Annotated in this window: 50 protein-coding genes (2 of these 50 only partly in view); 29 read left to right on the plus strand and 21 right to left on the minus strand. The window is 65.1% G+C overall.

The features are described from left to right. A protein-coding gene (locus tag IE071_RS11510; RefSeq protein ID WP_189441340.1) for a TonB-dependent receptor plug domain-containing protein crosses the window boundary here: on the minus strand, positions 1-2,701 show its 5' portion. 113 nt of this gene lie to the left of the window's left edge; only the first 2,701 of its 2,814 coding nucleotides appear in the window; it begins with the start codon at positions 2,699-2,701; the stop codon falls past the left edge of the window. A gap of 488 nt (positions 2,702-3,189) precedes the next feature. Between IE071_RS11510 and IE071_RS11515 the strand changes: the two genes are divergently transcribed. After that, positions 3,190-4,419: a murein hydrolase activator EnvC family protein gene (locus IE071_RS11515; protein ID WP_189441341.1), complete on the plus strand. Its 1,230-nt coding sequence runs from the start codon at positions 3,190-3,192 to the stop codon at positions 4,417-4,419. A 131-nt stretch (positions 4,420-4,550) separates the two neighbouring features. Then, positions 4,551-5,960 (plus strand): S41 family peptidase, encoded by a 1,410-nt coding sequence (locus IE071_RS11520; protein WP_189441342.1) that lies wholly within the window; start codon positions 4,551-4,553, stop codon positions 5,958-5,960. Positions 5,961-6,110: 150 nt separating this feature from the next. Here the strand turns inward: IE071_RS11520 and rpoH are convergent, their stop codons facing one another. The 6 genes from rpoH to rhlB form a co-directional block, all read right to left on the minus strand. After that, complete coding sequence (rpoH, locus tag IE071_RS11525; RefSeq protein ID WP_189441343.1) at positions 6,111-6,974, minus strand: RNA polymerase sigma factor RpoH; 864 nt, start codon at positions 6,972-6,974, stop codon at positions 6,111-6,113. 173 nt (positions 6,975-7,147) lie between these two features. Beyond that, on the minus strand, positions 7,148-7,882 hold the full coding sequence (gene ung / locus IE071_RS11530) for a uracil-DNA glycosylase (RefSeq protein WP_189441344.1): 735 nt from the start codon (positions 7,880-7,882) through the stop codon (positions 7,148-7,150). Beyond that, a complete protein-coding gene (locus IE071_RS11535; RefSeq protein ID WP_189441345.1) occupies positions 7,879-8,721 on the minus strand; it encodes a response regulator in 843 nt (280 codons plus the stop codon). Before IE071_RS11535 ends, ung begins: the two co-directional genes overlap by 4 nt. Positions 8,722-8,858: 137 nt before the next feature. Then, complete coding sequence (gene ftsX, locus IE071_RS11540) at positions 8,859-9,842, minus strand: permease-like cell division protein FtsX (RefSeq protein ID WP_229792870.1); 984 nt, start codon at positions 9,840-9,842, stop codon at positions 8,859-8,861. Continuing rightward, on the minus strand, positions 9,839-10,516 hold the full coding sequence (gene ftsE, locus IE071_RS11545; protein WP_189441346.1) for a cell division ATP-binding protein FtsE: 678 nt from the start codon (positions 10,514-10,516) through the stop codon (positions 9,839-9,841). Before ftsE ends, ftsX begins: the two co-directional genes overlap by 4 nt. Positions 10,517-10,854: 338 nt before the next feature. Then, positions 10,855-12,621 carry an ATP-dependent RNA helicase RhlB gene (rhlB, locus tag IE071_RS11550; protein WP_189441347.1) on the minus strand — a complete coding sequence of 589 codons (1,767 nt, stop codon included), beginning with the start codon at positions 12,619-12,621 and terminating at the stop codon, positions 10,855-10,857. A 391-nt stretch (positions 12,622-13,012) separates the two neighbouring features. Between rhlB and trxA the strand changes: the two genes are divergently transcribed. The 3 genes from trxA to IE071_RS11565 all read left to right on the plus strand — a co-directional run bounded on the left by trxA (position 13,013) and on the right by IE071_RS11565 (position 16,919). After that, positions 13,013-13,339, plus strand: coding sequence for a thioredoxin TrxA (gene trxA / locus IE071_RS11555; RefSeq protein WP_077515629.1), 327 nt, complete (start codon positions 13,013-13,015; stop codon positions 13,337-13,339). 206 nt (positions 13,340-13,545) lie between these two features. Beyond that, positions 13,546-15,393, plus strand: coding sequence for a transcription termination factor Rho (gene rho / locus IE071_RS11560; protein WP_189441804.1), 1,848 nt, complete (start codon positions 13,546-13,548; stop codon positions 15,391-15,393). A gap of 158 nt (positions 15,394-15,551) precedes the next feature. Then, a complete protein-coding gene (locus IE071_RS11565) occupies positions 15,552-16,919 on the plus strand; it encodes a glutamate--cysteine ligase (protein ID WP_189441348.1) in 1,368 nt (455 codons plus the stop codon). Positions 16,920-17,017: 98 nt separating this feature from the next. Here IE071_RS11565 and pyrC read toward each other — a convergent pair whose 3' ends face one another. The 3 genes from pyrC to hemB form a co-directional block, all read right to left on the minus strand. Next, complete coding sequence (gene pyrC, locus IE071_RS11570; protein WP_189441349.1) at positions 17,018-18,070, minus strand: dihydroorotase; 1,053 nt, start codon at positions 18,068-18,070, stop codon at positions 17,018-17,020. A 781-nt stretch (positions 18,071-18,851) separates the two neighbouring features. Then, the gene (locus IE071_RS11575; RefSeq protein WP_189441350.1) at positions 18,852-19,514 is read right to left on the minus strand and encodes a hypothetical protein; all 663 of its coding nucleotides are present in this window, start codon (positions 19,512-19,514) and stop codon (positions 18,852-18,854) included. Between the two features lie 52 nt (positions 19,515-19,566). Further along, the gene (gene hemB / locus IE071_RS11580) at positions 19,567-20,559 is read right to left on the minus strand and encodes a porphobilinogen synthase (RefSeq protein ID WP_189441351.1); all 993 of its coding nucleotides are present in this window, start codon (positions 20,557-20,559) and stop codon (positions 19,567-19,569) included. 178 nt (positions 20,560-20,737) lie between these two features. Between hemB and IE071_RS11585 the strand changes: the two genes are divergently transcribed. From IE071_RS11585 to IE071_RS11605, 5 genes are all read left to right on the plus strand, one after another. After that, positions 20,738-22,384: a S53 family peptidase gene (locus IE071_RS11585; protein ID WP_189441352.1), complete on the plus strand. Its 1,647-nt coding sequence runs from the start codon at positions 20,738-20,740 to the stop codon at positions 22,382-22,384. Between the two features lie 114 nt (positions 22,385-22,498). Beyond that, entirely contained in the window at positions 22,499-23,509 is a 1,011-nt protein-coding gene (glk, locus tag IE071_RS11590) for a glucokinase (RefSeq protein WP_189441353.1), read from the plus strand. Between the two features lie 57 nt (positions 23,510-23,566). Then, a complete protein-coding gene (locus tag IE071_RS11595; RefSeq protein WP_189441354.1) occupies positions 23,567-24,820 on the plus strand; it encodes a hypothetical protein in 1,254 nt (417 codons plus the stop codon). Between the two features lie 84 nt (positions 24,821-24,904). After that, complete coding sequence (locus tag IE071_RS11600) at positions 24,905-25,588, plus strand: HAD family hydrolase (protein ID WP_189441355.1); 684 nt, start codon at positions 24,905-24,907, stop codon at positions 25,586-25,588. Between the two features lie 129 nt (positions 25,589-25,717). Beyond that, on the plus strand, positions 25,718-26,038 hold the full coding sequence (locus IE071_RS11605) for a hypothetical protein (protein ID WP_189441356.1): 321 nt from the start codon (positions 25,718-25,720) through the stop codon (positions 26,036-26,038). 30 nt (positions 26,039-26,068) lie between these two features. Here the strand turns inward: IE071_RS11605 and IE071_RS11610 are convergent, their stop codons facing one another. The 3 genes from IE071_RS11610 to secB form a co-directional block, all read right to left on the minus strand. Continuing rightward, positions 26,069-29,086, minus strand: a complete 3,018-nt coding sequence (locus tag IE071_RS11610) for a DEAD/DEAH box helicase (protein ID WP_189441805.1) — start codon at positions 29,084-29,086, stop codon at positions 26,069-26,071. Between the two features lie 112 nt (positions 29,087-29,198). Next, positions 29,199-30,224 (minus strand): NAD(P)H-dependent glycerol-3-phosphate dehydrogenase, encoded by a 1,026-nt coding sequence (locus IE071_RS11615; RefSeq protein ID WP_189441357.1) that lies wholly within the window; start codon positions 30,222-30,224, stop codon positions 29,199-29,201. A gap of 9 nt (positions 30,225-30,233) precedes the next feature. Continuing rightward, positions 30,234-30,737: a protein-export chaperone SecB gene (gene secB, locus IE071_RS11620; RefSeq protein ID WP_189441358.1), complete on the minus strand. Its 504-nt coding sequence runs from the start codon at positions 30,735-30,737 to the stop codon at positions 30,234-30,236. Between the two features lie 320 nt (positions 30,738-31,057). Here secB and rpmB point away from each other — a divergent pair, with 320 nt between their 5' ends. The 4 genes from rpmB (at position 31,058) to IE071_RS11640 (ending at position 32,606) form a co-directional block, all read left to right on the plus strand. Beyond that, on the plus strand, positions 31,058-31,294 hold the full coding sequence (gene rpmB, locus IE071_RS11625) for a 50S ribosomal protein L28 (protein ID WP_072759006.1): 237 nt from the start codon (positions 31,058-31,060) through the stop codon (positions 31,292-31,294). A 10-nt stretch (positions 31,295-31,304) separates the two neighbouring features. Beyond that, entirely contained in the window at positions 31,305-31,472 is a 168-nt protein-coding gene (gene rpmG / locus IE071_RS11630) for a 50S ribosomal protein L33 (RefSeq protein ID WP_184418896.1), read from the plus strand. Positions 31,473-31,657: 185 nt separating this feature from the next. After that, a complete protein-coding gene (locus tag IE071_RS11635; protein WP_189441359.1) occupies positions 31,658-32,206 on the plus strand; it encodes a DUF4166 domain-containing protein in 549 nt (182 codons plus the stop codon). Further along, a complete protein-coding gene (locus tag IE071_RS11640; protein WP_189441360.1) occupies positions 32,196-32,606 on the plus strand; it encodes a thiol-disulfide oxidoreductase DCC family protein in 411 nt (136 codons plus the stop codon). Before IE071_RS11635 ends, IE071_RS11640 begins: the two co-directional genes overlap by 11 nt. Positions 32,607-32,612: 6 nt before the next feature. Here IE071_RS11640 and IE071_RS11645 read toward each other — a convergent pair whose 3' ends face one another. Beyond that, positions 32,613-33,749, minus strand: coding sequence for a saccharopine dehydrogenase family protein (locus IE071_RS11645; protein ID WP_229792871.1), 1,137 nt, complete (start codon positions 33,747-33,749; stop codon positions 32,613-32,615). A 105-nt stretch (positions 33,750-33,854) separates the two neighbouring features. Next, positions 33,855-35,048: a DesA family fatty acid desaturase gene (locus IE071_RS11650; RefSeq protein ID WP_189441361.1), complete on the minus strand. Its 1,194-nt coding sequence runs from the start codon at positions 35,046-35,048 to the stop codon at positions 33,855-33,857. Positions 35,049-35,224: 176 nt separating this feature from the next. On the opposite strand from IE071_RS11650, the gene IE071_RS11655 reads away from it, so the two are divergent. The 5 genes from IE071_RS11655 to mutM are packed head-to-tail and all read left to right on the plus strand — an operon-like array spanning position 35,225 to position 39,434. Continuing rightward, positions 35,225-35,989 carry an ABC transporter ATP-binding protein gene (locus IE071_RS11655; RefSeq protein WP_189441362.1) on the plus strand — a complete coding sequence of 255 codons (765 nt, stop codon included), beginning with the start codon at positions 35,225-35,227 and terminating at the stop codon, positions 35,987-35,989. Continuing rightward, a complete protein-coding gene (locus tag IE071_RS11660; RefSeq protein ID WP_189441363.1) occupies positions 35,986-36,741 on the plus strand; it encodes an ABC transporter permease in 756 nt (251 codons plus the stop codon). Before IE071_RS11655 ends, IE071_RS11660 begins: the two co-directional genes overlap by 4 nt. After that, positions 36,741-38,096, plus strand: coding sequence for a GldG family protein (locus IE071_RS11665; protein ID WP_189441364.1), 1,356 nt, complete (start codon positions 36,741-36,743; stop codon positions 38,094-38,096). Before IE071_RS11660 ends, IE071_RS11665 begins: the two co-directional genes overlap by 1 nt. 3 nt (positions 38,097-38,099) lie before the next feature. Continuing rightward, positions 38,100-38,591, plus strand: coding sequence for a hypothetical protein (locus IE071_RS11670; protein ID WP_189441365.1), 492 nt, complete (start codon positions 38,100-38,102; stop codon positions 38,589-38,591). A 15-nt stretch (positions 38,592-38,606) separates the two neighbouring features. Beyond that, entirely contained in the window at positions 38,607-39,434 is an 828-nt protein-coding gene (gene mutM, locus IE071_RS11675) for a bifunctional DNA-formamidopyrimidine glycosylase/DNA-(apurinic or apyrimidinic site) lyase (protein ID WP_189441366.1), read from the plus strand. 16 nt (positions 39,435-39,450) lie between these two features. Here the strand turns inward: mutM and IE071_RS11680 are convergent, their stop codons facing one another. The 3 genes from IE071_RS11680 to IE071_RS11690 form a co-directional block, all read right to left on the minus strand. Beyond that, positions 39,451-40,218, minus strand: coding sequence for a hypothetical protein (locus tag IE071_RS11680; protein WP_189441367.1), 768 nt, complete (start codon positions 40,216-40,218; stop codon positions 39,451-39,453). A 25-nt stretch (positions 40,219-40,243) separates the two neighbouring features. Beyond that, positions 40,244-40,876 (minus strand): thymidine kinase, encoded by a 633-nt coding sequence (locus IE071_RS11685; protein WP_189441368.1) that lies wholly within the window; start codon positions 40,874-40,876, stop codon positions 40,244-40,246. A 171-nt stretch (positions 40,877-41,047) separates the two neighbouring features. Further along, complete coding sequence (locus IE071_RS11690; RefSeq protein ID WP_189441369.1) at positions 41,048-42,388, minus strand: NAD(P)/FAD-dependent oxidoreductase; 1,341 nt, start codon at positions 42,386-42,388, stop codon at positions 41,048-41,050. A 105-nt stretch (positions 42,389-42,493) separates the two neighbouring features. On the opposite strand from IE071_RS11690, the gene IE071_RS11695 reads away from it, so the two are divergent. Further along, positions 42,494-44,476: a UvrD-helicase domain-containing protein gene (locus tag IE071_RS11695; protein ID WP_189441370.1), complete on the plus strand. Its 1,983-nt coding sequence runs from the start codon at positions 42,494-42,496 to the stop codon at positions 44,474-44,476. Here the strand turns inward: IE071_RS11695 and IE071_RS11700 are convergent. Then, the gene (locus IE071_RS11700; protein ID WP_189441371.1) at positions 44,473-45,504 is read right to left on the minus strand and encodes an AI-2E family transporter; all 1,032 of its coding nucleotides are present in this window, start codon (positions 45,502-45,504) and stop codon (positions 44,473-44,475) included. The two genes, IE071_RS11695 and IE071_RS11700, sit on opposite strands and share 4 nt — an antisense overlap. Before the next feature lie 125 nt (positions 45,505-45,629). On the opposite strand from IE071_RS11700, the gene IE071_RS11705 reads away from it, so the two are divergent. The 5 genes from IE071_RS11705 to IE071_RS11725 all read left to right on the plus strand — a co-directional run bounded on the left by IE071_RS11705 (position 45,630) and on the right by IE071_RS11725 (position 52,049). Continuing rightward, complete coding sequence (locus IE071_RS11705; protein ID WP_189441372.1) at positions 45,630-46,523, plus strand: 5'-nucleotidase, lipoprotein e(P4) family; 894 nt, start codon at positions 45,630-45,632, stop codon at positions 46,521-46,523. Positions 46,524-46,834: 311 nt separating this feature from the next. Beyond that, entirely contained in the window at positions 46,835-47,770 is a 936-nt protein-coding gene (locus IE071_RS11710) for a hypothetical protein (protein ID WP_189441373.1), read from the plus strand. A gap of 25 nt (positions 47,771-47,795) precedes the next feature. Next, entirely contained in the window at positions 47,796-50,504 is a 2,709-nt protein-coding gene (plsB, locus tag IE071_RS11715) for a glycerol-3-phosphate 1-O-acyltransferase PlsB (RefSeq protein ID WP_189441374.1), read from the plus strand. A gap of 43 nt (positions 50,505-50,547) precedes the next feature. Further along, a complete protein-coding gene (gene ubiE / locus IE071_RS11720; protein WP_189441375.1) occupies positions 50,548-51,333 on the plus strand; it encodes a bifunctional demethylmenaquinone methyltransferase/2-methoxy-6-polyprenyl-1,4-benzoquinol methylase UbiE in 786 nt (261 codons plus the stop codon). A gap of 50 nt (positions 51,334-51,383) precedes the next feature. After that, complete coding sequence (locus IE071_RS11725) at positions 51,384-52,049, plus strand: Pr6Pr family membrane protein (RefSeq protein ID WP_189441376.1); 666 nt, start codon at positions 51,384-51,386, stop codon at positions 52,047-52,049. Between the two features lie 19 nt (positions 52,050-52,068). Here IE071_RS11725 and IE071_RS11730 read toward each other — a convergent pair whose 3' ends face one another. Next, positions 52,069-52,767: a glutathione S-transferase family protein gene (locus IE071_RS11730; RefSeq protein WP_189441377.1), complete on the minus strand. Its 699-nt coding sequence runs from the start codon at positions 52,765-52,767 to the stop codon at positions 52,069-52,071. Between the two features lie 22 nt (positions 52,768-52,789). After that, entirely contained in the window at positions 52,790-53,710 is a 921-nt protein-coding gene (locus IE071_RS11735; protein WP_189441378.1) for a DMT family transporter, read from the minus strand. 139 nt (positions 53,711-53,849) lie between these two features. On the opposite strand from IE071_RS11735, the gene IE071_RS11740 reads away from it, so the two are divergent. The 4 genes from IE071_RS11740 to IE071_RS11755 form a co-directional block, all read left to right on the plus strand. Continuing rightward, entirely contained in the window at positions 53,850-54,344 is a 495-nt protein-coding gene (locus IE071_RS11740; RefSeq protein WP_189441379.1) for an Lrp/AsnC family transcriptional regulator, read from the plus strand. Between the two features lie 67 nt (positions 54,345-54,411). Beyond that, entirely contained in the window at positions 54,412-56,103 is a 1,692-nt protein-coding gene (gene acpA / locus IE071_RS11745) for an acid phosphatase (protein WP_189441380.1), read from the plus strand. A 137-nt stretch (positions 56,104-56,240) separates the two neighbouring features. Further along, complete coding sequence (gene pip, locus IE071_RS11750) at positions 56,241-57,194, plus strand: prolyl aminopeptidase (RefSeq protein ID WP_189441381.1); 954 nt, start codon at positions 56,241-56,243, stop codon at positions 57,192-57,194. 146 nt (positions 57,195-57,340) lie between these two features. After that, positions 57,341-57,671, plus strand: the 5' end (the start) of a protein-coding gene (locus IE071_RS11755; protein ID WP_189441382.1) for a M1 family metallopeptidase. Its footprint extends 1,523 nt past the window's final position; only the first 331 of its 1,854 coding nucleotides appear in the window; its start codon is at positions 57,341-57,343; its stop codon lies beyond the right edge, outside the window.

A 57,671-nucleotide genomic window follows, 5' to 3' on the forward strand; every position in this document is an offset into this window, starting at 1 on the left:
GATCGAACAGGTTGAGCACCGCACCGTAGACCGAGACATGATCGTTGATGTCGTAATTGCCGGTCAGATCGAAGTCGGTGAATGACGGCATCCGGCAGCTCGCCGGGAAGTTGTTGCCGGTGTCGGAGTTGATCGAGATGCAGCCCGGCCCCTGATCCGCCGCGGTCATTTCCAGGCCACTGGTGTAATACAGCGTACCGGTCAGCGTGGCCTTGCCGTAGTTGATGCTGTTCGACCACGATCCGCGGATGCGCGGCGTACCCGCGCCGGACGAAAGCGCGTAAGGGCCTTGGGTACCAACGAATTGCTGCTGCGTACCATCCTGCAACAGCAGCTTCCAGGTGAAGATCTCGGTACCGCTGAGCTCGCTGGTCCAGTGCATGCCATTGCTGAAATCGAACCTGCCGATCAGGTCGACGTCGACACCCTTGGTGCGCAGTGAGTTCTCGTTGAGGTAGCCGGCCGCGACGACCAGCGGCCGCGGCAACGCGTTCGGGAACTGCGGATCGGGAAGGTCCGGCGTGATGGTGACGCCGGCCGGCAGCGGCTGCCCGGCGTAGTACGCATCCAGCGCGGCACGTGCATCGCCGCCCGTGATGACACCGGTCTTCTTGATGTCGTAGTAGTCCACCGAGGCGCTCAACTCCTTGATCGGCTGGTACACCAGGCCGAACGTGAAACTGCGCGCCTTCTCCGGCTTGATCGCAGGATTGGCCGCCGACAGCAGCTCTACCGCAAACGGTTTCACGTAGCCGTCGTTGCCATGGGCGGCGGCGAAGTCGGCCGGTGGCGGACGGACGACGAAGCCACCGGATGCGCTCGATCCGTTTTCGGCGAAGCCCGGCGCACGGAAGCCCTTGGAATAGGTGCCGCGGACCGCCAGCGTCTCGAACGGTTTCCACTTGAAGCCGACTTTCGGCGAGAAGTTGCCGCCGACATCGGAGTAGTGGTCGTAGCGCCCGGATACATCGACTTCAAGCGACTGCAGCAACGGCGCATCCAGCTCCGCATAGACGCCGCCGACCGTGCGCCGGCCGATTGTGTGAGCCGTGCCGAGACCTTGTGCCGCACCGCCCGGATTCAGCTCGCCGTCGTGCTGTGCCTCGTACCGCCATTCGCCACCGAGGGCCAGGCCCAGCGAACCGCCGGAAAGATCCATCAGCGGACGCGATGCATGGAAGTCGACCGAGTCCAGATCGGTGGTCGAGATCTTGCTGAGCGTTGGTACCAGCGCCTGCAGCGTCGCCGCCGAATTCTTCGACGGATCGATGAAGTTGTAGGTGCCGTTGGTGACGTCCTCGATCAGCTGGTTGTAGTTGAGGAAGCCGAAGTTGCTGACGTTGAGCCAAGTGTGGTTGACCACCACGCCGGCGTCATAGTCCCACTCGCCCCACACACCATTGACGCCGCCAGCGACGCGGACATTGTGGTTCTTCAGATCGGCCGAACCGGCAAACAGATTCGGGAACGCGTAGTTGATCAGCGCGTACTGCCCCTGCGCCGCGAACGGGTTGTTCGGGTTGAGCGAGCCATCCGGCAGCGTCGGCGGCAGTGCCAGCGCATTGGTGTTGTGGGGCGTGCCCGAGTTGATCTGGGTCGGCGCGGCAAGCACCGATACTTCATTCTGGTAATAGCTCGCGCCCAGATACGCCTGGGTGGTGGCGTTGAGCTTGACCGTGAAACGGCCATACACATTGGCCCGCTCCGTCTCCGGCTGGACGGCCAGATAGTTGACGAAATTCTGCAGGCAATAGCTGCCCGGATTCTGCGGATCATTGGTCACCAGCGTGGTGCCCTGACCGCACGGCACCAGCGGTTGCGCCACACCATCGGCGACACCGCTGGTGAGATCACCCGGCGTGTTGAGGTGACCCGGCGTCACCGTGCCGTAGATCGAGCCGCTGGGCGCCGAGGGTTGGCCGCCATTGCCGTTGACGCCGCCGATCGAGCGCAGGTCCAGCGTGTTGAACGGGAAGCTGCGATCACGATTCATGATCGCGTTGTCCTTCTGGTATTCGACGCTGAGATAGGCGTTGTGACCGTCCTTGTCCAGATCGCCGCCGCCCAGGATGCCGGTGAACCGGCGGGTGAACCCGCCGCCATGCTGCGACGTGCCGACCTCGGCGGTGGCCTCGCCGCCCTTGTAGCTGTGCTTCAGGATCACGTTGACCACGCCGGCGATCGCATCGGCGCCATAGAGCGAGGATGCGCCGTCCTTCAGCACCTCGATGCGCTCGATCGCATTGACCGGAATCGTGTTGAGGTCGACGAAGGAGCGCTGGCCATCGTCCGCCAGCGCATAGTTCGCGCTGCGCTGGCCGTCGATCAGCACCAGGGTCGAATTGACCGTGAGGCCGCGCAACGCCACGCCGGCCGAACCCGCCGCGAAACCCGCGGTGAACGCATTCGGGATCGAACCGCTATTGTCGGCGGAAACCGCACGGATCACGTCGGAAACGGTCTTCAGGCCGCTGCGCTCGATCTGCACCGCGGTGATTACGGTGACCGGTGACGGCGTCTCCAGATCGACCCGCGGGATCGCGGAGCCGGTGACGGTGATGGTCTGCAATTGCTTGGCCGGCTGCGCTGGCGCCGGGTTCTGCGTGGTATCGGGAGATGCTGGGGCAGTCTGGGCAAGGATGGTTGCTGTCGGGGTCAACAACAAACCAGCCAACGCACAAGCGAGCTTGTTCGGTTTCATTGACTTGTCCTCCTTGTGGGCGGCAACGCGCTCGGCGTCGAGGAGGAGATACGTCTTGTCTTGATGACCACCAGAACGGGAGCGAGGGGAGTTGCCGAGGACAGGTTTTCACTTTCGCGACGCATTCTCAAGTGCCTTTTCACGCAACATGACTTACGACACATCACCTCGCACATGGCATGCTAAATGCCGATAATTAATTTTCAAATTCAATTACTTATGAAACTTCATATAAATCATCAAATAGACGTCTATACATCCATTCAGTAGTATCATTTGAAGTCCTGCTCAACATCTCGAAAATTGCCTCGACCGACAGGGAAAGCTCGATGCGCAGCGGCCGTCGATATCTAACCCGGCAACGGAATGCCAGCCCACGGATCGCGGTTGCCTGCCAGCGGAGGCCCCTCACCCAGGCGATGCCTTGAACTTCGACCCTGCGTCGGCAGCCCCTCGCCGCAGCCGCCGCTCTCAGGGATAATCGACCGATGCATCCACTCGCCCGCCTTGTTCGTTCGTCCGTCCGCGGCCTGCTGGCTCTTGCCTTGCTGGCGAGTACCGCCACCACCGTGGCAGCACCGGGCGGCCAGAGCCGCGAGCAGCAGGCCGAAGCGAAGAAGCAACTCGCCGACATACGCAGCAAACTGGATGCGCTGGCCAAGCAGCAGGCGGAAACGGCCGAGCGCCGCGACAGCGTCAATGCCGAACTCGCCAGACAGGCCACCGCACTATCCGGCGCAGCGCGCGCCGTGCGCGACACCAATACGGCGATTGCCGCCAAGCAAACCGATCTCGACCATCTGCAGCAGCAGCGCAACGAACTTCAGCAGCATCTGCACGACCAGCGCGCCGCGATTGCCGATCTGCTGCGCGCCACCTACGCGCTCGGCCACGGCTCGGATCTGCGCCTGCTGCTGGGCGACGAAGACGTGGCGCGCATCTCGCGTGCGCTGGTCTACTCGAAATACTTCCAGCAGGACCGCGTACAGCGGGTACAGCAGCTGATGACCGACCTGGCCAAGCTGCAGGAGCTGGAAAACACGATCACCAGCGAGCAACAGGCGTTGCAGGCCACCAAGGCGCAGCGTGAGCAGCAGGCCAAGACGCTGGCCCAGCAACGCGCTGCGCAGCAGAAACTGGCAGCCGAGACCGATGCGCAATACAAGGACCAGGCGGAGCGGCTGGCCGCGCTTAAGCAGAACGCGCAATCGCTCAACACCCTGGTCGACAAGCTGCAGAAGGTGATCGACGAGGCGGCGCGCGAAGCCGCCGCCCGCGAGGCCGCCGCGCGTGCCGCCGCCAGCAAGCACCCCGGCCACAAGCTGCCACCGCCATCAGTCGAGGTCGGCAGCGCCAGCGCCAATATCCGCGGCAACCTGCCATGGCCGGCCAGCGGCGATGTCCACAGCTACGGCAGCGGCGTGCTGATCAAGGCCAGCGGCGGCAGCGAAATCCATGCGGTCGCCCGCGGCCGGGTGATCTACGCCGGCTTCCTGCGCGGTTACGGCATGCTGCTGATCGTCAACCACGGCAACGGCTGGATGAGCATGTATGGCAACAACGAGACCATGCTGCACGGCGTCGGCGATCAGGTCGATGCCGGCGAGGCGATCGGTACCGCCAGCGCGCCCACCGGGGTCAATACCGGCGTGTATTTCGAACTGCGCCAAGGCGGCCAGCCGGTCGATCCGCGCAGCTGGCTGAGCCAGCGCCGTTGACGCAGTCGCCACGGCGTCGCAGGCTAGGCTCGTGTTTTTGATGAATTACTCCGGCGTTCGGTTGTCTCACGCTTTGTCTTTCTCCCGTCGCGTTCCGGCGCGATGTCTGCCCGTTGCACGGAGTCGCCCGCATGCGTTTCCCCACCCGTAACCCAACCGCCGGTCTGACTGCCTTGCTGCTGGCCGCTCCACTGCTGCTGACGGTGCCGCACGCACACGCGCAGAGCACACCGACCGACAGCACCAGCGTGGCCGCACCCGCGCCGCCGGTCGACCTGCCGGCCACCGACAGCCATGCCAGCGCACCGGCCAGCGCCAGCTCCAGCAGCGACCAGGTCAGCCTGGACGACATCCGCAATTTCAGCCGGGTGTACGAGGTGGTGCGTCAGGCCTATGTGGAAAAGGTCGACAACAAGACCCTGATGAAGGCCGCGATCACCGGCATGCTCAGCGGACTCGATCCGCACAGCGAATACCTGGACAAGGACGGCCTGACTCAGCTCAGCGAGGACACTACCGGCGAATACAGCGGCCTCGGCATCGAGGTGCTGCAGGTTGATGGTGGCTTGCGCATCGTGTCGCCGATCGACGACACGCCGGCCGCCCGCGCCGGCATCAAGGCCGGCGACAGCATCGTCAAGATCAACGGCACCCTGATCGATCCCGGGAATGTCGACGAGATGTTCAAGCAGCTGCGCGGCAAACCCGGCAGCAAGATCGAGCTGACCATCGTTCACGACAAGAGCGACAAGCTGATCGACCTGCATCTGGTGCGTGAGAACATCGCGGTCAGCAGCGTCAAGGTACGCGAGCTGGAACCCGGCTACGCCTACCTGCGGATCAGCCAGTTCCAGGAAGACACGGCCAGCGATCTGGATCGGAAACTCGGCGAGCTGATCAAGAAGAACGGTGCGCAGAAGGGCGCCGTGCTGGATCTGCGCAACAACCCCGGCGGCCTGCTTACCGCCGCCGTCGGCGTCAGCGACGCCTTCCTCGACTCCGGCATCATCGTCACCACCCGCGGCCGGCTGCAGGACGCCAACATGAGTTTCAGTGCCCACCCCGGCGACCAGCTCAACGGCGCGCCGATGATCGTGCTGACCAACAACGGCACCGCCTCGGCCGCCGAGATCGTCTCCGGTGCATTGAAGGACAACCGCCGCGCGCTGATCATGGGCCAGCGCACCTTCGGCAAGGGCGTGGTGCAGACCGTGTTGCCGCTGGACGCCGAGCATGCGGTGAAGATCACTACCGCGCGCTACTACACCCCGAACGGCACCTCGATCCAGGCCGAAGGCATCAAGCCCGACATCGCGCTGGCCGACCTCACCGTCAACAAGGCCGATAGCGGGCCGGTGCTGATCAGCTCCGAAGCCGACCTGCCGAATCATCTGGCCAACGAGAACGCCAAGACCGGCACCGACATCAACGACGATGGCAGCGCTGCCGATGGCAAACTGGCCGCCAGCGACTACGCGTTGTCGCAGGCATTGAACGTGCTGAAGGGCATGGCGCTGCGTCAGAGCCCTGCCCGCCGCTGATGCGCGCCAAAAGCACGCGGCGAGCTTGCCGCGTCTGCGTTTATGTCCCGAGCGAATGGATCAAGCTCGCCGGATACTTCGGATGAGTCTCTGCCGACATGCAAACGGCCCCTTTCGGGGCCGTTTGCGATGACAACCATGAAGGCTTGATCAGGCCGTGGCGAACAGGCCGCGCATCTTCTTCATCGCGTTCGCTTCGACCTGACGGATGCGTTCAGCGGAAACGCCGTACTCATCGGCCAGATCCTGCAACGTAGCCTTGTTGTCGTCATCCAGCCAGCGGCGCTGGATGATGTCACGCGAACGCTTGTCCAGATGGCTCAACGCATCGGTCAGCGTCTGCATCTGGTTGTCGGCGTAGTCCTCGTCGGACACGTTCTCGTACGGGTCGGCGCCATCGTCGATCAGGAACGCCGCCGGTGCCGGCTTGGCATCGTCGTCGGCATCCGCCGGCGCTTCGAAGCCGATGTCGCGACCGGACAGACGCGACTCCATCTCGCGCACGGTCGCCTCGGGCACGCCCAGATCCTTGGCCACCGTGCTCACTTCGGCCGCGTTCATCCAGCCCAGGCGCTTCTTGCTCTTGCGCAGGTTGAAGAACAGCTTGCGCTGCGCCTTGGTGGTGGCGACTTTGACGATGCGCCAGTTCTTGAGGATGAACTCGTGCATCTCGGCGCGGATCCAGTGCACCGCAAAGCTGACCAGACGCACGCCCTGATCCGGGTCGAACCGCTTCACGGCCTTCATCAGGCCGATATTGCCTTCCTGGATCAGGTCGGCCAGCTGCAGGCCGTAACCGCTGTAGCCACGCGCCACATGCACCACGAAACGCAGATGCGACATCACCAGCTTCTTGGCGGCGCCCAAGTTGGCTTCTTCGAGATAGTCGCGCGACAGCGCCTGCTCTTCTTCCGAGCTAAGCACCGGGATCCGATGGACCGCGGAAATGTAGGCATCCAGACTGCCGACAACGCTCGGCAGCGGGAAGTTGGCGGTCACCAAGGCTTGAGACATGGGTGGAACCTCCTGAATGACATCAAAGTTTAGCACTCGGGTCATTGGAGTGCTAAACCCTGGATTGGTTCAGCACGGCTTGACCCCGTGCTTTAATGAACCGAATAGTATAGATATTTATCGCTCTTGTCCAGCGCCCCAAGCGCATCGACATGAGGGTCGCCAGGCGGCATTCAAGCAGGCGTGAAACCGGCCTGCAGCACGGCGCGCGGCGGCAGCGACCAGTCGATTGGCGCGTGGCCGCAGGCTTCGAGATAGTGATTGGCGGCGGAGAAATGGCCGCAGCCGATGAAACCGCGGTGCGCCGACAGCGGCGACGGATGCACCGAAGTCAGCACGCAGTGGCGACTGGTGTCGATCAGCTGGCCCTTGCGCTGGGCGTACGAACCCCACAGCAGGAAGACCAGGCCTTCGCGTTCGCGGTTGAGCGCGTCGATCGCCGCATTAGTGAAGCCTTCCCAGCCTTTGCCCTGATGCGCACCGGCGCGGCCGTCTTCCACGGTCAGCACACTGTTGAGCAACAGCGCGCCGCGATCGGCCCACGGCGTGAGGCAGCCATGATCGGGCCGCGCGATACCGAGGTCACGCTGGATTTCCTTGAAGATGTTTTCCAGCGATGGCGGCACCCGTACGCCGGGACGCACCGAGAAGCACAGACCGTGCGCCTGGCCGGGTCCGTGATACGGATCCTGACCCAGGATCACCACCCGCACCGCATCGAACGGCGTGTGCTCGAATGCCGCGAAGATTTCAGGGCCGGGCGGATAGATCCGTTTGCCCGCATGTTTCTCCGCACGCAGGAACGTCGACAGCGCCTGCATCTCCGGGCGCTGCAGATAGTCGCCGATGCGCGCCTTCCACGACGGCTCCAGCCGGATCCTTTCCGGAATGATCCGCTCGTCGCTCATGCCACTTTCGCGCGCTCACGCAGATGTTGTGCCACGCGCAACTGGAACAGCAGCTTGGTGATCAGCAGTTTTTCCTCGACCGGCTTCTCGACCAGGTCGTTCGCGCCGGCACGGATCAACGCGGCCTGATTGGCCGGGTTCTCATCACCGGTCATCACCAGCACCGGCAAGCGGCCCTTGCCGTAGCCGAACTCGCCACGGATGTGCTTGAGCAGGTCGCCGCCGGTCAGCTCACCCTTCAGACTGACATCGGTCAACACCACGTCGGCGCCGATCCAACCCAGCGCGCGATCCGTTTCCAGCAGGGCCAGCGCATCCTCCACGCTGACTACGTGACGCACCGTAAGACCGATCTTCTCCAGCATGCGCCGGGTCGCCAAGGCCACCACGCGGCTGTCCTCGACGTACAGCACGGTGCCCTCCGCCGTGGTCTGCGCACTGACATAGCCACGGATGAACTCGGCCAGCGCCTGGAAGCCCAGCGCCTTGTCGAAATAATCGGTGACGTGCTCGCCGAGCGAGCGTCGGTGCAGGCGATCCTCGACATCGCCGGACACCACCACGATCGGCACGTAGATCTGCGGCGCCGACTCGCGCACGAACTTCGCCAGCTCCAGCCCGTCCATGTCAGGCAGGCGCAGCGCGATGGTGATGAAATCGAACACGCCTTCGCCGAGCACCTGCTGCGCATCGGCACCGCTGCCGCAGCCGACTACCTCCACGCCGGGCAGCTCGGCCTGCAGCACACGGGTAATCAACTGGCGCACCACACGCGAGCCATCGACCACCAGCACACGCGGCGCTTCGGTGAGCAGACGACTGCTGATATTCGTACTCATGCCTTAGCTCATCCACCTGACCCGCGGCGATCCTTGCCGATGAACCTGCGGCCGCGCCCCTGCGCCCGCCTCCATGCAAATAGTGCACTGACCGCCGCGTCGATCGCTGCGATTCGCATCACCTTCGACAAAACCGATCAACCCAACTTGCGCAATTGCCAGGCACTGACCAGCCGTGCACCCAGCCAGCCCAGTACCGCCGCCGCCAGTGGCACCGCCAGCAACAGCCACAACGGCAGGCCACCTACATGCAGCTTGCCATCATAAGCCTGGCTCAACTGCGCCACCGGCCCGGCCAGCGCGAATTCGATCAGCACCGCCAGCAACGCGGCGAGGATGCCGCTGAACAGGCCATACCAGATCCCAGCATACAGATACGGCCGGCGCACGAACGCATTGCTGGCGCCGACCAGCAACAGCACGCCGATCTCCTCGCTGCGACTGGCGATATCCACCCGCACCGTATTGCCGACCACCAGCAAGGCTGCCAGCGCCAGCAACGAAGCCAGCACCAGCACGACACGATTGCCGACACCGAGCAGCGCATCCAGCCGCTGGCGCCAGCTGCCGCTGTCCTGCACCAGCTCGACGCTGCGCATCGTGCGCACATCGGCCACCAGCTGTTCGAGCGCGCTGGCAGTTACCTCGGCGCGCGGCTGCAGCTGCAGCACATAGGGCAGCGGGTTGTCGTCCAGCGTCTGCACGGCGCCGGAGAAGCCCTGCATTTTCGCCAGCTCATCCATGCCTTGCTGCGGCGTCTTCACGACGACCGCTGCCACCTCGGGCCGATCGCCCAACTGTTTGGCCAGCAGCTGCGCCTGCTGTTCGTTCTGCCCGGGCTGCATGAACACGCTGATCGCCTGACTCTGGCCCAAGGCATCGCCGAGCTTCTGCACATTGCCCAGCAACAGGTAGAACGCCAGCGGCAACGCCAGCGCCAGACCCATCACCGCGATGGTAAGCAGACTACCGAGCGGGCGTGAGGCGAGCCGGCGCAGACTGGCCGCCGCGCTCCAGCCGTGATGCTCCCGCCAGTTGCCGAGGCGGCGGCCGCGAGTGTGCTCGTTACGCGGCGGCGCATCGGGCGTGGTCGTGTGGAGGATTTCGGGCGGCGTGTTCACAGCACCTCCTGCGCAGCCAGATCGGCCACCAGCCGGCCATGATCGAGCACGATCACCCGCTTCTTCATGCGCTTGATCAGCGGCAGATCGTGACTGGCGACCAGCACGGTGGTGCCGACCTGCTGAAACTCGCCGAACAGACCCATGATCTCCACCGCCAGTTGCGGATCGAGGTTGCCGGTCGGTTCGTCGGCGATCAGCAAGGTCGGCCGCGCCACGATCGCACGGGCAATGCCGACGCGTTGCTGCTCGCCGGCAGACAGGGTGTCCGGCAGCTGGCGTTCGTAGGCAAGCAGGCCGACTTTCTCCAACGCTGCGCGTACACGCCTGGCGCGCTCGGGCTTGGCGATGCCGCCGATCACCAGCGGCAGTTCGACGTTGGCGAATACCGTGCGTTCCATCAGCAGCCGGTGATCCTGGAACACCATGCCGATTTGGCGACGCCACTTCGGAATGCCGCTGCGACGGATCTTCGCGAGGCTTTTGCCGTCCATGCTGATCGAACCCTGCGAGGGTCGTTCGATCAGACCCAGCAACTTGAGCAGGGTGCTCTTGCCGGCGCCGGAGTGCCCGGTGATGAAGGCCATCTCGCCGGTCGGCACCTCGAACGAAAGCTGCGAGAGCGCCTCATGGCCGCTCTCGTAGCGCTTGCTGACTTGATCAAAATGGATCACCGGTTATCCCCGAGCCTGCGTGCCGTCGTATCAGCGCCAAGGATAAGGGAAGCCGGGCGAGTTAGCTCCCTCTCCCCGGAGGGGAGAGGGCCGGGGTGAGGGGTCAATCTTGCGACAAGCCAGCAATGAAACGCTCTTCTTTGATGCGGTGCTGCCGCGAGCACCCGCCCCTCATCCGCCCTTACTCGCGTCATCCATGACGCTCGCCCTTCGGGCCAGCTTCGCTGTTCCACAGGCGCTTCCTGCGCTTGCAGGTCGGGCACCTTCCTCGCTCCTCAATGCCGTCGCCATCCATGGCGACTCCCCGCGTACTCCCCAGTGGGGAGAAGGGACAGAGATCAGCGCCCAGTGAACAGCCGGGTCAGCCGGCGGAACAAGCCGGGCTTCTTCGCGTGAGCATGCTCGCCCGTCTTGCCGGAGGTTACCGCGACCTGTCGCGACGGCCGGTTGTGGGGGGTGCTGCCGGTGGACTCTGTCGTGTTGCGCTCGCGCGGCGGGCGACGCTCACCACGCGGCGCTCGGTTGCCTTCGGCCACAGCGGCAGTGTGGCCAGTCGTCTCGACACCGTCGGTCGGTGCACCTTCGCGACGGCGATTGCGACCACCACGACGACGACGCGGCTTGCGTGCGCCTTCGTCGGTGATGCTGCCATCACCGGTCGGCGCTGCCTCGGTCTTGTGCACAGCCACGGCAACCGGCTTCTCGGTCGCAACGGCGACACCGCCGTCGACGACGGGCACGAACGGCTTGCGTTCGCGCGGCGGACGCGGAGAACCGGTACGACCGGCGCCACTGCGCTCGCCACTACGACTCGCACCACCACCCGAACGGCGCGGCTTCTCGCCGGGACGCGGCGCCACCACGTCGCCGAACGCGGCGCTGTCAGCGGCAGCGTTCGCGGCGAATTCGGCGTCGACCTCGCGCGGCTTCGGCATGATCAGCAGCTCCGGATCCATCGACGCTACCGGGATGCTCTGGCCGATATACGTCTCGATCTCCGGCAGCGACATCGCATACAGGTCGCAGGCGAAGCTGATCGCGTCACCTTCGGCACCGAGGCGCGCGGTACGGCCGATGCGGTGCACGTAATCCTCGGCCTCGTGCGGCAGGTCGTAGTTGAAGACGTGGCTGACCGCGGGAATGTGCAGGCCGCGCGCGGCCACATCGGTGGCCACCAGGATGTCGAGCTGGCCTTCCTGGAAACGCTGCAGCAGCTTCTGCCGCTTCAGCTGCGGCACGTCGCCGGAGATCGCGCCGACACGGCAGCCGTGACGCTTGACCCGCTCGGTGATGCGCTCGGCGGCGGCCTTGGTGTTGACGAAGATGATGCTGCGGCTCGGCTTGGTGCGATCGAGCAGGTTCAGCAGCAGCGGCATCTTCTCTTCCTTGGCCGGGAAGTAGACCAGCTGGCGCACCTTGTCGGCGGTGACGTTGTCGCTCTCCACCACCAGCTTCTCGGCGTTGTGCATGTGCTCGTAGGCCAGCTCCAGCACGCGATGGCTCAGCGTGGCGGAGAACAGCAGCACCTGGCGCTGCTCGCGTGGCGGCAGGCGACGGAAGATGAAGCGCACGTCCTTGATGAAGCCGAGATCGAACATGCGATCGGCCTCGTCGATCACCATCACCTCGACGCTGTTGAGGCTGAACACGCCCTGCTTGTGGTAGTCGAGCATGCGGCCGGGTGTGGCGATGATGATGTCGCAGCCGTCTTTCAATTGCTGGCGCTGCTTGTCGTAATCGACGCCGCCGTAGATCAGCGCGCTGCGCAGGCCGGTGTGGCGGCCGATCGCCTTGGCGTCCTTCTCGATCTGGATTGCCAGCTCGCGGGTCGGCGCGATGATCAAGGCGCGCGGGTCGCTGTCCTTGCGGTCGGCCACGGCTGGCGTGGTCAGCAGGCGATTCATCAGCGCGACCAGGAACGCACAGGTCTTGCCGGTGCCGGTCTGCGCCTGGCCGGCGACATCGCGCCCGGCCAGCGCCAGCGGCAAGGTCATTTCCTGGATCGGTGTGCAGCGGGTGAAACCGCTGTCGTCCAGGCCTTGCTGCAACAGCGGGTGAAGATCGAAATTGGCGAAGAAAGTGTCGGTGAGTACGGTTTGTGACATATGCGGAATGAAAACCTTGCCAGACGGCGGCGGGATGCGCTGTGCCGCTTCAGACGCCAAAGGTCGGCGGAGGGCGGTGCAGGACGGGTGCGCGGTGCGCAGCGAAGCGGCTCAATAGTCAGGGTCAACAAGGTCGCGCCGCGGCTGGCGACGCCGTATTTGCCGGCGGTCTGACGAGCAGCTGTGCAAGCCGCCCTTGAATCGTGCCCGGAGTTGCGCTGGAATGAAGACTTGCCGCCATGGCATCTCTCGTTCCTGCCCAACCCGCGCTTCGTGGGCGCCTGAGTGTAGCTGATGACGGCCTCGCGGTCGCTATCTCCTTGTTTTCCCGCGTTTGCCACCCCACTTTTACTTACCCGCACGTTTTGCGCCCCAGCCACGGAGATCCCCGGTGAGCGACCTGATTACCCATGTGAATGATGACGCCTTCGACGAGCAGGTGCTCAAGTCCGAAACCCCTGTGCTGCTGGATTTCTGGGCGGAATGGTGCGGCCCGTGCAAGGCCATCGCGCCGATGCTCGATGAGCTGGCCGTGCAGTACGAAGGCAAGCTGCGCATCGTCAAGGTCAATATCGACCAGAACCAGCAGACCCCGCGGGCCTATGGCGTGCGCGGCATCCCGACCCTGATGGTGTTCAAGAACGGCAAGGTCGAGGCGACCCAGATCGGCGCCGTCAGCAAGGGCCAGCTGACCCAGATGATCGACAAGGCCATCTGATCCACTGTTGCAAACCCGCTGCATGAGCCGGCTCGGCTGAGTACGGCCGGCTCACGAGGCTTTACGCCGATGTGCAGCGGGTGCTAGATTCAACGCGTCCGTCGGGACAGTCCTGTCCCCTTGCGCCTTCCGCGCGACGCACACCCTCCCTCCTGTAATTCAACGGCGCCCTGCGAGGATTGCCCGTGTCCGATACCGATAACAACATGCCAAACGACGCCAAGAGCGCCGATACCAAGCCTGTGTCCGAAGGCAAGCCCGAGCCGCGCCCGCGCGCGCCGCGCCGCACGGCGGCAGCGATCGCCGCGGCGAATGCGGAAAAGGTGGCGTCTGCCGACAGGCCGGCTGCTGCTCCCGCACCGGCCGAACGCGCGGCGCCCGCACCATCGGCGCCTGCCGCCACGCCACCGGCTCCGTCGATGACGCCACCGTCATACAGCGAGGCACCGCCACCGCGAGCCACGCAGGAACCGCGCGAGTCGAATCCGCCACAAGGCCAGGATCAGGCGCAGAACCAGAATCAGGGTCAAGGCCAGAACCAGGGTCAGAACCAAGGCCAAGGTCAGAATCCGAACCAGGCCCAGGGTCAAAACCAGGGCCAGAACCCGAACCAGGGTCAGAACAACCCCAACAATGGTCCCCGCGAAGGTCGCGACGGCCGCGGCCGGCGCCGGCGCAACGAGCGTGGTGGCAATCCCAATCCGCAGCAGCCACGCCCGCAACATCAGCGCCCCAACCCGAACGGCCTGCCGGTGGATGACGACAACGCCGATCCCGGCAGCAACGACCGGGTGATCAACCTCACCGAGCTGAAGCGCAAGAACGCGATCCAGCTGCTGGAATTCGCCGAGTCGCTCGGCGTGTACGAAGGCGTCGCCCGCGCGCGCAAGCAGGACGTGATCTTCAACGTACTCAAGGCGCACGCCCGCTCCGGCGGCGGCATCTGGGCCGAAGGCGTGCTGGAAATCCTGCAGGACGGCTTCGGCTTCCTGCGCTCGGCCGACGAGTCCTACCTGGCCGGCCCGGACGACATCTATGTGTCGCCCAGCCAGATCCGCCGCTTCAACCTGCGCACCGGCGACTACATCACCGGCCGCGTGCGCCATCCGAAGGAAGGCGAGCGTTACTTCGCGATGCTGCGTGTCGACGACATCAACGGCGACCCGCCGGAAGCGTCGAAGAACAAGATGCTGTTCGAGAACCTCACCCCGCTGTTCCCGCGCAAGGCGTTCAAGCTCGAGCGCGGCAACGGTTCGAGCGAGGACATCACCGGCCGCATCCTCGATCTGATCGCACCGATCGGCAAGGGCCAGCGCGGCCTGATCGTCTCGCAGCCGAAGTCCGGCAAGACGATGATGCTGCAGAACATCGCGCAGGCGATCCAGTACAACCATCCCGAAGCGCATCTGATCATGCTGTTGATCGACGAGCGCCCGGAAGAAGTCACCGAGATTGCCCGCACCGTGCGCGCCGAGGTGATCTCCTCGACGTTCGACGAGCCGGCCGTGCGCCACGTGCAAGTCGCTGAGATGGTGATCGAGCGGGCAAAGCGCCTGGTCGAGCACAAGAAGGACGTGGTGATCCTGCTCGACTCGATCACCCGTCTGGCGCGCGCCTACAACACCGTAATCCCCAGCTCCGGCAAGGTACTCACCGGTGGTGTCGACGCCAACGCGCTGCAGCGCCCGAAGCGTTTCTTCGGCGCGGCGCGTAACGTGGAAGAAGGCGGCTCGCTGACCATCATCGCCACCGCGCTGACCGAAACCGGCAGCAAGATGGACGAGGTCATCTACGAAGAGTTCAAGGGCACCGGCAACATGGAAGTGCACCTGAGCCGCCGCATCTCCGAGAAGCGCGTCTACCCGGCGATCGACATCAACCGCTCCGGCACCCGCCGCGAAGACCTGCTGATCGAGCCGGACATGCTGGCCAAGATCTGGATCCTGCGCAAACTGCTGCACCCGATGGACGAACTCTCCGCGATGGAGTTCATGCTCGACAAGATGAAGAACACCAAGTCCAACGACGAGTTCTTCAATTCGATGAAGCGCTGATCGGCTCATCGATCTGCGTCGAAACGGGGCCTGCGGGCCCCGTTTTCTTGCCTGCCGTACGAATCTGCACCGCCACGTACAATTATTTCCCGTTACCCCCTTTTCGTTGTCATGCAACACCCCCATAGTGACTCGCTCAACCAGCGAGGACGTTGCCCGTGTCCATACCCAGTGCCGTCAAGAGCACCCCGATCCGGGACCGCCAGCAGTTAACTGACTACCTCGCCGCGGGCGAGAAGCCGCGCGAGGCGTGGCGCATCGGCACCGAACACGAGAAGTTCGGCTTCCTCACCGACACTTTGCGTCCGCCCACCTTCGAAGGTGACCGCGGCATCAAGCTGCTGCTGGAAACCATTGCCACCCGCTATGGCTGGGATGTAGCCCGCGAAGGCGAGAATCCGGTAGCCCTGTCGCGCGACAAGGCCTCGATCACGCTGGAGCCGGCCGGCCAGCTGGAGTTGTCCGGCGCGCCGCTGGAGACGATCCACCAGACCTGTTGCGAGGTGAACTCGCATCTGGAGGAAGTCCGCTCGATCGCCGACGGCATGGGCCTCGGCTTTCTCGGCATGGGCTTCCAGCCGAAGTGGCGCCGCGACGAGATGCCGTGGATGCCGAAGGGCCGCTACAAGATCATGCGCGAATACATGCCCAAGGTCGGTTCGCTCGGCCTGGACATGATGACGCGCACCTGCACCGTGCAGGTGAACCTGGATTTCTCCAGCGAAGCGGACATGATCAAGAAGTTTCGCGTGAGCCTGGCGCTGCAGCCGATCGCCACCGCGTTGTTCGCCGATTCGCCGTTTACCGAAGGACGTCCAAACGGCTATCTGTCGTATCGCTCGCACATCTGGACCGATACCGACCCGCACCGAACAGGGATGCTGGACTTCGTGTTCGCCGATGGCTTCGGTTACGAACGCTATGTCGACTACATCCTCGACGTGCCGATGTACTTCAGCTTCCAGGACGGCAAGTACATCGATCTCGCCGGGCAGGACTTCAAGAAGTTCATGGCCGGCGAACTGCCGATGCTGCCCGGCGCCAAGGCGAACATGAAGGACTTCGCCGACCACCTCACCACCGCGTTCCCCGAAGTGCGGCTGAAGCAGTATCTGGAAATGCGCGGCGCCGACGGCGGCCCGTGGAACCGGCTATGCGCGCTGCCGGCGTTCTGGGTCGGCCTGCTGTATGACGACGAAGCGTTGGATGCCGCGTGGGATCTGGTCAAAGACTTCAGCCGCGAGGAACGCCATGCACTGCGCGACGGTGTGCCGAAGCATGCGCTGAAGCTGCCGTTCCGCAACGGCACTGTGCGCGACCTCGCCGAGGAAGCGTTGAAGATCGCCGGCAACGGCCTGCGGCGGCGCGCGCGCCTCAACAGGAACGGCGCCGACGAAAGCATCTTCCTGGAACCGATGATCGAGATCGTGCAGGCCAACCAGACACCGGCCGAACGCAAGCTGGAACTGTTCCATAGCGCGTGGAACGGCAGCGTCGATCCGGTGTTCCGCGAGTTCGCCTACTGATTCATTGCGTCTAGACAGACGTTTATCCCCTCCCCTGCTTGCAGGGGAGGGCTAGGGCGGGGTCGCTCTTGGTGCCTGCTCTTTTCGATTCCGCTCGATCAGACTGGTGCCAACTCAGCGATCGACCACGCCACCGACTCGCCCGCCCGCATTGGCTTGCAGGTAGATCCAGCCAGCGGATATTCACTCGGCACCGTCCATGACGTGCGCTCAAGCGCAATGCGATCCTCGTTCCGCGGCAAACGGTAAAAGTCCGGACCATGGAAGCTGGCAAACGCCTCCAGCCGATCCAGGCTGCCCGCCTGCTCGAACGCTTCGGCATACAGCTCCAGCGCCGCATGCGCGGTGTACAGCCCCGCGCAGCCGCAGTCAGCTTCCTTCGCCTCGCGCGGATGCGGCGCACTGTCCGTGCCGAGGAAGAAGTGCGGATCGCCGCTGGTAGCCGCCTGCAGCAGGGCAGCGCGATGCGTCTCGCGCTTGAGGATCGGCGCGCAGTAGTTATGCGGACGGATGCCACCCTCGAACAGCGCGTTGCGATTGAGCAGCAGATGATGCGCAGTGATCGTGGCCGCCACATTGGCCGGAGCGCCGCGGACGAACTCGACTGCATCACGGGTGGTGATGTGCTCCAGCACCATGCGCAAGGCCGGGAATCTGGCCTGCAGCGGCAGCAGGTGGCGCTCGATGAAAACGCGCTCGCGATCGAAGATGTCGATGTCCGGATCGGTGACCTCGCCATGCAGCAGCAAGGGCAGATCGTGCCGCTCCATCGCCTCGATCACGCGATACACACGTGACAGCTCGCGCACACCGGATTGTGAATTGGTGGTGGCACCGGCGGGGTAATACTTGACCGCAAACACGCTGTCGCTGTCCTTGGCACGGGCGATCTCCTCGGCTGGGGTGTCCTCGGTGAGGTACAGCGTCATCAGCGGCTGGAAGCGCATGCCCGTCGGCAGACTCGCCAGAATCCGTCGCCGATAGTCTTCCGCCTGCGCGACCGTCGTCACCGGCGGCTTCAGGTTCGGCATCACGATGGCGCGCGCAAAGCGCTGCGCGGTGTGGCCGATCACCGAGGCCAGCGTGTCCCCATCGCGAAGGTGCAGGTGCCAGTCGTCGGGGCGGGTGATTTCAAGGCGCGTGGGTGTCATGGGGTGGGGACTCGGGTTTGCGATCTGAGATGGCAATGGTATCTCGCGGGCACGGCCCGTTTGTCCGCTGTGATGGATCGTCATGAAAAGCAGAGCTTTCACCCTCCTTCGGAGGGCGAGGTACTTCTCTTTTGCTTGTCCAAAAGAGAAGTACCCAAGAGAAAACGACACCCCGCTTACGCGCCTTGCGGGCACCCCTGCCCGCAAGGTCCGCGGTCGGGTTGCGGGGTTTGTCGACAGTCCATCCATGGACTGACGCCAAACTGGTTCGCATCCCTGCGAACCACCCTGCGGGCTTTTCCTCCACCCGCCCGCCGCTTCAGAGGGGCCCCGGGTAGAGCGACGCGCATCCTGCGCGTACTTTTCAGAAGAGCCAGATCAAGAGTATGGCAAGAGCAGAGCAACGCTCTGCTCTTGCCATGGCTTTGCTTTTCGGCTCTTCACCGAGTGCGGGCCACGATGGCCCGCTGCTCTACCGGGGCCCCTGTGCGGCGGTGAGTCGGGGACGACAGGCCCGTAGGGGAGTCGACAGGGATGTCGACTCCTTTTCGCCAGGACAGGAGTCCTGTCGAAAAGCCCGGCCCCGGCTCACGAACTTGCCGGGCAGGATGCCCGGCAAGCGCCAAGCGGGGTGGCCTTTCTCTTTGGTTAGCTTTCTCTTTGGCCACGCAAAGAGAAAGTAACTCGGGCGCCAAAGGCGCACGAAAGCTCTTGCTTCTGCAAGGCACCAAGACGCGTCCGGAACTAAACCAACCCCGATATCCATTTTGCGCTTGAGTGGCTATCCACCCACGATCATCAAGCAGGGCTGCCTTCGCAAATCACCCGATCTGTCCAGCAGGAGGCACTGCGCATGCACGCCATCGAACAGACCATCACGGGACACGTAGTGAACTGAAAAAACCAGATCACCAGATGTTGTCCAACGGACATCGCCCGGTGCACCGCGAAGGGAATGCATTCGTGTCGCAACTACAGCGCCATCGTTGCGTTTCTCTATGCGAAAGATGGCACCCGCGCTTTGCCCCATATGCGCCAATCCAGTAAATACGACCACTCCGAAAGGCATCCTCACGATGCCATGCACATTACGCTGTAGTACCGGATGCACCGTACCGCTAGCGTCACGGAAAACCAGCTCTCCACCCCACTCGCCGCGATCAGCACCGAGCAGTTCACCGTCAAACGCTGCAAAAGTGTACTCAGCGTTCTGGAGGAAGCGGTGGACATGCGTGCCGGTCTCGTCAAGCCCGATCGTTTCGGCGGGATAACCCAGAATGGACGCAGCACCTGCTGGAGCGGAGGCCGCTATCCCGTGCGTGACTTCGGGCCCACGCACGTGGACCACTACGCGATCCCAGAGTGCGAACCCCGCGCAAAGGCAGAACGCGGCGAACAGTAGCGCGGCAAACGAGACTTTCAGGTTTTTTTCGTGACCTACCATGGCAGCCCCGCATCATCGTCTTTGAATACATCCCGCTATCTGAAAAACCGAATCACTCCCCGCGCAACCACGTCGCCGCATCAATCGCGTAATAAGTAAGGATCGCATCCGCCCCCGCCCGCTTCATCGCCGTCAGCGACTCCAACACCACCGCCTTCTCATCCAGCCACCCATTCTGCGACGCCGCCTTCAGCATCGCGTACTCGCCGCTGACCTGATACACGAAGGTCGGCACGCCGAACGCATCCTTCACCCGGCGCACGATGTCCAGATACGGCAGGCCCGGCTTCACCATCACCGCGTCGGCGCCTTCGGCGATGTCCAGTTCGACTTCATGCAGCGCTTCGTCGCTGTTGGCGACGTCCATCTGGTAGGTGTGCTTGTTGCCCTTGCCGAGGTTCGCCGACGAACCCACCGCATCGCGGAACGGGCCGTAGAACGCGGAGGCGTATTTCGCCGAGTAGGCGAGGATGCGCGTGTGGATGTGGCCGGCTTCTTCCAGCGCCTCGCGGATCGCGCCGATGCGGCCGTCCATCATGTCCGACGGCGCGACGAAATCCATGCCGGCCTCGGCCTGCGCCAGCGACATCTTGATCAACGCCTCGACGGTGGGCTCGTTCATCACGTAGCCGGCATCATCAATCAAGCCGTCCTGGCCGTGCGTGGTGTACGGATCGAGCGCGACATCGCCGATCAGGCCCAGCTCGGGATACTTCGCCTTCAGCGCGCGAGTGGCGCGCTGCATCAGGCCCTTCGGATTCCACGCCTCGGCGGCGTTCTCGCTCTTCACCGCCGAACCCGGCGACGGGAACAGCGCCAGCGCCGGAATGCCGAGCTTCACGCATTCGCCAGCCAGCTTCAGCAGCTCGTCGATCGACAGCCGGTCCACGCCCGGCATCGACGGCACCGCTTCGCGCTGGCCTTCGCCCTCGATCACGAACGCAACCATGATCAGGTCGCTCACCAGCAAGGTGTGCTCACGCATCAGCGCGCGGGAAAAGGCGTCGCGACGCATGCGGCGCATGCGGATGGCGGGGAAGCTCATGGCAGATCCTGACGGGTGATGTCCCGTCATTTTAGGCCACAACGCAAAGCCTGCGGCCGCGCTGCGACATTGCCCGCACACCTTGTCGCCACGGAACCAACATCGAGGACACCTTGCCGTAACACTTTGGGGCGCACCCTCCGCGCCACGACCCCCGCTCCCCACCGGAGGAAGCCTCATGAGCAAGACCAAGCCCACCGCCGCGACTTCCCACTGGCATCTGCCCGTCGGCGCCCGCTATCTGGGGCCGCATGCTCCAGACGAAACGCTGGACGTGACCGTGGTGCTGCGGCGCATGAACCCGCTGGGCACGCTGGCACCATCAGCCTCACGCAGCGCCCGGCATGCCGATTTCACGACGCGCTACGGTGCCGATCCGGCTGATGTGACGCGCCTGCGTGACTTCAACCGCCGGCATGGCTTGCAGGAACTGGCCTGCGAACCAGGGCAGCGCACGCTGCACCTGCGCGGCACCGCGCATTCGCTGCAGCAGGCGTTCGGCGTGCAGCTGGGCCATTACGAGCTGACGCCCGGCGGCACTTCCTACGTCGGCTCCGCGCAGGCGCCCACCCTGCCCGATCCGGCCGTGATCGCGGTGCTGGGACTGGATCGCCGCCCGGTCGCGCAACCACATTTCCGCATCGCGCAGGCGCAGCCTTCCACCACTTACACCCCGCTGCAGGTCGGCCAGCTGTACAACTTTCCCACCGGCGACGGCAGCGGCCAGATCATCGCAATCATCGAACTCGGCGGCGGTTATGTGCAGGCCGATCTGGATACCTACTTCAGCGGACTCGGCCTGAAGACGCCTTCGGTCACCGCCGTTTCCGTCGACAGCGGCAGCAACCAGCCCGGCGGCGCCGCGGATGCGGAAGTGATGCTGGACATCGAAGTCGCCGGTGCGCTGGCACCGGCGGCGAAGTTCGTCGTCTACTTCGCCGCGAATACCGATCAGGGCTTCTACAACGCGATCTCGCAGGCCGCACACAGCAGCACGCAACCGGCCACGGTGATGTCGATCAGCTGGGGCGGCCCCGAAAGCAGCTGGAGCGCGGCGTCGCGCAATGCGATGGAGACCGCGCTGGAGGATGCCGCTGCACTGGGCGTGACAGTGACCGTGGCAGCCGGCGACAACGGCTCCAGCGATGGCGTCAGCAGCGGCCAGCCGACGGCGGACTACCCCGCTTCCAGTCCGTCCGTGCTGGCCTGTGGCGGCACCAAGCTGATGGGTCGTGGCAGCACGATCAGCAGTGAAGTGGTGTGGAACGAGACCGCCGGCAACGAGGGCGCCACCGGCGGTGGCGTCAGCGCCGTGTTCGCGCTGCCGACATGGCAGTCGGCGTCGAAGGTGCCTGCGGCACCGGGCGGTTTCGTCGGCCGCGGCGTACCGGACATCGCCGGCAACGCGGATCCGCTGACCGGCTACGCCGTGCGCGTCGACCGCCAGAACGAAGTCGTCGGCGGCACCAGTGCCGTCGCGCCACTATGGGCTGCCTTGGTGGCGCGCATCAACCAGCAGCTCGGCCATGCGCTGGGTGCCGCCAACGCCACGCTCTACGGTGTCGGTGGAAAAGGATTCCGCGACATCACCCAGGGCAACAACGGCAGCTACACGGCCGGCCCGGGCTGGGATGCCTGCACCGGGCTGGGCAGCCCGAACGGCCAGGCCTTGCTCAGCGCCTTGCAGGGCGCTGCGCCGAGTCCCGCACCCGCACCGAGCCCTGCGCCGGCACCCGGTCCCGCACCAGCGCCGAGCCCGCCGCACAAACACAAGCCAAAGCCCAAACCTAAACCAAAGCCCAAGCCACCCAAAGAGGGAAAGTAGATCTGGCCGGACCATCGAACATTGCCCGCCAGCTTCCCGGATTCGCCAGGATGCTGGACGATGGCCAGCAATCACGGCACGCTTGCCGTTTCCGCGTCACCCGATGGAGTTCCGATGCACGTTCCGGCCCCGACCCTGCTCGCCGATCTCGGCGGAACCAACGTGCGTTTCGCCGTTTCGGATCCGGCCGCGAGCATGCCGTTCCAGATGGACAACGTGCGGCGTTACCAGGTCAGTGAGTTCGCTTCGCTGGCCGACGCAATCCGCCAGTATTTTGCCGACAGTGGACTGCGCGCGGAGCATGCGCTGATTGCCGCCGCCGGCCGCATCTGCGATGGCGAGACGGTGCAGATCACCAACAACCCGTGGGCGATCTCGGCACACAAGCTGCAGGCCGAGCTGAACCTGCAATCGGTACGGCTGGTCAACGATTTTGCCGCGCAGAGCATGGCCGTGATGCTGCTGCAGCCGAGTGATCTGGTACCCGTCGGCAAGCTGCCATTGCCGCAGCTCGGTGCGCAGGACGAACAGACCTTCGTGATCGTCGGCCCCGGCACCGGGCTTGGTGTCGGTGGCTTGCTGCTGCGTCAGGGCAAGTGCAGCGTGCTGCAGACCGAAGGTGGGCACGCCGGCTTCGCCGCGCACACGCCGGAGGACATCGAAATCCTCAAGCGGCTCAACCAGCGCTACGGCCGGGTCTCCAACGAACGGATTGTCTGTGGCAACGGCCTGGTGAATCTGTATACCGTGCTGTGCGAAATCGCCGGGCAGACGCCCGAGGCATTGAAGCCCGAAGACATCAGCGCGCGCGCCAACGCGAACAGCGACCCGATGTGCGTGCAGGTGGTGGAAACCTTCGCCGGCATCTTCGGCAGCGTCGCCGGCGATCTGGTGATGACCCTGGGCGCGTGGGATGGTGTGTATCTCACCGGCGGACTGGTACCGATCCTGCTGCCGTGGATGGAGCGCGGCGGTTTTCGCGAGCGCTTCGAGGCGAAGGGTCGTTTCCGCGTCACCATGGAACAGGTGCCGACGCAGGCGATCATGAATCCCGAACCGGGCCTGATCGGCGCCACTGCATTGGCGGTGGTGGATTCGGGTGGGTCGCTGTTGCAGCGTCGTTAGCCGGTAGTGCCCGGACTGCTGCACTGATTCTTTCGACAGGAATGCGGGGAGCGCGATATGTCGTACACCGTCATCGCCCGTCTGCTGTTTGTGTTGACGCCGATGCTGCCATGCGCCGTGCTGGCAACGGAGCCGCCGACAGCGTCGGATGCCGACGTCACCATCCGTGCGGAACCGGTCATTCCTGCCAAACCGATCGTCACGCGCGCGCAGCTGGATGCCTATCTGCATGACACGCCGGCGGCGAGTTCGCCGCTGAGCTGGCTCACGCCGGGCGCGCAGCGACGGTTCCTCGACAGCATGGTGTTTGGCGAGCATGGTCTGGGCGGGATGAGCCTCGACGATCTGAGCTATGAGCTCACCCGCGAACAGGCTTATGACTTGTTGCGTCTGTTCGGCGCACAGAGCTATGCGATTGATCTGGACGCACGCAGCACGCCACGCCCTGCCGGCGACGACAAACAGGTCAGCACGCTAGAGTCCCGTTACGACCAGCTGATCGCCGCGGCCGATCAGGGCGACGACAACGCCACCCATACGCAAAACCTCAAACACATCTATACCGAACAGTTCGCCCCCTTTCAGACGGATGCTCAACGGCATGTCCTGAGCGACCGCGACGTGGAATTCCTGTTTCGTGCTGCGACGACGCTGGCTTTCCGCATTACCAGCCAACCGGACTATCTGGCCGACATGCGCAGTGACTTCGCCGAGTTGGCGCACCGTCACCGCATCGATCGACCGCATGCCGGCAACCTCTACAACGCCTTGATCACTGCCCACCATGTCGACGAGGCCCGCGCGCTGCGCGCCGCGTATCCGCTGGTCGAACGCAGTCCGGCGCCGGTCATGCGTTCGTCCACCCGTATCCGCGATGGCCAACCCAGCCTGTGGATCGTCACGCCCGGCGCGCGCAAGCGCGAGCTGGTGCGCTTTCGCTTCAATATCCGCACCCCCGCGCAAGTGGTGGTGCTGGCGTCGACCGGCTGCCATTTTTCGCAGAATGCCGCACGCGACATCGAGGCCGATCTGCAGCTGCGCGAGGTGTTTCGCGACTATGCGCAATGGGTCGCTCCGGCCAGTGAAGTCACTGCGTTCGATGCGGTACAGGCCTGGAATCAGGCGCATCCCACGCTGCGGCTTGGCATCGCCTACGACGATGCCACGCTGCCGATGGTCGAGCGCTTCGACACACCGACGTTCTATTTTCTCAGCCATGGCCGAATCATCGACAAGGTTATCGGCTGGCCGGAGGGAGGCAACCTCGAAGCCATTCGGCGTGGCTTGCGCAAGATCGACCTGATGCGTTGAGCCAGACCGGATTGCCGGACTGGTCCTGCATTTCCACCTCCCATCCGCCATGCTCGGCCTTCGGACCGACGATGGAGATTCGACATGCCGCGCAACGACACCGCCTTTCTGTTCGACCTCGACGGTACCCTCGTCGACAGCGTCTACCAGCACGTGCTGGCGTGGAAGGAGGCGCTGGACAAGGAAGGCGTGGAGCTGTCGGTATGGCGCATCCACCGCAAGATCGGCATGAGCGGTGGCTTGTTCGCGAACATCCTGCTGCGCGAGACCGGGCTGGAGATCACCGAGGAGCGCCTGGCGCGACTGCGTGAATGGCATGCTGAAGCGTTCAACCGACAGCACACGCAGGGTTCGGTACGGCCGCTGCCGGGTGCGCGCGAACTGCTGGCCTATCTGACTGCGCAGGACATCCCGTGGGCAATCGCCACCAGCGGACGGATGGAAACCGCGGCACACAATCTGGAGGCGCTCGGCGTCGATCCGTCGAAGATACCGGTGGTGACGCGCGACCAGGTGCGTCACGCCAAGCCCGACCCGGACCTGTTCCTCGCCGCCGCCGCGCGCCTGGGCGTGGACATCCATCAGTCGCTGGTGATCGGCGACAGCGTGTGGGACATGCTCGCCGCCCAGCGCGCTCGCGCTCTCGGTGTCGGCCTGCTCTCCGGTGGCTACGGCCTGGCGGAGTTGCAGCAGTCGGGCGCGTTCCGCGTGTATGACGATCCGGCCGACCTGCTGCGGCATATCGACGAGGTTGCCGCACGCGACTGAACGGACTCGCACGTCGCACCGACGCCTTCGCCGCAACGACCTGAACGGGGTTGCCGGCATCATGAAAACTTAATCCTCCGCGCGTGCGCAGGCACTAGGCTCCTAGGCCTGTCATCCACGGAGCCGCCCATGCGCCGACTCGTCGCCAGCCTCCCGCTCGCCCTGCTGCTCGCCGCGTGTTCGCCTACGCCGGCACCATCGCAATCTGCAGCCAGTCAGACTGCACCCGCCAATGCCGCGCTCGGCTCCACCGAATGGTATGCATGGGTCGATCAATCGCTGGGCATCGACGATAGCAACGGACATGGCACACAGCCCGGTTCGGCCGAATGGAATCAGGCCGTGCAGAACAAGCTGGGCCAGGAGGCGCCGCAATCGAAACCCGGTTCGCCGGAATGGCAGCAGTCCGTCGATGCCTTGCTGCGCACACGCATGTCGCCATCGTCCTGAGCGATGCGTTGAACCATCAGTCGCCTGGCGTCAGCCCGGTGCCAGCAGGGTATCCAGGTCGGCCTGTTCGAAGCTGAGTTTTTCGCGGCTGCCGCCGCCTTCCAGTACCGCCGCGGCGAGTTCGGCTTTGCGCGCCTTCAACTCTTCGATGCGTTCTTCCACCGTGCCGCTGGTAATCAGGCGGAACACGAAGACCGGCTTGTCCTGACCGATGCGATGCGCGCGGTCGCTGGCTTGCGCTTCGGCGGCCGGATTCCACCACGGGTCGTAGTGGATCACGGTGTCGGCGGCGGTGAGGTTGAGGCCAACGCCACCGGCCTTCAGCGACAGCAGGAACAGCGGCACCTCGCCGTTCTGGAAACGCTGCACCGGTTCGGCACGGTCACGCGTGTCGCCGGTGAGGGTGACGTAGCGAATGCGCCGACGATCGAGCTCGGCCGCGATCAGTTTCAGCATGCCGGTGAACTGCGAGAACAGCAGCACCTTGCGGCCCTCGTCGAGCAGCGCCGGCAGCATGTCCATCAGCAGTTCGAACTTCGCCGATTCGTGCACGCCACGCGCCACTTCCAGTTTCACCAGCCGCGGATCACAGCAGACCTGACGCAACTTCAGCAGCGCATCCAGCACCACGATGCCGGAGTGCGCGATGCCGCGCTGGGCGATCACCTCACGCAATTCTTCCGCCAGCGACAGGCGCAGGCCTTCGTACAGTTCGCGCTGGCGACCTTCGAGCACCACACGGCGGGTGATCTCGGTCTTCGGCGGCAGCTCCTTCGCCACCTGCGCCTTGGTCCGACGCAGGATGAACGGCGCCAACCGCAGATTGAGCCGCTGCTGGCATTCCTCGTCGTGCTGCTTCTCGATCGGCACGCGGTAGAAGCGACGGAACGCGCCCTCGTCGCCGAGCAGGCCGGGTACGGCCAGATCGATCTGCGACCACAACTCGCCCAGATGGTTTTCCAGCGGCGTACCGGTGAGGCAGACATAACGCGGCGTACGCAGACTGAGCAGCGCGCGGCGTGCCTGCGTGCGCGGGTTCTTCACCTGCTGCGCCTCGTCCAGCACGATCAGCGCGAACGACTGCTTGCGCAGTGCGATCACGTCGCGCGGCAACAACGCGTAGCTGGTCAGCACGATGTCCTGCGCGCCGAGCTGGGCGAATTCTTCGGCGCGCTGTGGCCCGTGCAGGGTCAACACCTGCAGCATCGGCGCGAAGCGCGCGATCTCCGATTGCCAGTTCGGAATCAAGCTGGTCGGCACCACGATCAAGGCCGGCTGGGTCAGCGCACCGCTCTGTTTCAGCGACAACAGATGAGTGATCAGCTGCAGCGTCTTGCCCAGACCCATGTCGTCGGCCAGCACACCGCCGACGCCGGCTTCGGCCAGCGCGTTCAACCAGCGCAGACCTTCGCGCTGGTACGGCCGCATCTCCACCGTGAGTCCTTCCGGCACGGCATCGCTGGCGCGCTCGGCGGCGTCGCGCAGGCGCGCGGCGAAGCCGAGCAGCGGCTCGGCCGCTTCCAGCGTGCCGCCGCCGGGCATCGCCGCGACGAGCTCCTCCAGTCGGCCGGCCTGCACGCGCGGCAGATGAAGTTTCTTGCGCGGCTTCTCCAGATATTCGGCCAACGGCGCCAGCAGCCCACGCAACTCCTTCAGGCGCACCGGCACGCGGCGGCGCGCATCGACCGGCGCGTACCACACCGCGTCTTCCGGCTCGTTCGGCGCCGGGCTCAGGTTCAACTGATGCTCGGCCAGTGCCTGCGCCACCGCGGGCAACAGGTTGTATCGCTGGCCATCCAGCTCGATGCCGATTTCCAGATCGAACGCGTGATCGTCGTTGTCTTCCACCGCCTGGCCGTACCAGCGCACCGGACCTTCCAGTACTTCGAACGGGAAGCTCGGCGCGTACTCGACCTGGAAGTTTTCCGCCTCGAGCTTGGGCCGCAACGCCAGCCAGCGTGCCGGCGTGTTGACCTCCAGCGCGCCGGCGTAACCGGTGCCGGGAAACAGCCAGGCATCCTCGGGCAGGGTTTCGGCGACGTCCCACGGCAGGCCTTCGGTGTCCACGCCAGGAGTGAGGCCGGCACGTTCGAGCTGCTCCATCGCGGACAGTTCCTCGGCGCGACGGCGGGTGATCTCGACCAGTTGGCCGTTGCGCACACGCCGCACCAACGGCTCGCCGCCGCGACCGGGCAGGCGTTCGCCGGCGTAGTCGAACGCCAGCCGCGCATAGCCCAGCGGCGGCGTGCCAGCGGCCAGTCGCGCGTGCCGGGTCAGCGCATGCAGGATCAGTACCGGCTTCGGCGCCAGTTGCGAGCGGCGCAGTTCGCCGAATACCTGCGGCAACGGCACCCGGGTCGCCAGCCGGCTACCCGGCAGGCGGCTGCGCAGGCGACGACCGTGCTCGTGCTTCAGCGGCGGCAATTCAAGCCAGTGGGTTTCCTCGGCCGCGGCATCGAACAGGCCCAACGTGGCGCGCTCGGCGTCGAGATACCACAGAGCATCGATGCGCAGCAGGCGCTGACTGTGCGGCAGCAAGGGCAGCAGACGCTGGCTGCCGTCCGGCTCCATCTGCCAGTGCCAGTTGAGTTGATGCGACTTGCCGCGCGACAGCCGCAATCCGGCCAGTCCGCCGAGGAAGCACGGCGCGGTGTCGAGGATCTCGGCCAGCAAGGTGTCGCCGACATGACCACCGAGGCGCGCATAGCTGCGCCCTTTGCGCACGCTCTGCGGCAAGCCCAGCATGGTGGCGGCAAGACGCTGCTCGTGCGGTTGCAGCGGCGACTGCGCCAGGTGCCGGCTGTCCAGCGGCACCGGTCGCGCATAGCGACCATGTTCGGCCACCGCCAGCAATACCGGCGCCACATCCAGCCGGGCGAACGCGGCGCCTTCTTCGGGCAGCACTTCCAGAAAGAAACCGAGCACGCCATGGTCGCTGACCACGGCCGGCTTCGGCGCAGCCAGCAGCCGTCGCCATGCCTGCGGCAACGCTTCGTCCTCGCCGGCCGGCGCGGTGGCGTCGTGCTGTTTCTCGTCCGGTTGCTGCATGCGCATGCGATCCGTGGCGACAACCAAAACGTTGAGCTTAGCAGCGCCGAGGCAGGATGCGATCGTCGTCGTGCGTGCAGATCAAAGGAACCTGCAGCGCCAACGGAATGGCTCAGGCCGTGCCGAATAATCCGTGCGGATATTCCGGCTTCTGCTCACGCGCCATCAGTGCCTTGAGCCCGTCGACCGGGGTGACCTCGCCATGCAGCACGGCGCGTACGCCGGCACTGATCGGCAGGTCCAACCCGTGCTTGTCGGCCAGCCGCGCCACTTCGTCGGCGGTGAGGATGCTCTCCACCACCTGACCGATCTGGCGCACCGCCTCGTCGATCGCCACGCCATGTCCCAGCGCGAGGCCGAGCCGGCGATTGCGCGACAGGTCGCCGGTGCAGGTCAGCACCAGATCGCCGAGGCCGGACAGGCCGATCAGTGTCTCCGGTCGTGCACCTAGCGCCACGCCCAGACGCAGCATCTCGTTCATGCCGCGGGTGATCAGGCCGGCACGCGCATTCAGGCCCAGCTGCATGCCGTCGGCGATGCCGGTGGCGACCGCCAGCACGTTCTTCATCGCGCCGCCGAGTTCGGCACCAAGCATGTCGCTGCCGGAATACGCGCGCAGATTCGGCGCGTGCAGCAGGCTCGCCAGTTGCTGCGCGAATACCGCGTCGTCCGAATGCACGGTGACCGCGCTGGGCAGCCCGGCGGCCACTTCCTTCGCGAACGACGGGCCGGTGACCACCGCCGCGGCGCGGCCGGGCAACTGCTCAGCCACCAACTCATGCAGGAAGCGGCCGGTACCCGGTTCGAAACCCTTGGTTGCCCACGCGATCGCGGTATGGGCGTCGAGCAGCGGCGCCAGCTCGGCCAGCATGGCGGCGAACGCATGGCTGGGCACCACGATCAGCACGATGTCGGCACCGCGCACGGCGCTGGCCAGATCGCTTTCGTAGGCCAGCTCCGCCGGCAGTTCGATATCCGGCAGATAGCGCTGGTTGCAACGGCTCGTCGCCATCGCCGCCAGCGCGGTGCGGTCACGCCCCCACAACCGGGTCGGCACGCCATTGCGCGCCGTCAGTGCCGCCAGCGCGGTGCCCCAGGAGCCGGCACCGAGAACGGTCAGCATCGGGTTTTCAGCCATGCCGTCGACTCAGCTGTTGAGCGTGGCCGGGACCTCATCGCCACCCATCGCGCGGCGCTGCTGCTCGGCGAACAGCGCGTCGAAATTGATCGGCTGCAGCAGGAACGGCGGGAAGCCGCCTTCCAGCACCAGCGAGGAAATCACCTGACGGGCATACGGGAACAGCAGGTTCGGGCAGTAGCTGCCGATGATCCCGGCATGCTCCAGTTCGTTGAAGCCGGCGATGCCGAACAGGCCGGCCTGTTCCACTTCGGCCAGATAGGCAGTGCGCTGACCGACCGTGCAGGTCAGTGTGAGGCTGAGCACCACCTCATACATGTTGTTGCCCAGATCGGTGGCCTTCTGACCCAGGTTCAGCTGCACCTGCGGCTGATCCTGTCCGTCGATGTCCTGGAAGATCTGCGGCGCATTCGGCGCCTCGAAGGACACGTCCTTCACATAGATCTTCTGCATCACCAGCTGCGGCTGACTGGCCTGGCCGCTGGCCTGGTCGTTGGTGATCTCTTGCGCCATCGGGAATTCCTCGGGGTCTAGTCAGGTAGAAAAAGAGGTCGATTGTTCCATACATCCCCTCGGCACGCACGCCAGGCGGCATCCGGCAGGGCGGAACAGATTGCGCACAGCCTTGTTTTTCTGCGAGAATACGCGGCTCGCCTCGATCGACCCGGTGTTTCCGGGCAGTCCGCCACGCGGTACGGACCTCACGATCATGCGTGGCAACAACCTCCAGCATCGCGTGGCGCATAGCGCCGCTGGGCCGATGTCACCCTGGCTAACGGGTGTTTACCGACTTTCAAAGCCACGGCTTCTGAAGTCATTCAACGGAGGTCGTCATGGCCCGTGTATGTCAAGTCACCGGTAAAGGTGTGCAGAGCGGCAACAACGTCTCGCACGCCAACAACCGTACCCGTCGCCGCTGGTTGCCAAACCTGCATGAGCGTCGCTTCTGGGTCGCCAGCGAGAATCGCTGGATCAAGCTGCGTGTGTCCAACAACGCCTTGCGCACGATCGACAAGAATGGCATCGAAGCCGTGATTGCCGAGATGCGCGCTCGCGGCGACAAGGTCTGAGGATTAAATCATGGCAAACAAGACCCAAGACAAGATCCGCATGATCTCCTCGGCCGGTACCGGCCACTTCTACACCACGCAGAAGAACAAGAAGAACACGCCGGAAAAGTTCGAGTTCAAGAAGTACGATCCGGTCGTGCGCAAGCACGTGATGTACAAGGAAGGCAAGATCAAGTGACCAAATGGCCCACGCGCGCAGCGCGTGGCTAGCCATTTGGTCATCCCTGCGAAGGCAGGGATCGCTTTTGCTCTTGCTCCCGCATCTGCAACAGCGACACTGGTGCCTCCAAGAAAACCCGCCCCCAAGGCGGGTTTTCTTTTGCCCGCTTGCTGCCAGCACAACGCAGCCGTCATCATCCCGTGATGACCTCGGATCCGGCCCTGTTCCCCGCCTTGCTCGGCGAACGCTGGCACCAGCTGTCCGCGCCCGTACAGCAGATGCATGGCAACGTACCCCACGTACTAGCACGCGGCACAGCCGATGTGGAAGGTGCCACCAACCTGCCCATCCGCTGGTTGCGGCACCTGCTGGGACTGCCGGAGCCCGGCCTGCAACAACCACTGGAAGTGAGCATCGAGCGCCGTGGTACGCGAGAAATCTGGACGCGTCGCTTCGCCGGCAAGCAAATGCGCTCGGTACTGGATCGCGTGACCAACTTGCCGCTGCTGAGCGAACGACTGGGTCCGATCACGCTGCGTTTCGAGTTGCTTCGCGATGGCAAGGTCATCGACTGGCAGCTGCGCAGCGCACGAGTGTTCGGCCTGCCGCTGCCACTCGCACTGTTCGGCGAGGTGCTGTCGCGCAGTGGCGCACAGGACGGACGCTACACGTTCCACATCGACACTCGATTGCCTCTGCTCGGGCGCCTGGTCGCCTATCGCGGTTGGCTGGAGATCGTCGATGGCAACTGAAGCCGCACCGGTGATCGTGTTCGACGGCGTTTGCCTACTGTGCAGCCGCTGGGTCGACTTCATCCTGCGGCACGATCGCGAAGGCCGTTTCCGGCTCGCCACCATGCAGAGCAGTCACGGCAGCAGCTTGCTGCGAGCGCACGGCCTGTCGCCGGACGACCCGACATCCTTCCTGCTGGTGCAGGACGGCCACGGCTACACCGATACCGACGCGATTGCGCGCGTACTGAGTCAGCTAGGCCGTGGCTGGGCACTGGTCAGCGGTTTGTTGCGTGCCATCCCGAAGTTTCTGCGCGACCCGGCGTACCGCTGGGTCGCACGCCATCGCTACCGACTGTTCGGGCGGCGCAAGCTATGTCGCGTGCCTGATGCCGCGCATGCCGCACGGTTTCTGGACTGATTCCACTCAATCCAGCACCTCCAGCCCTGTGTTCAACGCATAACCAGCGAAGCCATCCACCAACTGATCCAGCGTGAGCAGGCCCATACATGGTTGCGCGCCTTTCGCCGCCACCAGACCATCGGCCAGCCGCTGCGCCAGCACCACCGCCGGGGTCACCGGTACTTGCGGGCCGTCACCTGCCGCCGCGTCGAGCCACCAACGCAGTCGCAACGACGCACCATCGATACCGGAGCCGGCAAGTTCCACCACCATGCCACCGACATCCGAGCCGAAACGGATGAAGCGCTCACTGAAGCGACGCAGACGTGGCGCGTACGCGGCGAGATTGCGGACCAAACCCAGCCGCACCAGCCACGCCGCACACCAGGTACCCCATTGCAGCAGCGGCAACTCCAGTCCGGCGCGAAACAGCACCGTGCGCACTTGAGGGTAACGTTCCGGAAACAGCTCCAGATCCGGCACCTCGCAAACACCGACACGCCGGCGCCCGAACGGAAACGCTTGCCGCTTGCTGGATATCCAGCCATAGACATGCTGCCAGCGGCCATCGCGCCAGACCCGGATCGGCCGCCCGCAATAGCCGAGGATCGAGGCCACCGTGGCATCGCCACGCGGTGTGCGATTGCCCGGATTGATCGCGTGCTCGATCGAGTGCAGGGCACTGAAACGCGGCAGCAATGCATCGACCACCGCACTGCTCAGCGCAGGTACGCTCGACGCACCGCTCACCAGTAGTCGTCCGGCTTTGCGGGCGCGCTCGTCCAGGCGTCCGATCCCGCTGACAAAATCGCGACCATCGGCGAGATCGATATAGTCACTGCCACAGACCAGACAGGCCTCGGCAACCCGATAGTCCTGACTCTGAAACGGGCCAGCAGTATGGATCACCAGCTGCGGTGCCAATCGCGCCAGTGCTGCCGGCAGATCGGAGGCAATGACGTCGAGCGTGGCGACCTCCACCGAGGCATCCCCGAGCTCATCGCGCAACGCTTCCAGCGCTGGCCGCTGCCGACCCACCAGTATCAGCATGAAGCGTGGATCGCCCGCCAGCCGTCGCGCAATACGTGAACCGAATACGCCCGTCGCGCCGATCAGGACCACCCGCAAAGCCATACCCGCTCCCTGAGAAAGGTTCGCCACGTGCTATCCGCGGCACCTCCACAACTCTCGCACGCCTGTGGCCAAGCGCAAAAGAAAAGCCCGCCATGCGGCGGGCTTGTTCAGACTGCTTCAGCAACTACGCGATCAAGCGGTCGCGACGGTGTAGCCCTTGAGCCGCTGTGCGAATTCCTGCAAGGCACGGATGCCGCTTTCTTCGGCCTCGTGGATCCACTGCTGCAGGCCCTTCAGCGCCTGATCGGCACCGCGCTGCTCCATCAGCGCCGCGAGGCGGTTGCGGAAGTCGCACACGATATTGAGCGTGGGACGCTTGGCCAGCACGGCCTGCAGCTTCGCGCTGCCTTCGTTGTCCAGCCAGCGGCCGCCATCGGCAAGCGCCAAGCGCATGCGGCGCGGCACGGCCTTCAGGTTCTCGCCAGCATGCTGGGCTTCGTCGCGCAGGGTCGGGATGATCACGCCGCGGTAGAAGTCGGTCATCGCCTGGAAGCGGTGGGTCAGCACGGCCTTCAGCGTCTCGGCATCCGGCAGGCGCACGTTCGGACGCACATCCAGTGACGGCGCCACGCGCAACACTTTGGCCAGACCGACTGCACGGAACATGCAGATGGCCGCCCAGCCGATGTCGAATTCCCACTTGCGCAGCGCAAACTTGGCCGAGCTGGGAAACGCGTGGTGATTGTTGTGCAGTTCCTCACCGCCGATCCAGAAACCCCACGGAATCAGGTTGCGCGCGGTGTCGGCGCTTTCGAAATTGCGGTAGCCGGCCCAATGGCCGATGCCGTTGACGAAGCCGGCGGCCCAGAACGGAATCCACACCATCTGCACCGCCCACAGCGCGGCGCCGATCACGCCGAACAGCGCGATGCTGATCAGCAGCATCAGGGTCGGGCCCCAATACGGATGCGCGCCATAGACCTTGTGCTCGACCCAGTCGTCCGGCGTGCCGCGGCCGTACTGTTCCATGTCCTGCTTCGACTCGCAGGCATCGCGGTACAGTGAGACGCCGTCCCAGAACACCTTCTTGATGCCGTAGATCATCGGGCTGTGCGGATCTTCCTCGGTCTCGACCTTGGCGTGGTGCTTGCGATGCACCGCCACCCACTCACGGGTGACCATGCCGGTGGTCAGCCAGCCCCAGAAACGGAAGAAATGCGCCAGCACCGGGTGGAAATCCACGCCGCGATGGGTCTGGCTGCGATGCAGATACAGCGTCACCGTGAAGATGGTGAGCTGGGTCACGATCAGCATATAGACCACAATCTGGCCCCAGCTTGCGCCGGTGAGACCGTTGTTCAGGAAATTGAGCACTGCATCGAGCATGGAAGGCACCGGGTGAGGGATGGATTCAGTCTAGTTGAGGGGCTTCCATACCCGCCAGCATGGCCTAGCCCACAATTGTATCAGGCCGTCAAGAGGGAGGAGCTAATACGTCGTTAGTTCGCGGGTCTGGCAATCGCCTGTTGTCTAAACAGTGGGGGCACCGTGACAATCAGGCAATGACCTTGCCAACCGCCGTTTCCACCGAGCCCGTCCTGCGCTTGGACCAGCTCAGCCGCCGTCGCGCCGGCCGTCCCGCTGTGCAGAATCTGAGCCTGGCGCTATCACCGGGCCAGGTGCTGGGCCTGCTCGGCGTCAACGGCGCCGGCAAATCGACCACCTTGTCGATGATTGCCGGCGCGCTGCGCCCGGACAGCGGCAGCATTCAGCTGAACGGCGCGGACTTCTTCGAGCAACCGGAACTGGCCCGCCAGCTGATCGGCTGGCTGCCCGAACGTGCCCCGTTGTGGCCGGAACTGACGGTAAGCGAGCATCTGGACGCCCATGGTCAGCTGCGCGGTTTGCGTGGTGCGGCGCTGACGCAGGCACGTGCCGCGATCATCGAGCGACTGGAACTGCAGCCGCTGGCGCGACGCTTGGCCGGCGTGCTGTCGCAAGGCCAGCGCCAGCGGTTGGGGCTGGCTTGTGCGCTGCTCCACAAACCGGCGCTGCTGGTGCTGGACGAGCCGGCCAACGCACTCGACCCGGTCCAGGTCGCCGCGTTGCGCACGCTGATCCGCGAACAGTCCGCCACCGGCACCGCCGTGATCCTTTCCACCCATCTGCTCGCCGAAGTCACCGCCGTCTGCGATCGCGTGGCGATCCTGCACGAGGGCACGCTGCGCCACGATGGTCCGGTACACAGCGACGATCACGCGGCGCTGGAGCGGACCTTCTTCGAGATTGCGATGAACGGCCACACTAACCCGGCGCGCGCCGCATGAGTCTGCTGACCGTGACACGACTGGAGTGGCGCCGGCTACTGGTGCGTCCGCTGGCCTGGGTACTGGCCGCGCTGACGCTGGCATGGCTGGCGTGGAACTTCACCCTGCTGCTGGGCGGTTTCCTGGCCGGACAGATCCAGAACGCCGCACGGCCGGACAGCCCGGGCTTCACCGACCTTGTCGGCGTACCACTGCTCGGTCAGCTCGCCCAGCTGGCATTTCTGGTGGTGCCGCTGCTGACCATGTCGGTGATCGCCGGCGAGCGCCGCAATGGCACGCTGCCGTTGCTGTTCGCCGCCGGCGTGCCGGCCTCGCGCATCGTGCTCGGCAAATATTTGGCGGTGCTCGGCTGGTTGCTGCTGTGGCTGTTGCTGACTCTGGCGATGCCACTGGCGCTGGCGCATGCCACGCATCTCGACTGGGGCAAGCTGGCCGCCGCGACGCTGGGCCTGGCGCTGATGCTGGCCGCACTGGCCGCGCTGGGCGTAGCCTGCTCGACTTTCGCCTCACATCCGGCGATCGCCGCGGCTGCCGCCCTGATCCTCGCGCTGGCGCTGTGGGGCGTGAACCTCGGCGCGCAGATGGCCGGCATCAACGGCGGCGCCATCAACTGGCTGGCGATGAGCACACACCTGCAGCCGCTGCTGCGTGGATTGGTGTCGAGTACCGACATCGTGTGGTTCGTGCTGCTGATCGTGCTGGCACTGGCACTGGCCGCGCGTCGGCTCAGCGCCGAAAGGGAGCGCGACTGATGCGTCATCTATTCAGACGTCTGGACGGCTGGCTGTTCGCGCTGCTGCTGTTGCTGGCCGTGGGCGCCATCGGTTACCTGAGCACGCGCTACGCGCACGAGGCGGACTGGACCGCGAACGGGCGCACCAGCCTGTCGGCCGAAAGCCGCGCGGTACTGGCCCAGCTGACTGGCCCGGTCGAGATCGTCAGCTACGCGAACCCGCAGGGCGACCTGCGCCAGACCGTGGCCGGCTTCCTGCAGCGCTACCAGGCGGTGAAACCCGACCTCAGTCTGCGCTTCGTCGACCCCCAGCTGGATCCGGCGAAGATGCGCGACCTCGGCATCACCGTCGATGGCGCGCTGATCCTGCACTACAAGGATCACGAGCAGCGGCTGGATGAACTGTCCGAGCGCAGCCTAACCAATGCGCTGGAGCGACTGGTGCGTGGCAACGATCGCATCGTCGCGTTCGTCACCGGCGATGGCGAGCGCCGCGCCGACAGCCAGGCGAATGCCGACCTCGGCACCTTCATCACGCAATTGGAAGCGCGCGGCATGCGCGCGGTACCGCTGAACTTCGCCCAAGTCAGCGCGGTGCCCGAGCACACCGACCTGGTCGTGCTGGCCAGCCCCACCCTGGCGCTGACGCCGGGCGCGGTGCAGGCACTGGTCGGCTACGTACAGAACGGCGGCAACCTGCTGTGGCTGACCGAGCCGGCCAACGACGATCTCGGCCTCAAGCCACTGGCCGACGCGCTGGGCGTGCACGTGCTGCCCGGCGTGCTGGTGGATGGCAGCGGCACCGCGCTCGGCCTGCATGACCCGCGCCTGATCGCGCTGGGCGATTACCAGCCGCAGGCGATTACCCAGGGGTTCACGCTGACCACGTTGTTCCCGCAGGTATCCGCGCTGGCCCAGGTAGCGCAGGCGGGCTGGGCGATCAAACCGTTCCTGCGCTCCGGTCCGCAGAGCTGGACCGAGTTCCATCCGATCGACAACGACAAGCCGTCGGACATCCGCTTCGACGCGAGCGCCGGCGAACTCAAGGGGCCGCTGGATTTCGGCTTCGCACTGAGCCGGCTGTCGCCGAGCCCGGACAAGAGCGAGCAGCGCGCGGTGGTGATCGGCGACGGCGATTTCCTGTCCAACACCTTCCTCGGCAACGGCGGCAACCGCGCACTGGGCGAGCGCGTGTTCGACTGGCTGCTCGGCGACGACAAGCTGGTCGACCTGCCGCCGCGCGGCGCACCGGATAGGCTGCTGCAGATTTCGCAGGCGGAGCTGAACACGCTCAGTTTCGGTTTCCTGATTGCGCTGCCTTTGCTGCTTCTGCTGATCGGCGGCCTGATCGTGTGGCGCCGGCGTCGGCGCTGAACGATGAAACGCGCGATCCGCCAGCGCCTGATCCTGCTGCTCGCTGTGCTGGCACTGCTGGTGCTAGCTGGTTGGCAACTGCAACGCGACGCACGCAACGAAACCGGGCCGCTTACGGCCATCGATCCAGCCAGCGTCAGCCACATCACGCTGACCCTGCCCGGCACGCCCACGATGCACTATGAAAAGCGCGACGGTCACTGGTGGCGTACTGACGGCACCCCGGCACGCGCGAACGACGCGCGGCTCAGTGACCTGGCCGATGCCGCTGCGGCGCACGTGCTCAGCTGGCGGCCAGCGAGTGATTTCGATCCCGCCAAAATCGGGCTGGCGCCACCGAAAGCCGTGCTCGATCTGGACGGCCAGACGCTGGAGTTCGGCGAAAGCTCGGTCACCGGCCCGCAGCATTACGTGCGCGTCGGCCAGCGCATTGCGCTGGTGTCGGAGCGCTACATGCCGCGCTCGCCGGCGACCCAGACCACCGAACTGCATTGATCCGCGGGATCGACCTTGCCTGAACTGCCCGAAGTCGAAACCACCCGCCGCGGCATCGCGCCGTACCTGATCGGCCGCCGCGTGACCGGCGTGATCCTGCGCCGGCCTGACCTGCGCTGGCCGATTCCACCAGAGATCAGCGAACTATTGCCGGGACAGCGCATCGACGCGGTGGAGCGTCGCGCGAAGTATCTGCTACTGCATACCGAAGCCGGCAGTGCGCTGCTGCATCTGGGTATGTCCGGCGTGCTGCGCGTGCTGCCGCCGGATGCGCCGATCGGCAAGCACGATCATGTCGATATCGCACTGGAACGCACGTCGGCACAGGCACCGCGCATCCTGCGCTTCACCGACCCGCGTCGCTTCGGTTGCCTGCTGTGGCAGGCACCCGGCGAGACGCACGAACTGCTGGCAAGACTCGGCCCCGAACCGCTGACCGACGCGTTCGACGGCGACCTGCTATGGCAGCTCTCACGCAGCCGTACCACGGCAGTGAAACTGTTCCTGATGGACAACACGATCGTGGTCGGCGTGGGCAATATCTACGCCAGCGAAGCGCTGTTCGCCGCCGGCATCGACCCGCGTCGTGCGGCCGGCGCTGTCTCGCGCGCACGCTACGCGCGACTCGCGACGGAAGTGAAACGCATCCTGGCCTGGGCGATCGAACGCGGGGGCACCACCTTGCGTGACTTCATCAGCCCTGACGGCCTGCCCGGCTATTTTTTCCGCGAGCTCAACGTGTACAGTCGGGCGGGCGAACCGTGCCGCGTATGCGGCACGGCGATCCGACAGGTGGTGTTGGGGCAGCGCTCGACGTTCTGGTGTCCGAACTGTCAGCGTTGAGCAACGTGGCCGCTGCTCACTGCGGCCAATGAAACTCGACATAGGTGTTGTTGAACTGCGGATCGTCCAGTCCGCCGCCGAGATGCACCACGACACCGCTGGGAACGCCCTCGATATCCAGTCGCTGGCCCTCGCTGAAATGCGCACCGAGCGCTTCCAGTTCGACCAGCTTTTCGCACAGCAGGCCCGCACGATCGACGGCACGATCCGGCACCTGGCGGATGCTGATGTCGGGGCGACCGAACTTGCGCATGCCGCGGGTGTGGATCCATGAATGATCGGGCGCAGACTCGCCGTCGCGCAGGATCAGCAGGTGGTTGCGGATCGGCGCGCCGTCGCGAATCAGGTACTTCCGACGCCATGCATCGGCATCCAGCAAGCTGAGGGTTTGCGGATCGAGGATCGCTGTGCCGCCGATGTCGAGCATGCCGGCCAGCACACCCAGCGTGTCGCGCAGGTAACCGGTTGCCGGGCTGTCCTTGAGCGTGCCGCGCACGACCATGACTTCAGGCGCATCGAACGCGAGCTGGTATGCCTCCGGCGCATCGTCCTTGAACATGCGACCCATCGCACCTTTCAGCGGATAGCCATCCCATTGGCGCAATGCGCTGTGGTAGTGGCTGACCGCTTCGATGCCGGCCGGCAGGCCCGCGCTGCCGTAATCGGCGGATGGCACGCGCACCGCATCGAACTTGCCGAACACGTAGAACTGCAGCAGGATCTCCTCGTCGCTGGCCTGCCAGTGCGGGCGCTGCCAGGCGGGGATGGTGATCGGGTTGCTCATGACATTCCTTGATGGTGGATCTCGGTCAACGGTTCTCGCCGAGCGGCAGCACGGACTGCTGCAATTCGATGCGACCACTGCCCTCGCTGATCTTCTTGAACTCGGCGCGACTTACCGAGACATAGCGTTCGTTGCCACCAATCTCAACCTGCGGACCGTCGGTGACGGCACGGCCGTGTTCATCCACGCGCACGACCATGGTGGCCTTGCGGCCGGTGTGGCAGATCGTCTTGATCTCTTCGAGGTTGTCGGCCCAGGCCAGCAGATAACGACTGCCTTCGAACAGCTCGCCGCGGAAATCGGTGCGCAGGCCGAACGCCAGCACCGGGATGTTGAGCTTGTCGACCACGTCGCTGATCTGCCACACCTGCGGCTTGGTCAGGAACTGTGCCTCGTCGACGAACACGCAATGCAGCGCGCCATGCGCGGCGATATCGGCTTCGACCAGCGCCAGCAGGTTCTCGTCGCCGCCAAAGCGGCGCGCGTTCGCCTTCAGGCCGATGCGCGAGGCAACCACGCCTTCGCCGTAGCGGTTGTCCAGCGCCGGGGTGAGGATCAGCGTGCGCATGCCGCGCTCGTGATAGTTGTATGCGCTCTGCAGCAGCGTGGTGGTCTTGCCGGCATTCATTGCCGAGTAATAGAAATAGAGCTTGGCCATGGGCGTACGTTCGGGTCGTGATCGTGCATGGTACTGGCTCCTCCCCCTGCTCGCAGGGGGAGGGTGGTGACCGAAGGGAATCCTTTAGGTGAGGGGGTGGGCCGAACTTGCGACAAGCTCAAAAGCACCCCTCCCCAACCCTCCCCTGCATTCGCAGGGGAGGGAGTTCAATCAGGCCTTGTCCAGCGGCGTGTTTCCGCCGGTGAACTGCGCGCGTGCCTGCGCCAGCCGGTACTTGTGCTCAGTACGCCAGCGCCGCCAGTCGCGCAGGCCGCAGATCGCGTAGACCAGCTTGAACAGCTGCAACCGCCACAGCACCTTCGGCGTGTCGAACAGGTCGCCGGCGAGCATCGAGATCACGCCCTGCTCCAGCTGCCAGGTGTTGCGCGGCGAGCGGAACATCTGCTGCATCACCGGCCCGTTGAAGCGGTAGATAAAAAACGAGAAGCGCGCCATGCCGGCGCGCTGACGTTTCTCCAGCTTGCGCAGCAGCGCCATCTCGCGCTGCGGTTCGCGCAAGGCCCGGTCGACCACCTCGACCGCCTGTTCGGCGCCACTCATCGCCAGATACACGCCGGAGGAGAACACCGGGTCGAGGAAGGCGAACGCATCACCGACCAGCACCCAGCCCGGACCACCCATCTGCTCCGAATCGTAGGAATAGTTGCCGGTCACGCGGACTTCGTTGTCGATCAGCTCCGCGTGCTCGAGGCGGCGCCACAGCGCCGGGCTCAGCTTCAGCGTATCGAGCAGGAACTCGACCGTGCGGCCCTTGCGCTGCTTGAGGTAATCCGGTCGGCATACCGCGCCCACGCTCATCACGCCGTCGGGCAACGGAATCATCCACATCCAGCCGTGCTCGAAACTGTAGATGCTGATGTTGCCCGCATCCTCGCCCATGCGCCGCTCGGCGCCGCGGTAGTGGCCGAAGATCGCCGCGCTCTGGTGTTGCTCGTTCTTGCGGCGCAGTTTCTTTTTCGCGGAAAGGAAGGCATCGCGGCCACTGGCGTCGACCACGTAGCGTGCCTGGATGCAGTAACTGCGGCCGTCGTCGGTTTTCACGTCCAGCCAGCTTTCGCGCGGACCGCGCTGCTCGACCTGCACTACCTCATGCCCTTCGCGTGCATCCGCGCCGCATTCGCGCGCGTGCTCGTAAAGCATCTTGTCGAAATCCTGCCGCCACACCTGGTACGCATGCGGTGGGCTTTGCCCGATCGCGCGAGCAAACGCGTAGGTGTTGTAGCCGCGCGCGTTGTCCGCCTCGAAATCCGCACCGGACTTGAACACGCCCAGCGCGCGCACCTTGTCCAGCACGCCGAGCCGCTCGAACACCGGCAGGTTCATCGGCAGCAGCGACTCGCCGATATGGAAGCGCGGGTGATGCGCCTTCTCCAGCGCAATCACCTTGTAGCCGCGCCGCGCCAGTAACGCCGCCGCAGTGCTGCCGCCCGGACCGCCGCCGATCACCACCACGTCGCACCGCTCGGTCGTCGTTTCCGCCTGATCCGTCATGCTTCATCCCTGCGCCTGTTGAGGGGTCGATTATGGCCGAAACCGGCGAGAGCACCCGCGGCGCTCTGTTACCATCGACCACCGCCTCATCCCGTCTTTCGATCCATGCTCAATCCGCAACAACTGGCCGCCGTCGAACATTGCGACAGCCCGCTGCTGGTGCTGGCCGGTGCCGGTTCCGGCAAGACTTCGGTGATCACACAGAAGATCGCGTACCTGATTGCACGCAAGCATCTGGCGCCGTCGAAGATCGCCGCCATCACCTTCACCAACAAGGCCGCGCGCGAGATGCGCGAGCGCGTGGCCAAGCTGGTCAGCACGGAGGACGCGGCCGCGCTGACCGTGTGCACGTTCCATGCGCTGGGCCTGAAGTTCCTGCAGATCGAGCATGCGCGCGCCGGCCTGCGTCGCGGCTTCTCGGTGCTGGATGCGGACGACAGCGCCGGCATCGTCAAGGAGTTGTCGCCGAAGGGAGTCAAGCCCGACGTGCTGTTCGGCATACGCAACCTGCTCAGCCGTGCCAAGAACGGCGGGCTCTCGCCGGAGGAAGCGCTGGCCGCCGCGCGCAGTCCGCGCGAGCTGGAAGCGGCGACGATCTACGACATGTACCAGCAGCGCCTGGCCGCGTTCAATGCGGTCGACTTCGACGACCTGATCCGCCTGCCGCTGCGTATCCTCGAAGCCGACAACGAATGCCGTGACGCCTGGCGCGAACGCCTGCGTTATCTGCTGGTGGACGAATACCAGGACACCAACGACGCGCAGTACCGCCTGCTGAAAGTGCTGACCGGTGAACGCGGCGGGATTACCTGCGTGGGCGACGATGACCAGAGCATCTACGCCTGGCGCGGCGCGAATCCGGAGAACATCGACCAGCTCGGCCGCGACTGGCCGAGCCTGCGCGTGATCAAGCTGGAACAGAACTACCGCTGCGGCAAGCGCATCCTGCGCGCGGCGAACCAGCTGATCGCGAACAACCCACACCTGCACGAAAAGAAGCTGTGGAGCGAGCATCCGGAAGGCGCGCCGATCCGCGTGCTCGAATGCAAGGAGGCCGAGCACGAGGCCGAGCACGTCGCCGCGATCGCCACCACGCTGGCCGAGAAGCACAAGGCGCGTTGGCACGACATCGCCATCCTGTACCGCGGCAACTTCCAGGCACGTCCGCTGGAGAAGGCGCTGCGGCTGGCGCGGATTCCCTATCACCTCACCGGCGCACTGAGTTTCCTCGATCGCGCCGAGGTGAAAGATCTGCTGTGCTATCTGCGCCTGCTGACCAACCCCAGCGACGATGCCGCGTTCCTGCGCGTGGTCAACGTGCCCAAGCGCGAGATCGGCTCGACCACGCTGGAGAAACTCGGGCAGCTGGCGCAAAGCCGGCACAGCTCGCTGCTCGACGCCATCCGCAGCGACAGCGTGCTGCGCCAGCTCACGCCACGCCCGGCTGCTGCGCTAGCCTCGTTCGCCAACCTGCTCGATGAACTGCGCAGCGCCTCGCTGCATCAGAGCGCGGCGGATCTGGTCGAGCTGATCCTCAAGCGCACCGGTTACGCGGCGCAGATCGCCGCCAGTACGCCTGACGCCAGCGTGCGCGAACGCAAGCTGGGCAACCTGAAGGAACTGGCCGACTGGTTCCGCGCGATGCAGAAGGGCGGCAACAGCGCTGGCGACCTCGCCTCGCAGCTGGCCCTGCTCAGCCACGCCGACCGCGACGAACCCGGCAACGCGGTGCGCATGATGACCCTGCATGCGGCGAAAGGGCTGGAGTTCCGCTTCGTCTTCATCGTCGGCTGCGAGGACGGCACGCTGCCGCACGAAGGCGCCATCGACGAGGGCCGCATCGACGAGGAACGCCGTCTGATGTACGTCGGCATCACCCGCGCCAAGGAATTGCTGACGCTGTCGTGGTCGGCGAAGACCAAACGCTACGGCGACATCCACACCAACCAGCCCAGCCGCTTCCTGCACGAACTGCCGCAGGCCGACCTGCACTGGCAGGGCAAGGATCCGGAAGCGGACAAGGAAATCACTCGCGAAACTGCCCAGTCGCACATGGCGAAGATCGCGGCGATGCTGGCGGGCGGCTAGATCAGCTCCTCCGCCTCCAGCTCGCTCTTCAGATAGGCGTAATAGATCGGCGCGGCGATCACGCCGGGCAGGCCGAACGCAGCCTCCATCAGCAGCATCGCGATCAGCAGTTCCCAGGCGCGGGCACGGATCTGCGTACCGACGATGCGGGCGTTGAGAAAATATTCCAGCTTGTGGATCAGGATCAGGAACGCCAGCGCGGCGATACCCACACCCAGCGATACCGACAGTCCGGCAATGGCGATCGCCGTGTTGGAAATCAGGTTGCCGATCACCGGCAGCAGGCCGACGATGAAGGTCACTACCACCAGCGTCTTCGCCAGCGGCACATGGATACCCATCAGCGGCAGCACGCCGAGGAGGAAAATCGCGGTGAACAAGGTATTGATCAGCGAGATCTTCAGCTGCGCGAACACGATGTTGTGAAACGCTGCAGCCAGTCGCTGGCAGCGCAGACTCAACGCTGCGGACAGCGGACCGACCTGATGCGCCGGACGAGCGCGGCTGAGCGCGATGATCGCACCCAGCACCAGCCCGATGATGATGTGCACGAATACCCGCACCGCGCCCTTGCCAGCCAGTTGCAGGGTTCCCGCATGCTTGCGGGCCAGCTCGATCGCGCCCACGCGCAGGTCATCGACACTGTCGGGAAGGTTGTCAACCAGGATCGGGGGCAACTGCTGGCGGGCCTTTTCCACCAGTGGCATCAACTGCTGTTGCCACAGCAGCTCGGGGTTGCCGATCTCACTGCGAAAGAAGCTGATTGCGCCGAGGATCAGCAGGATCAGCAGGCCCACCACGATCGCGCCCAGTACGGCCACCACGACCAACCGCGCACGGTCGCCGGAAATACGCCGGCCCAGCAGCGGGGTCATCGCCTGCACCAGCTCGTAGACCAGCAGACCGGATAGCAACGCCGACAGCAGGTGAACGTCGATGACGACTAGCAGCGCCGCTGCGGCCAGCAGATAACTCGCATAACGGATGGCCGGCGAAGGCTCGCGCGTGGCAGACAGAGAGGGATCCATGCGTGGTGCAGCCGTGAGTTGCGAGGCCTCCAGTCTGTCAGCAGCCCGCGCCGGCTGCCAACCCTGTCCCATGGCTGTCGTAAACTTCCGGCATCGTCACGCTTCATCTTGCTCAAGGATTCTGCATGTCACTTCGTTTCCCCACGACCCTGCTCGCGCTTGCCCTGCTGGCCGGTTGTGCCACGACCCAACCCCAGCACGCCGTGGTGGCGCCCGCTCCACAAGCCGCAGCAGCAGTAGTGCGCGTTCCCGCCAACGACAACCTCAATGCGGTGGCGTGGAGCCAGACCGCGATCGAGCACGACCTGATCTATCTGCAGACCTACCGCGACGCCCAATCACGGCTGCTGGCAGCCATGCGCGACCCGCACTGGGACGCGTTGGGCAAGGCGGACCGGGTCGCTCCGTTCAAGGGCCTGAAGCCGGCGGTGATCCTGGATATCGACGAGACTGCACTGGATAACTCGCCGTATCAGGCGCGCGTGGTGAAAGGTGGCGGCGAGTTCAACGAGGCCGACTGGGCGGCTTGGTGCAAGGAGGCGCAGGCCCGTGCGTTGCCGGGTGCGGTCGAGTTCACCCAGTTCGCCGCCGCGCACGGCATCGCGGTGATCTACATCTCCAACCGCGCCAAGGATCTGGACGAGGCCACCCTGGCCAACCTGCGCCAAGCCGGTTTCCCGGTCAGCGGCCCGCAAGCCTTTCTCGGTCTCGGCACGGTGGTCGAAGATTGCGAGCAGGCCGGCACCGAAAAGGGTTGCCGGCGGCAACTGGTCGCGCGGCATTACCGCGTCTTGATGCAGTTTGGCGATCAGATCGGCGATTTCGTCGACGTCAATGCGAACACCGCCGACGGCCGTCGCAAAGCGGTCGCCGACTATCTGCCATGGATCGGCACGCGCTGGTTCGTGTTGCCGAATCCCACCTATGGCTCATGGGAACCGGCGCTGTTCAACAACGACTGGAGCGCGCCGCTGGAACAGCGGCGGCAGCAGAAAATCGACGCGCTGCGCTACCAGTGACAATCAAAAATCACTTAAATGATATAAATCAGGCAATTACAACGCATAACAAAAGCATTGCCTTAGCTTTAACGAACAAGTAATATTTCAGCTGCCAACACCTGCTGACCAACATTTTGCAGGCAAGGCCATTTCCCTTCCGGCTCTACCGGATTTCCCCGTGAGGCCCCAGGCCCGCGGGGTTTTCTTTTTATGGCGTCGCAAAATCCTGCGCCCTGCCCTTGTTTCGAAGCCACTGCGACCCTTACCCTGCGCGATCACGACGCTATGCGGTGCGCTTTCGCTCCGCCGTCACCATGCGAGAACCTGCCATGCGCCTGCCCTCCCTCCGTTACGCCTTGCTGCCCCTGTCCGTCGCGCTGCTGTTGAGCGCCTGCCATGGCAAGGACGCGGCCTCGCAACCGGGCGGCAGCACACCGGAGGCGGCCCTGCAGGCTTCGGTCGACCTGATCAAGGCCGGTGACTTCAACGGGCTGTGGAAGCACGCGCTGCCACCGGCCGACTACGCCAACATGCGCGCCGACTGGGGTCATCACCAGCAGGATCAGCGGCCGATCACGGCCGAGGATCGCGCCAAGTTCAACGAGACGATGCAGAAGCTCACCGAGCCGGATGCGGAGAACAAGCTGTACGCCGAACTGCAGCCAAAGCTGACCGCCATGGAGCAGCAGTACAAGGATCAGCTGCCGGTGCTGATCAGTGTCGGGGAAGCGCTGGTGAAAAGCGGCGTGGCGCAGAGCAAGACCCTCAACGAGACCCAGAAGGCCCAGGCCAACGGCGTACTCGACGTACTGGCGCCGTGGGTGCAGCAGACGCCGTGGTTCGACCAGGCCAAGGCCAAGCAGGCGGTCGGTGTGGCCGTGACGACGGCGCGCAAACTGGACCTGAAAGATCCGGATCAGCTGCGCTCGATGGATTTCGACACCTCGATGGGCAAGTACGCGACCGGTTACGCCGGCCTCAAGCAGATGCTGATGATCTACGGCCTGTCGGTGGACGACACGCTGAACTCGGTCAAGCTCACCCCGGTCTCCAACAGCGATGGCCATGCCGTGGTGAAAGTGGACTACACCCTGCTCGGCAAGCCGCTGTCGACCGAATCGAAGCTGGTGCAGCAGGACGGCCGCTGGTACAGCGAGGACATGCTGGACAGCGCGCGCAAGGCGCATCAGCAGCTGAACGAGCCGGCCGGCAGCGCCAGTGTGGCGGCCGACGCCGGCACCGGCACCGTTGCCAAACAAGACTGAACAGCGCAGCCGTTAGAATAGACGGATGCAGAATATCTACACCGCGGATTCCACCGTTCGTCAGCGCGCCCCCTGGTGGTTCAACCTGGCCGGCCAGCTGCTGCAGCCGTGGGTGCGCATTCGCCGCGACCCGGCCGAGCCGGCTGCCTTGCTGCAGGCCGGCGTACCGGTCTGTTATGTGATCGAGCGCGACGGGTTCTCCGACGCACTGATCCTGCAGCGCGCCTGCCGCGAAGCCGGTCTGCCCAATCCGATGCAGCCGATGGCAGGCACGCGCCGGCGGCGCTCGGTGTTCGCCCTGGCGCGACGCGACGGCTGGATCTTCGGGCGCAACCGCCAGCGCGCGCCGAACGAACCGCTGCGGCAACTGGTGCGTTCGCTGGAAGGCATGCCCGAGCGCGATATCCAGATCGTGCCGGTGTCGATCTACGTCGGCCGCGCGCCGAGCCGCGACAGCGGCTGGTTCCGCGTGCTGTTCTCGGAAAACTGGGTGATGGTCGGCCGCTTCCGCCGCATGCTGGCGCTGCTGCTGAACGGGCGTGACACCGTGGTGCACTTCTCCGCGCCGGTGTCGTTGCGCAGCGTGTTGGACGAATCCGGCGAGATCACGCCGGAACGCTTCGCGCGCAAGATCGCGCGCGTGCTGCGCGCCCACTTCCACCGCATCCGCGCCGCGGTGATCGGGCCGGATCTGTCGCACCGGCGCACCGTGGTCGATGCCGTGCTGAATGCCGAGCCGGTACGCGCCGCGATCGCCGCCAGCGCGGCCAAGGAAAAGATCAGCCACGCCAAGGCCTGGCGCAAGGCGCACAAGCTGGTGATGGAAATCTCCGCCGACTACTCGCACCCGGTGGTGCGCTCGGTCTCGTTCCTGCTGGCGAATTTCTGGAACAAGCTGTACGACGGCATCGCCATGCACCACTTCGACAAGGCCCGCGCTGCGGCGCCCGGTCACGAAGTGGTCTACGTGCCCTGCCATCGCAGCCACGCCGACTACCTGCTGATGAGCTACCAGCTGCATGTCTCCGGCGTGGTGGTGCCGCATATCGCCGCCGGCGTGAACCTCAACCTGCCGGTGATCGGGCCGATCCTGCGCCGCGGCGGCGCGTTCTTCCTGCGCCGCAGCTTCAAGGGCAATGCGCTGTATTCGGTGGTGTTCAACGAATACCTGGCGCAGCTGATCGACCGCGGCGTGCCGATCGAATATTTCATCGAAGGCGGTCGTTCGCGTACCGGCCGGCTGCTGGCGCCGCGCGCCGGCATGCTGGCGATGACCGTGCGCGCGTTCCTGCGCGCGCCGCGCCGGCCGGTGCTGTTCCAGCCGGTCTACATCGGCTACGAAAAGCTGATGGAAGGCAAGTCCTACGCAGGCGAACTCAGCGGCCAGCCGAAGGAAAAGGAGTCCCTGCTCGGCCTGCTGCGCGGGCTGAAAGTGCTGCGCCAGCGCTACGGCCACGTGGCGCTGAATTTCGGTGAACCGATCGCGTTGACGCCGTTGCTCGACGCGGCCAGCGCCGACTGGCGCGCGGCCACGGCCGATCCGGATGCCAAGCCGGAATGGCTCAACGGCGTAACCGATCACCTGGCCGAACAGATCCAGATCAACATCAACCGCGCCGCCGACGTCAATCCGATCAACCTGCTGGCGCTCGCCCTGCTGGCCACGCCGAAGCACGCGATGGCCGAGAGCGACCTGCTGACCCAGCTCGATCTGGGCAAGGCGCTGCTGGAAGAACTGCCGTATTCCGATCGCGTCACGCTGACCCCGATGAATCCGGCCGCGATCATCGCCTACGGCGAGCAGATGGGCTGGATCCAGCGCGTGCAGCACCCGCTGGGCGACGTGTTGACCGTCAACAGCGAACAGGCGGTGCTGCTCAGCTACTTCCGCAACAACGTGCTGCACCTCACCGCCACCGCCGCATGGGTTGCCTGCTGCTTCCTCAACAACCGGCGCATGTCGCGCGCCTCGGTACTGCGGCTGGGCCGGATCATCTACCCGTTCATCCAGGGCGAGCTGTTCCTGCCGTGGGATGGCGAGGGCTTCTGCGCGCAGTTGCAGGCCACGATCGACTTCTTCGTGCGCCGCGGCCTGCTCGAATCCACCAACGACGGCCGCACCCTCGAGCGCAGCGCCGGCCAGGAAGACAGCGCGTTCCAGCTGAAGGTGATCGCGCGCAGCCTGATCCAGGCGTTCGAGCGCTACTACATCACCATCGCCGCGCTGGCCAAGAACGGTCCGCACACGATGACCGGCGCCGAGCTCGAGAACGCCTGCACGCTCACCGCGCAGCGGCTCAGCCTGCTCAACGAACTGTCCGCACCGGAGTTCTTCGACAAGGCGCTGTTCCGCGGCTTCATCCAGAAACTGCGCGAGCGCCGGGTGGTGTGGACCGACGACGACGGCAAGCTCGACTACGACAGCGCGCTGGAAGGCATGGTGCGCGATGCGCGGGTAATCCTGTCGCGCGAGGTGCGCCATTCGATCCTAAAGATCACTCCCGGCGGCAGCGAGAAGGAATCCGCCGCGGGCGAGGCATTGAGCGACGACATGCCCGAGGCGACCGTGCTGGCGGAAACCAAACCGGCCTACCGTCGCATCGATGACGCTGTCCCTGCGGATGCCTCCAGCGAGGATCTGCACCAGCGCCATGTCGATGCCGAGCACCAGCTGCATGCGCACACTGCCGTCGATGCCGCCGAACAACCCAAGCAGACCGACCTTCCCCTCTAGTCATGCCGGCCAGAACACGGCCAGCCTCCGGTAGCATGCAAGCATGAGCGAACAATCTCCCAAGACCACGACGGACCCGACCACCCCGGCTCCAGTCACCCATTTCGGCTTCCGCGACGTGCCGGTCGGCGACAAGCAGAAGCTGGTCGGCCAGGTATTCACCTCGGTCGCACGCAGCTACGACCTGATGAACGACCTGATGTCGTTCGGCGTGCATCGGCTGTGGAAACGCCATTTCGTCGCCGTGAGCGGCGTGCGGCGCGGCGATCGCGTGCTGGACCTGGCCGGCGGCACCGGCGACATCGCCGCGCTGCTGAAGCCCGTGGTCGGCGACGAAGGCGAGGTGGTGGTCGGCGACATCAATGCGGCGATGCTCGGCGTCGGCCGCGACCGCATGACCGACCGCGGCCTGGTCAGCGGCCTGCGCTGGGCCCAGCTCAACGCCGAAGTCTTGCCGTTCCCGGACAATTCGTTCGACGCGGTGACCATGGCCTTCGGCCTGCGCAACGTCACCGACAAGGACAAGGCACTGGCCGACATCTGCCGCGTGCTCAAGCCAGGCGGCCGCCTGCTGGTGCTGGAATTCTCCAAGGTGCAGAGCGAAGTTTTCAGCAAGCTGTACGACTTCCACTCGTTCAAGATCCTGCCCAGGCTCGGCCAGCTGTTCGCCGGCGACGCCGACAGCTACCAGTACCTCGCCGAGTCGATCCGCAAGCATCCGGATCAGGACACCCTTAAGGGCATGATGGAGCGCGCCGGCTTCGGTCGCGTCGAAGTACGCAACCTCAGCAACGGCATCGTGGCGATCCATCGGGCGTACAAGCTGTAAAACGAATCCACGGCGAAGATCCCGCCCGATCGAATCGACGGATGTTGTCCATGCCGAATCGCTACCGCTCATTCGCTGCCATCGCCGCCCTGCTCGGCTGGCTCGCACTCGCGCTGCAGCTGCTGTTGTCGATCCAGCTGACGATCGCGAACGGACAAGGCGCGCTGACCGGGGTGTGGATCTACCTCGGCTACTTCACCATCCTGACGAATGTGCTGGCCGCGCTGGCGCTGACTGCCGCCGCCAGCGGACCGCACGGAGCGGTCAGCCGCTTTTTCACGCGACCCGATGTGCATAGCGCGATCGCGATGAGCATCGTCATCGTCGCGGCGATCTACAACCTGATGCTGCGACAGCTGTGGCAGCCGCACGGCTGGCAGATCGTGGCCGACAACACTTTGCATGTGGTGATGCCCGCACTGTTCCTGCTGTATTGGTGGCTGGCGGTGCCGAAGGCGACGCTGCGCTGGCCGCAGGTGATTATCTGGCAGTTGTATCCGGCCGCCTATTTCGCCTCTGCGCTGATTCGCGGCGCAATTACCCATTGGTATCCGTACCCGTTCCTCGACGTCGGCTCGCTGGGCTATCTGCGTGTGCTGATCAATGCCTGCGTGGTACTGCTGGTCTTCGTCGTGGTCGCGTTGCTGCTGGTCGCACTGGGACGCTGGCAGGTGCGGCGCTCAGGCAAGACTGTGGCACTGCCGACGCAGCCCTGACGACAGCTGCGTCGGCGCCTCAAGCCGCCGACGCGCGCAGGTCTTCCAGCAGGGTGCCGAATTGTTGCACTTCTTCCTCGTGCTCCGGATCTCGCCAGGTTTCCTGCAGCGCGTCGGCATACCAGCGGCGCATGCCCGGCAGCTCACGCAGACGTTGTGCGTAGGCAGCAGCTATATCGCCCAGCGGCAGCCCATAGGTCTGGATGCGGAACGCCACCGGTGCGAAGAACGCATCGACCGCACCGAACGCATTGCCGGCCAGGAACGGTCCACCGAAGCGGGCCAGGCCCTCGCTCCACAGCTCATCGATACGCGCGATATCGGCGCGCAAGGCCGTCGGCAAATCATCCGGCAACCGAATGCGCAAACCGCAGCTCAGTGCGCAACGCGAACGCAGCGCAGCGAAACCCGAATGCATTTCGGCAACCGCGCAGCGCGCCCATGCGCGCGTTTTCGGATCCGCTGGCCATACGCCCGGATGACGCTCGGCCAGATATTCGACGATCGCCAGCGAATCCCACACCACCGTGTCGCCGTCGCGCAGGCATGGCACCTTGCCGTTGGGCGAGAACGTGCGGAATGCGCTCCAGCTCGATCCGGTACCGGGCGCGAACGACACCAGCCGCTCATCGAACGGGATGCCAAGCTCGCTCAGCAGCAGCCAAGGCCGCAACGACCACGACGAGTAGTTCTTGTTGGCGATATACAGCTCGTACATGCGGCGGCTCTCCTCGTGTGAGTTAGTTCTGTTCGCAGGTATCAGGCACTGTCGCCACACGCGGAACGGCGCGCCGCCGCGCATTCGCCAGCACCACGCCGCCGACGGTGATCACGCCACCGACCAGGGTCAGCACACCCGGCCGCTCGCCCAGCCACAGCCAGCCGATCAGCACTGCGATCGGTGGCGAGAAGTAGATGAAGGTGGATACCTGCGACGCGGAGGCGCGCCGCAGCGCCGCGTTCCACGCCAGATAGCCGATGAAGGTGGGCGCGATGCCCAGCCACAGCAGCGCGGCGATATGCGACCACGGCGCGCTCTGCAATGCCTGCGGCAACTGCCAGCCCAGCGGCACAGTAGCCAGCGTGCCGGCAAAGAATGTGAACGCGGTGACGCCGACCATGCTGTTGCGCGCGAACAGCGGCTTCTGCCCGACGAAGTAGATCGCCGAGGCCAGCACGCTGATCAGCACCAGCGCCGCCATCGGCTCGAACTTCACCTGCTTGCCGCTGGCCAGCACCACCATCACCACGCCGACCAACGCCACGCCGAGCCCGGCCAGGGTGCGCGCGGACAAGCGTTCGCCGACCCACACCGCCGACACCGCGGCAGTCGCCGCCGGCACCAGCGAAATCAGGATCGCCGCGGTACCGCTGGCAATCCGCGTCTCCGCATAGTTGAGGCACAGGTGATACGCGGTCAGCCCGATCACACCGAGCAAGGCCAGCTGCGGCCAGTCGCGCTGCGCGGGCAGCGGTATGCGTTTCAGCAACATCAGCAGGGCAAAGCACAGCGAGCCGATCGCCAGCCGCGCCAACGCCACTTCGCCCGGCGTGAACGAGGCCAGCGCATAGGCAATCGCGGCATACGCCGACGACCAAGTGACGAGGGCAATGCCGATGTAGCAGAGCGCGCGCCCGTCAAGGCGCTCGGCGGTATCCATGGGGACGGATTCCAAGATGGGAAAGTGCGCATCCTAGTCTTGCCGGTCGCGCCGAGGAATAATGCATCGATTCGTATTGGCGATGTTTCGCCAACGATCGAAGCAAGCAACGAGGTATCCCGCCTTGGAATCGAAAGTCATGGAAGCAAAGCCCGAACTGGACGGCAAGGACTGGCAGCTGCTCGAAGCGCTGCAACTGGATGCACGCCTTGGCTACGCCGAGCTGGGCCGCAAGGTGCGGCTGTCCGCGCCGTCGGTAGCCGAGCGGGTGAAACGGCTCGAAGAGGCCGGCGTGATCAGCGGCTACCGCGCCACGGTCAACCCGAAACGGCTCGGCTACGGCATCAGCGCGATGATCCGCCTGCGCTGTGACGGCATCACCTGCGCGCGCATCGGCACGCTGGTGGAAGACATTCCCGAAGTGCTCGAATGCCGCCGCCTGGCCGGCGAGGACTCGGCGCTGCTGCACGTGGTGGCGATGTCGATCAGTCATCTGGAATCCGTGCTCGACCGGCTGCTGAAGACCGGTGCCAGCAACAGCACCACGACCTTGATCGTGTTGCAGACACCACACGAGCATCGTCCGCTGACCCGTGCGATGTGGAACGCGGCGCTCGCCATGTCGCGCGATTGAGCGTTACCTGATTGGCGCATGCGGTCGCCGGCAGCAACCCGAATAGCACTCACCACAGACTGATCCGATGACTGACAAACCCACCGACAAGCCGTCCGACGAAGCGCCAGCCAACCCCGAACGCCGCCGCCTGCTCGGCGGCATCGCCATCGCTGGCGCGGCGCTGACCCTGGGCAGCTGCACTCCGGCCGGCGGCAGTCGACCGGCCACCGCAGGCACACAGGAACTGCCCGCCGCCGTGCTCGACGCACTGCTGCGCCAGCACATCCAGCAAGTGGTGGTGCTGTATGCGGAGAACCGCAGCTTCAACAACCTGTTCGCGCACTTCCCCGGGCTGGCGCAACCGCTGAAGAGCCTCGACGCACCCGAATACCGCCAGCGCGATCGCGATGGCAGCCTGCTCACCACCCTGCCGCCGATCTGGGGTGGCCTGGCACCGCACCCGCAGACCGTCGACGGCCGTCACTACCAGATCGACGAACAGGCGATCACCGGCCTGCCGAACCAGCCGTTCGCCTTGCGCACAGCCGACGGCGATCCGCTGCCGCAGGGCTTGGTCACGCGTGACCTGGTGCATCGTTTTTACGAGAACCAGCTGCAGATCAACGGTGGGAAGAACGACGGCTTCGTCGCCTGGGGCAACACCGGTGCGATGGTGATGGGCCACTACGCCGACAACGCGGCGAAGCTGCAGCTGTGGCAGCTCGCGCAGCAATACACCTTGTGCGACAACTTCTTCATGGGCGCTTTCGGCGGCTCGTTCCTCAATCATCAATACCTGGCCGCCGCGCAGCCGCCGTTCTATCCGAGCGCCGATCAGGGCCCGGGGAAATTCCAGATTGCCGTGGTCGAGGGCGACGACCCCACCGGCATCCGCCCGAAACTGGCCGACGACTCTCCGGCCAGTGCGATGCAGGGGCGCTCGAAGTTCGCCTCGCGTGATGGGCTCACGCCGGATTTCTGGGCGGTGAACACGATGGGTCCGGCCTACGCGCCGACCTACACTCACGACAAGCGCGATCCGCGCTTCGCCGCTACCGACAGCCCGAACACCTTGCCGGCGCAGGTCCATCTCACCATCGGCGATGCACTGTCGGAGGCCAACGTCGACTGGGCCTGGTATGCCGGCGGCTGGCAGCTCGCGCTGGACGGCCATGGCGACGGCGACCACCACGTGTTTCCGGAAGTGCCGAATTTCCAGATCCACCATCAGCCGTTCAATTACTTCCGCCAGTTCGCGCCCGGCACAGCGGCGCGACAGCAGCATCTGCGCGACGCCGGCGTCGGCAGCAGTGCCGACAGCAACCACTTCATCGCCGCGATCGAAGCCGGCACGCTGCCGCCGGTGTCGTTCTACAAACCGCAGGGCGACCTCAACATGCACGCCGGCTATTCCAGCGTGGCCGCCGGCGACCAGCATCTGGCACAGGTGGTCGAGGCGCTGCGGAAAAGTCCACAGTGGCCGCAGATGCTGGTGGTGATCACGGTGGACGAGAACGGCGGTTGGTGGGATCACGTGGCGCCGCCCAAAGGCGATCGCTGGGGGCCGGGTTCGCGCATCCCCGCGCTGATCGTGTCGCCGTTCGCCAAGAAGGGTTTCGTCGATCACACCATCTACGACACCGGCTCGATCCTGCGCTTCATCACCCGCCGCTTCGGCCTGAAGCAACTGCCCGGCCTGAAGCTGCGCGACGCCGCCATGATCGCCGCCGGCGGCCCGCCACCCGGCGACCTCACCGCCGCCCTGCAATTCGGCTGAGATAGAACTCCCTCCCCTGCTTGCAGGGGAGGGTTGGGGAGGGGTGCTTTTGACTTTGTCCACAAACTTCGGACAACCCCCTCCCAACCTCCCCCTGCGAGCAGGAGGAGGAGCAAAAACCACGAGGAGTCCGCACCATGCGCGAGATGTATCCCGAGATCGAGCCATACCAGACCCATCGCCTCGCAGTCGATGCACCCCACACCTTGTACGTGGAGGAGTGCGGCAATCCCGCCGGCCTGCCGGTGATCTTTCTGCATGGTGGACCGGGCGCGGGATTGGCTACCTATCACCGCCGCTTCTTCGACCCGGCGCGCTACCGCATCGTGCTGTTCGACCAGCGCGGTGCGGGCCAATCCACGCCATTCGCCGAACTCAGCGACAACACCACCTGGCATCTGGTCGCCGACATCGATGCGATCCGCGAGCAGCTCGGCATCGAGCGCTGGGTGGTGTTCGGCGGTTCGTGGGGCTCGACCCTGGCGCTGGCCTACGCGCAGGCACATCCCGAACGCGTGCTCGGGCTGGTGCTGCGCGGCATCTTTCTCGGCCGGCCGCAGGAGCTACGCTGGTTCAACGAAGTCGACGGCGGCGCTTCGCAGATCTTTCCCGAGCGCTGGACCCGCTTCCGCGACTTCATCCCCGAGCAGGAACGCGACTCGATGCTGGACGCCTACTGGCGTCGCCTGACCAGTGATGACGAAACAGTACGCCTCGCCGCGGCAAAGGCGTGGAGCGCGTGGGAAGGCGGCAGCACCACCTTGCTGCACGATCCCGACGGCCCCGGCGATTTCGAGGACCCGCACAAGGCGGTCAGCCTGGCCATCATGGAGGCCCACTATTTCCGCCACGCGATCTTTCTCGAACCCGACCAGCTGCTACGCGACATCGGCCGCATCCGGCACATCCCGGCCACGATCGTGCACGGCCGCTACGACATCATCTGTCCAATGAAGAGCGCCTGGGATCTGAGCCAGGCATGGCCGGAAGCGGATCTGCGGGTGGTGCTGGCCGGCCACAGCGCGGCCGACCCGGCGATCGTCGATCAGTTGGTGCAGGCCACGGATCGGTTGGCCGATCGCTACGTCTGAACCGGCGCCCTCACATCCGGCGCAAGAACCGGCGTATGCGATCGATCCGCATTCGACCAGGGAGTTGCCGTAAACCCGGCTTCCGCCACGGGCGGCCGCAACAGGTGCAATGGCATACTCGGCGTTTTCCGGTTCGAGAGTTCCCCATGCGCCTGCTCCCCGCCCTCGCCTTCGGTACGCTGATGTTGCCGCTGGCCGCCTACGCCAGCGACCCGAATTCCTACGCGCAGCCCGACCAGGTGCGCGTGACCCATCTGGATCTCGATCTGAAGATCGACTTTCCGCAGCGGCAGCTTGATGGCCGGGCCACGCTGAAGCTGGAGTGGAAGAATCCCAAGGCGCAGTCGCTGGTACTGGACACGCGCGACCTTAAGATCGCAAAGATCGAGGCGCTCGGCGCCGACGGCAAGGCCACGCCGCTGAAATATGCGCTGGCGCCGCGCGACAAGCAGCTCGGCAGCAAGCTGACGATCGCCA

It is taken from the genome of Rhodanobacter panaciterrae (genome assembly GCF_014651895.1).
GTDB classification, from domain to species: domain Bacteria; phylum Pseudomonadota; class Gammaproteobacteria; order Xanthomonadales; family Rhodanobacteraceae; genus Rhodanobacter; species Rhodanobacter panaciterrae.

Bases quoted from the DNA above. Each gene is read 5' to 3' on its own strand.
- IE071_RS11710 (WP_189441373.1), top strand. From the start codon at position 46,835: ATGCGCCTGCCCTCCCTCCGTTACGCCTTGCTGCCCCTGTCCGTCGCG.
- IE071_RS11535 (WP_189441345.1), bottom strand. From the start codon at position 8,721: ATGAGTACGAATATCAGCAGTCGTCTGCTCACCGAAGCGCCGCGTGTG.
- IE071_RS11725 (WP_189441376.1), top strand. From the start codon at position 51,384: ATGCCGAATCGCTACCGCTCATTCGCTGCCATCGCCGCCCTGCTCGGC.
- rpmB (WP_072759006.1), top strand. From the start codon at position 31,058: ATGGCCCGTGTATGTCAAGTCACCGGTAAAGGTGTGCAGAGCGGCAAC.
- IE071_RS11585 (WP_189441352.1), top strand. From the start codon at position 20,738: ATGAGCAAGACCAAGCCCACCGCCGCGACTTCCCACTGGCATCTGCCC.
- IE071_RS11740 (WP_189441379.1), top strand. From the start codon at position 53,850: ATGGAAGCAAAGCCCGAACTGGACGGCAAGGACTGGCAGCTGCTCGAA.
- hemB (WP_189441351.1), bottom strand. From the start codon at position 20,559: ATGAGCTTCCCCGCCATCCGCATGCGCCGCATGCGTCGCGACGCCTTT.
- IE071_RS11730 (WP_189441377.1), bottom strand. From the start codon at position 52,767: ATGTACGAGCTGTATATCGCCAACAAGAACTACTCGTCGTGGTCGTTG.
- IE071_RS11635 (WP_189441359.1), top strand. From the start codon at position 31,658: ATGACCTCGGATCCGGCCCTGTTCCCCGCCTTGCTCGGCGAACGCTGG.
- IE071_RS11615 (WP_189441357.1), bottom strand. From the start codon at position 30,224: ATGGCTGAAAACCCGATGCTGACCGTTCTCGGTGCCGGCTCCTGGGGC.
- pip (WP_189441381.1), top strand. From the start codon at position 56,241: ATGCGCGAGATGTATCCCGAGATCGAGCCATACCAGACCCATCGCCTC.
- IE071_RS11660 (WP_189441363.1), top strand. From the start codon at position 35,986: ATGAGTCTGCTGACCGTGACACGACTGGAGTGGCGCCGGCTACTGGTG.
- IE071_RS11695 (WP_189441370.1), top strand. From the start codon at position 42,494: ATGCTCAATCCGCAACAACTGGCCGCCGTCGAACATTGCGACAGCCCG.
- IE071_RS11670 (WP_189441365.1), top strand. From the start codon at position 38,100: ATGAAACGCGCGATCCGCCAGCGCCTGATCCTGCTGCTCGCTGTGCTG.
- IE071_RS11705 (WP_189441372.1), top strand. From the start codon at position 45,630: ATGTCACTTCGTTTCCCCACGACCCTGCTCGCGCTTGCCCTGCTGGCC.
- IE071_RS11520 (WP_189441342.1), top strand. From the start codon at position 4,551: ATGCGTTTCCCCACCCGTAACCCAACCGCCGGTCTGACTGCCTTGCTG.
- IE071_RS11595 (WP_189441354.1), top strand. From the start codon at position 23,567: ATGTCGTACACCGTCATCGCCCGTCTGCTGTTTGTGTTGACGCCGATG.
- IE071_RS11640 (WP_189441360.1), top strand. From the start codon at position 32,196: ATGGCAACTGAAGCCGCACCGGTGATCGTGTTCGACGGCGTTTGCCTA.
- IE071_RS11515 (WP_189441341.1), top strand. From the start codon at position 3,190: ATGCATCCACTCGCCCGCCTTGTTCGTTCGTCCGTCCGCGGCCTGCTG.
- IE071_RS11690 (WP_189441369.1), bottom strand. From the start codon at position 42,388: ATGACGGATCAGGCGGAAACGACGACCGAGCGGTGCGACGTGGTGGTG.
- IE071_RS11700 (WP_189441371.1), bottom strand. From the start codon at position 45,504: ATGGATCCCTCTCTGTCTGCCACGCGCGAGCCTTCGCCGGCCATCCGT.
- acpA (WP_189441380.1), top strand. From the start codon at position 54,412: ATGACTGACAAACCCACCGACAAGCCGTCCGACGAAGCGCCAGCCAAC.
- IE071_RS11610 (WP_189441805.1), bottom strand. From the start codon at position 29,086: ATGCAGCAACCGGACGAGAAACAGCACGACGCCACCGCGCCGGCCGGC.
- rpmG (WP_184418896.1), top strand. From the start codon at position 31,305: ATGGCAAACAAGACCCAAGACAAGATCCGCATGATCTCCTCGGCCGGT.
- ung (WP_189441344.1), bottom strand. From the start codon at position 7,882: ATGAGCGACGAGCGGATCATTCCGGAAAGGATCCGGCTGGAGCCGTCG.
- ubiE (WP_189441375.1), top strand. From the start codon at position 50,548: ATGAGCGAACAATCTCCCAAGACCACGACGGACCCGACCACCCCGGCT.
- IE071_RS11680 (WP_189441367.1), bottom strand. From the start codon at position 40,218: ATGAGCAACCCGATCACCATCCCCGCCTGGCAGCGCCCGCACTGGCAG.
- pyrC (WP_189441349.1), bottom strand. From the start codon at position 18,070: ATGACACCCACGCGCCTTGAAATCACCCGCCCCGACGACTGGCACCTG.
- IE071_RS11650 (WP_189441361.1), bottom strand. From the start codon at position 35,048: ATGCTCGATGCAGTGCTCAATTTCCTGAACAACGGTCTCACCGGCGCA.
- IE071_RS11685 (WP_189441368.1), bottom strand. From the start codon at position 40,876: ATGGCCAAGCTCTATTTCTATTACTCGGCAATGAATGCCGGCAAGACC.
- IE071_RS11605 (WP_189441356.1), top strand. From the start codon at position 25,718: ATGCGCCGACTCGTCGCCAGCCTCCCGCTCGCCCTGCTGCTCGCCGCG.
- IE071_RS11655 (WP_189441362.1), top strand. From the start codon at position 35,225: ATGACCTTGCCAACCGCCGTTTCCACCGAGCCCGTCCTGCGCTTGGAC.
- rho (WP_189441804.1), top strand. From the start codon at position 13,546: ATGCCAAACGACGCCAAGAGCGCCGATACCAAGCCTGTGTCCGAAGGC.
- glk (WP_189441353.1), top strand. From the start codon at position 22,499: ATGCACGTTCCGGCCCCGACCCTGCTCGCCGATCTCGGCGGAACCAAC.
- IE071_RS11575 (WP_189441350.1), bottom strand. From the start codon at position 19,514: ATGGTAGGTCACGAAAAAAACCTGAAAGTCTCGTTTGCCGCGCTACTG.
- rpoH (WP_189441343.1), bottom strand. From the start codon at position 6,974: ATGTCTCAAGCCTTGGTGACCGCCAACTTCCCGCTGCCGAGCGTTGTC.
- secB (WP_189441358.1), bottom strand. From the start codon at position 30,737: ATGGCGCAAGAGATCACCAACGACCAGGCCAGCGGCCAGGCCAGTCAG.
- IE071_RS11600 (WP_189441355.1), top strand. From the start codon at position 24,905: ATGCCGCGCAACGACACCGCCTTTCTGTTCGACCTCGACGGTACCCTC.
- plsB (WP_189441374.1), top strand. From the start codon at position 47,796: ATGCAGAATATCTACACCGCGGATTCCACCGTTCGTCAGCGCGCCCCC.
- rhlB (WP_189441347.1), bottom strand. From the start codon at position 12,621: ATGTCACAAACCGTACTCACCGACACTTTCTTCGCCAATTTCGATCTT.
- IE071_RS11735 (WP_189441378.1), bottom strand. From the start codon at position 53,710: ATGGATACCGCCGAGCGCCTTGACGGGCGCGCGCTCTGCTACATCGGC.
- IE071_RS11665 (WP_189441364.1), top strand. From the start codon at position 36,741: ATGCGTCATCTATTCAGACGTCTGGACGGCTGGCTGTTCGCGCTGCTG.